This window comes from Glutamicibacter sp. AOP38-B1-38, from assembly GCF_052377485.1.
Lineage (GTDB): Bacteria > Actinomycetota > Actinomycetes > Actinomycetales > Micrococcaceae > Glutamicibacter.
In genome coordinates this window covers 1-50,107 of the sequence record NZ_JBQSWU010000029.1, presented here as the reverse complement: position 1 = coordinate 50,107, position 50,107 = coordinate 1, and the positions used below count along the sequence as shown (strand labels likewise).

44 protein-coding genes, 2 tRNA genes, 1 other RNA gene and 1 pseudogene are annotated in these 50,107 nt (G+C 61.7%); 15 read left to right on the top strand and 33 right to left on the bottom strand.

What is annotated here, in order from left to right; all coding sequences use genetic code 11:
• Positions 1-91: 91 nt before the first annotated feature.
• Positions 92-601, bottom strand: coding sequence for a hypothetical protein (locus ACT3TP_RS15575; RefSeq protein ID WP_444620952.1), 510 nt, complete (start codon positions 599-601; stop codon positions 92-94).
• A gap of 536 nt (positions 602-1,137) precedes the next feature.
• On the opposite strand from ACT3TP_RS15575, the gene ACT3TP_RS15570 reads away from it, so the two are divergent.
• Entirely contained in the window at positions 1,138-1,575 is a 438-nt protein-coding gene (locus ACT3TP_RS15570; protein ID WP_255248361.1) for an NUDIX hydrolase, read from the top strand.
• A 188-nt stretch (positions 1,576-1,763) separates the two neighbouring features.
• Here ACT3TP_RS15570 and ACT3TP_RS15565 read toward each other — a convergent pair whose 3' ends face one another.
• The 7 genes from ACT3TP_RS15565 to ACT3TP_RS15535 form a co-directional block, all read right to left on the bottom strand.
• Positions 1,764-2,450, bottom strand: coding sequence for an N-acetylmannosamine-6-phosphate 2-epimerase (locus ACT3TP_RS15565; protein WP_096284322.1), 687 nt, complete (start codon positions 2,448-2,450; stop codon positions 1,764-1,766).
• A gap of 4 nt (positions 2,451-2,454) precedes the next feature.
• Positions 2,455-3,399, bottom strand: a complete 945-nt coding sequence (locus ACT3TP_RS15560; protein WP_217990342.1) for an ROK family protein — start codon at positions 3,397-3,399, stop codon at positions 2,455-2,457.
• Positions 3,400-3,401: 2 nt separating this feature from the next.
• Positions 3,402-4,349 carry a dihydrodipicolinate synthase family protein gene (locus ACT3TP_RS15555; protein WP_444620951.1) on the bottom strand — a complete coding sequence of 316 codons (948 nt, stop codon included), beginning with the start codon at positions 4,347-4,349 and terminating at the stop codon, positions 3,402-3,404.
• 55 nt (positions 4,350-4,404) lie between these two features.
• Positions 4,405-5,208 (bottom strand): ABC transporter ATP-binding protein, encoded by an 804-nt coding sequence (locus tag ACT3TP_RS15550; RefSeq protein ID WP_444620950.1) that lies wholly within the window; start codon positions 5,206-5,208, stop codon positions 4,405-4,407.
• Positions 5,205-7,199: a dipeptide/oligopeptide/nickel ABC transporter permease/ATP-binding protein gene (locus ACT3TP_RS15545; protein WP_444620949.1), complete on the bottom strand. Its 1,995-nt coding sequence runs from the start codon at positions 7,197-7,199 to the stop codon at positions 5,205-5,207. Before ACT3TP_RS15545 ends, ACT3TP_RS15550 begins: the two co-directional genes overlap by 4 nt.
• A gap of 2 nt (positions 7,200-7,201) precedes the next feature.
• A complete protein-coding gene (locus ACT3TP_RS15540) occupies positions 7,202-8,158 on the bottom strand; it encodes an ABC transporter permease (RefSeq protein ID WP_444620948.1) in 957 nt (318 codons plus the stop codon).
• An 87-nt stretch (positions 8,159-8,245) separates the two neighbouring features.
• Positions 8,246-9,862, bottom strand: coding sequence for an ABC transporter substrate-binding protein (locus tag ACT3TP_RS15535; protein ID WP_444620947.1), 1,617 nt, complete (start codon positions 9,860-9,862; stop codon positions 8,246-8,248).
• Positions 9,863-9,994: 132 nt separating this feature from the next.
• Between ACT3TP_RS15535 and ACT3TP_RS15530 the strand changes: the two genes are divergently transcribed.
• On the top strand, positions 9,995-10,729 hold the full coding sequence (locus tag ACT3TP_RS15530; RefSeq protein WP_096284314.1) for a FadR/GntR family transcriptional regulator: 735 nt from the start codon (positions 9,995-9,997) through the stop codon (positions 10,727-10,729).
• Positions 10,730-10,782: 53 nt separating this feature from the next.
• A complete protein-coding gene (gene pepN / locus ACT3TP_RS15525) occupies positions 10,783-13,428 on the top strand; it encodes an aminopeptidase N (protein WP_444620946.1) in 2,646 nt (881 codons plus the stop codon).
• 12 nt (positions 13,429-13,440) lie between these two features.
• Here pepN and ACT3TP_RS15520 read toward each other — a convergent pair whose 3' ends face one another.
• The 10 genes and pseudogenes from ACT3TP_RS15520 to ACT3TP_RS15475 form a co-directional block, all read right to left on the bottom strand.
• Positions 13,441-13,575 carry a hypothetical protein gene (locus ACT3TP_RS15520; protein WP_444620945.1) on the bottom strand — a complete coding sequence of 45 codons (135 nt, stop codon included), beginning with the start codon at positions 13,573-13,575 and terminating at the stop codon, positions 13,441-13,443.
• Between the two features lie 8 nt (positions 13,576-13,583).
• On the bottom strand, positions 13,584-14,387 hold the full coding sequence (locus ACT3TP_RS15515) for a DUF6414 family protein (RefSeq protein WP_096284310.1): 804 nt from the start codon (positions 14,385-14,387) through the stop codon (positions 13,584-13,586).
• A 118-nt stretch (positions 14,388-14,505) separates the two neighbouring features.
• Positions 14,506-15,561, bottom strand: coding sequence for a lipoate--protein ligase family protein (locus ACT3TP_RS15510; protein WP_444620944.1), 1,056 nt, complete (start codon positions 15,559-15,561; stop codon positions 14,506-14,508).
• Between the two features lie 105 nt (positions 15,562-15,666).
• Positions 15,667-16,053 carry a hypothetical protein gene (locus tag ACT3TP_RS15505; protein WP_444620954.1) on the bottom strand — a complete coding sequence of 129 codons (387 nt, stop codon included), beginning with the start codon at positions 16,051-16,053 and terminating at the stop codon, positions 15,667-15,669.
• 82 nt (positions 16,054-16,135) lie between these two features.
• A pseudogene (locus ACT3TP_RS15500) lies at positions 16,136-16,486 on the bottom strand (sigma-70 family RNA polymerase sigma factor); the annotation flags it as partial.
• A gap of 83 nt (positions 16,487-16,569) precedes the next feature.
• Positions 16,570-17,151: a carboxymuconolactone decarboxylase family protein gene (locus ACT3TP_RS15495; protein ID WP_096284306.1), complete on the bottom strand. Its 582-nt coding sequence runs from the start codon at positions 17,149-17,151 to the stop codon at positions 16,570-16,572.
• A gap of 178 nt (positions 17,152-17,329) precedes the next feature.
• Positions 17,330-17,587, bottom strand: a complete 258-nt coding sequence (locus ACT3TP_RS15490) for a type B 50S ribosomal protein L31 (RefSeq protein ID WP_096284304.1) — start codon at positions 17,585-17,587, stop codon at positions 17,330-17,332.
• Between the two features lie 133 nt (positions 17,588-17,720).
• A complete protein-coding gene (locus ACT3TP_RS15485) occupies positions 17,721-18,560 on the bottom strand; it encodes a TrmH family RNA methyltransferase (protein ID WP_255248360.1) in 840 nt (279 codons plus the stop codon).
• Positions 18,553-19,359 (bottom strand): sulfite exporter TauE/SafE family protein, encoded by an 807-nt coding sequence (locus tag ACT3TP_RS15480; protein WP_096284302.1) that lies wholly within the window; start codon positions 19,357-19,359, stop codon positions 18,553-18,555. Before ACT3TP_RS15480 ends, ACT3TP_RS15485 begins: the two co-directional genes overlap by 8 nt.
• Positions 19,360-19,373: 14 nt before the next feature.
• A complete protein-coding gene (locus ACT3TP_RS15475) occupies positions 19,374-20,165 on the bottom strand; it encodes an ABC transporter ATP-binding protein (RefSeq protein ID WP_444620943.1) in 792 nt (263 codons plus the stop codon).
• Between the two features lie 480 nt (positions 20,166-20,645).
• Between ACT3TP_RS15475 and serB the strand changes: the two genes are divergently transcribed.
• The 3 genes from serB to ACT3TP_RS15460 all read left to right on the top strand — a co-directional run bounded on the left by serB (position 20,646) and on the right by ACT3TP_RS15460 (position 24,336).
• Complete coding sequence (gene serB / locus ACT3TP_RS15470) at positions 20,646-21,569, top strand: phosphoserine phosphatase SerB (RefSeq protein ID WP_444620942.1); 924 nt, start codon at positions 20,646-20,648, stop codon at positions 21,567-21,569.
• Between the two features lie 160 nt (positions 21,570-21,729).
• Positions 21,730-23,469 (top strand): VanW family protein, encoded by a 1,740-nt coding sequence (locus ACT3TP_RS15465; protein ID WP_444620941.1) that lies wholly within the window; start codon positions 21,730-21,732, stop codon positions 23,467-23,469.
• Between the two features lie 183 nt (positions 23,470-23,652).
• Positions 23,653-24,336 carry a GNAT family N-acetyltransferase gene (locus ACT3TP_RS15460; RefSeq protein WP_444620940.1) on the top strand — a complete coding sequence of 228 codons (684 nt, stop codon included), beginning with the start codon at positions 23,653-23,655 and terminating at the stop codon, positions 24,334-24,336.
• Between the two features lie 132 nt (positions 24,337-24,468).
• Here ACT3TP_RS15460 and ACT3TP_RS15455 read toward each other — a convergent pair whose 3' ends face one another.
• Both ACT3TP_RS15455 and ACT3TP_RS15450 read right to left on the bottom strand, forming a co-directional pair.
• On the bottom strand, positions 24,469-25,218 hold the full coding sequence (locus tag ACT3TP_RS15455) for an SDR family oxidoreductase (protein ID WP_096288766.1): 750 nt from the start codon (positions 25,216-25,218) through the stop codon (positions 24,469-24,471).
• A 41-nt stretch (positions 25,219-25,259) separates the two neighbouring features.
• Positions 25,260-25,982, bottom strand: a complete 723-nt coding sequence (locus ACT3TP_RS15450) for a beta-ketoacyl-ACP reductase (RefSeq protein WP_096288768.1) — start codon at positions 25,980-25,982, stop codon at positions 25,260-25,262.
• Between the two features lie 209 nt (positions 25,983-26,191).
• Between ACT3TP_RS15450 and ACT3TP_RS15445 the strand changes: the two genes are divergently transcribed.
• From ACT3TP_RS15445 to ACT3TP_RS15435, 3 genes are read left to right on the top strand one after another with little or no spacing between them, the layout of a single operon-like run.
• Positions 26,192-26,596, top strand: coding sequence for a DUF3099 domain-containing protein (locus tag ACT3TP_RS15445; protein WP_444620939.1), 405 nt, complete (start codon positions 26,192-26,194; stop codon positions 26,594-26,596).
• On the top strand, positions 26,597-26,839 hold the full coding sequence (locus tag ACT3TP_RS15440) for an acetone carboxylase (RefSeq protein ID WP_444620938.1): 243 nt from the start codon (positions 26,597-26,599) through the stop codon (positions 26,837-26,839).
• On the top strand, positions 26,840-27,751 hold the full coding sequence (locus ACT3TP_RS15435) for an SURF1 family cytochrome oxidase biogenesis protein (protein ID WP_444620937.1): 912 nt from the start codon (positions 26,840-26,842) through the stop codon (positions 27,749-27,751). It begins immediately after the preceding gene.
• A gap of 671 nt (positions 27,752-28,422) precedes the next feature.
• Here the strand turns inward: ACT3TP_RS15435 and ACT3TP_RS15430 are convergent.
• The 8 genes from ACT3TP_RS15430 to mptB (ACT3TP_RS15395) form a co-directional block, all read right to left on the bottom strand.
• Positions 28,423-28,755, bottom strand: a complete 333-nt coding sequence (locus ACT3TP_RS15430; RefSeq protein WP_096288777.1) for a transcriptional regulator — start codon at positions 28,753-28,755, stop codon at positions 28,423-28,425.
• Positions 28,752-29,534, bottom strand: a complete 783-nt coding sequence (locus tag ACT3TP_RS15425; protein WP_141393608.1) for a hypothetical protein — start codon at positions 29,532-29,534, stop codon at positions 28,752-28,754. Before ACT3TP_RS15425 ends, ACT3TP_RS15430 begins: the two co-directional genes overlap by 4 nt.
• Before the next feature lie 395 nt (positions 29,535-29,929).
• A complete protein-coding gene (locus ACT3TP_RS15420; protein ID WP_096288781.1) occupies positions 29,930-31,531 on the bottom strand; it encodes an ABC-F family ATP-binding cassette domain-containing protein in 1,602 nt (533 codons plus the stop codon).
• Positions 31,532-31,704: 173 nt separating this feature from the next.
• Positions 31,705-32,802, bottom strand: coding sequence for a GTP pyrophosphokinase (locus ACT3TP_RS15415; protein ID WP_096288783.1), 1,098 nt, complete (start codon positions 32,800-32,802; stop codon positions 31,705-31,707).
• A gap of 65 nt (positions 32,803-32,867) precedes the next feature.
• Positions 32,868-33,635, bottom strand: a complete 768-nt coding sequence (locus tag ACT3TP_RS15410; RefSeq protein ID WP_444620936.1) for a DUF2637 domain-containing protein — start codon at positions 33,633-33,635, stop codon at positions 32,868-32,870.
• 130 nt (positions 33,636-33,765) lie between these two features.
• Positions 33,766-34,857: a VanZ family protein gene (locus ACT3TP_RS15405; protein ID WP_181151594.1), complete on the bottom strand. Its 1,092-nt coding sequence runs from the start codon at positions 34,855-34,857 to the stop codon at positions 33,766-33,768.
• 66 nt (positions 34,858-34,923) lie between these two features.
• On the bottom strand, positions 34,924-36,438 hold the full coding sequence (mptB, locus tag ACT3TP_RS15400; protein ID WP_444620935.1) for a polyprenol phosphomannose-dependent alpha 1,6 mannosyltransferase MptB: 1,515 nt from the start codon (positions 36,436-36,438) through the stop codon (positions 34,924-34,926).
• Entirely contained in the window at positions 36,438-37,967 is a 1,530-nt protein-coding gene (mptB, locus tag ACT3TP_RS15395) for a polyprenol phosphomannose-dependent alpha 1,6 mannosyltransferase MptB (RefSeq protein ID WP_444620934.1), read from the bottom strand. Before mptB (ACT3TP_RS15395) ends, mptB (ACT3TP_RS15400) begins: the two co-directional genes overlap by 1 nt.
• A gap of 208 nt (positions 37,968-38,175) precedes the next feature.
• Here mptB (ACT3TP_RS15395) and orn point away from each other — a divergent pair, with 208 nt between their 5' ends.
• The 5 genes from orn to def all read left to right on the top strand — a co-directional run bounded on the left by orn (position 38,176) and on the right by def (position 43,430).
• Complete coding sequence (orn, locus tag ACT3TP_RS15390) at positions 38,176-38,790, top strand: oligoribonuclease (protein WP_444620932.1); 615 nt, start codon at positions 38,176-38,178, stop codon at positions 38,788-38,790.
• Between the two features lie 158 nt (positions 38,791-38,948).
• Positions 38,949-39,024 (top strand) — tRNA-His (locus ACT3TP_RS15385).
• A 182-nt stretch (positions 39,025-39,206) separates the two neighbouring features.
• A tRNA-His gene (locus ACT3TP_RS15380) sits at positions 39,207-39,282 on the top strand.
• A 286-nt stretch (positions 39,283-39,568) separates the two neighbouring features.
• A complete protein-coding gene (locus ACT3TP_RS15375; RefSeq protein WP_444620931.1) occupies positions 39,569-42,244 on the top strand; it encodes a response regulator transcription factor in 2,676 nt (891 codons plus the stop codon).
• A gap of 613 nt (positions 42,245-42,857) precedes the next feature.
• Positions 42,858-43,430, top strand: a complete 573-nt coding sequence (gene def, locus ACT3TP_RS15370) for a peptide deformylase (RefSeq protein WP_444620930.1) — start codon at positions 42,858-42,860, stop codon at positions 43,428-43,430.
• Here the strand turns inward: def and ACT3TP_RS15365 are convergent.
• The 5 genes from ACT3TP_RS15365 to ACT3TP_RS15345 all read right to left on the bottom strand — a co-directional run bounded on the left by ACT3TP_RS15365 (position 43,427) and on the right by ACT3TP_RS15345 (position 48,652).
• The gene (locus tag ACT3TP_RS15365; protein WP_444620929.1) at positions 43,427-44,488 is read right to left on the bottom strand and encodes a winged helix DNA-binding domain-containing protein; all 1,062 of its coding nucleotides are present in this window, start codon (positions 44,486-44,488) and stop codon (positions 43,427-43,429) included. The two genes, def and ACT3TP_RS15365, sit on opposite strands and share 4 nt — an antisense overlap.
• A 96-nt stretch (positions 44,489-44,584) precedes the next feature.
• Entirely contained in the window at positions 44,585-45,046 is a 462-nt protein-coding gene (locus ACT3TP_RS15360; RefSeq protein ID WP_444620927.1) for a hypothetical protein, read from the bottom strand.
• Between the two features lie 98 nt (positions 45,047-45,144).
• The gene (locus ACT3TP_RS15355; protein ID WP_096288801.1) at positions 45,145-46,602 is read right to left on the bottom strand and encodes a glyceraldehyde-3-phosphate dehydrogenase; all 1,458 of its coding nucleotides are present in this window, start codon (positions 46,600-46,602) and stop codon (positions 45,145-45,147) included.
• A 188-nt stretch (positions 46,603-46,790) separates the two neighbouring features.
• Positions 46,791-47,145: RNase P RNA component class A (rnpB, locus tag ACT3TP_RS15350), an RNA gene on the bottom strand.
• 46 nt (positions 47,146-47,191) lie between these two features.
• Positions 47,192-48,652 carry a dihydrolipoyl dehydrogenase family protein gene (locus ACT3TP_RS15345; RefSeq protein ID WP_444620926.1) on the bottom strand — a complete coding sequence of 487 codons (1,461 nt, stop codon included), beginning with the start codon at positions 48,650-48,652 and terminating at the stop codon, positions 47,192-47,194.
• Between the two features lie 141 nt (positions 48,653-48,793).
• On the opposite strand from ACT3TP_RS15345, the gene ACT3TP_RS15340 reads away from it, so the two are divergent.
• A complete protein-coding gene (locus ACT3TP_RS15340) occupies positions 48,794-49,573 on the top strand; it encodes a YaaA family protein (protein WP_444620953.1) in 780 nt (259 codons plus the stop codon).
• Positions 49,574-50,107 lie beyond the last annotated feature (534 nt).

Genomic DNA, 50,107 nt, shown 5'->3' with positions numbered 1-50,107 from the left:
CGCTGAAGTTGTTCTGCCCAAAGCGACAGGCACAGGTCTCTAGTCGACGGACCTTTACGCACTCTCGAGCGTGCGCGAGAACTGTGCCGAACTATGCGGTATCTAGCTCTTCAAAGCGCCCTTTGGGAAGCGCTAAGACATAAACGGTGGCAGATGCGATGAAAACGAGCACGAACGACAATAATCCGATACCAGCACTTTGGGTGTTGGAACCATTGGGTTCTTGCCCTAAGGTGCTCATGACTGAACCAAGCCCAACGCCAAGCACCGCATAGGCGAATGATTCCGTGCTCACGACGATCGATTTCTCAATCTGATACCAGTGTCCGGACACGAAGAATCCCCTCGCGGTGACTCCTCCAACGATGAATGCCACCGTGGCGATGATGCAGCAGGTCACGAACATGCGCAGTGCCGATCCGTAGCCAACTCCGTCGGGACCGACATGTATTGCCACATGGTCCGGGATCCACGGGCTGGCCACCCAATAGGCCAGCAGCGTCAAGGCGATCGACAAGGCAGGGGCGAGAATGAATAAACATCGAGTTCCAGCAGGGCACGCGATATGAGATTTGGGCGTATCCACTAGGCTTTTAGTCATTTTCATCTCCCATCGGTATCGAATAAACTTCCTACTATGATCAGCAGCAACATCTTTTAGCCTACCGGAATGAGAAAGACCATGCTAGCGCCAATGCTTATTTCATTATTTTTGACGCTGGTATTTATTGGGACTTTCTGCTGGGAACGCCAAGATCGGAAGCGAACTCATTCGAAAGAGAACAAGTTTTTTAGCAACTGGGCCTTAGTCGCATTCTGGATCGCTCTGTTCTTCACGGTCGTATTTGCACTGGACCTCTTCACAAGCCTGGCAAACTAGCTGTTCAATTAGTTGAACCATTGGTACGCTCGGCGACTGCTTGGCAATCACGAAGGGGCAGGTAATTTGGCATTTGACCAAAAATCGAAGACTTCAAAACAGACGATTATTTAACTGAAAGTCGTGCGCAGGCACTACTGACTAGAGATCTCGCAGTTTAGCCATCGCATCCGCTTTGGCTGGTCGTTCTCGTGGCCAGCTTATTAAATACTCAGAGGCAGTGATTTCACATCAACAACAGGAACGCGCTGACGCCCGTGAGCTACGTAGTCATTCGCGATAGGCATCGAGTTCTCCTGCAGCGCAGGCAGGGCTCCGGTTATCTAGACAATTACTGGTCAAATGCTGCCGCAGGTCACGTCGAAGCGGGTGAGTCGGCCATCCAAGCGGCCGTTCGTGAGGCAAAGGAGGAACTCGGGATCGAACTGGATGCCATGCAACTCAAGCCGCTAACCACTATCCACCGGCCGCAGTGCGGCAACGAAACCTCGGGTGGTCGCATCGATTTCTTCTTTGAATGCACCGCTTGGACCGGTGCGCCCCAAATCATGGAGCCGCACAAGGCGTCGGCACTTACTTGGTTCGACCTTGGACAGCTGCCTGGCAAAGTCGTTCCACACGAGCGGTACATCCTCGAACGGCTAGGCAACGGCCTTCCGGCCATAATTGCGGCCAATTCCCTCATGGCGCAGTAACTCACGATGGGCTGCAAGCGAAGGTTGGACACCTTCCAGGGGAGGTAATCGAGGAGATCTGCATCGCCAAGGTGCGCCCGAGTGGTGGGTCGGCCCGCGCCCACGGCTCCAAGCAATCCCTGAGCCACCCCGCGGCGATAGGGCTAATTCTCTGGCTGCGCGAGGTGTTTGGCCGGAAGCAGGTTCTGTTATGGGCTCAGCGCCGCGTCGAACCATCCGGTGATGCTCGCCGGGTGGGTGATCGCGGTGCCGACCACAACGCAGAATGCTCCGGCATCGAGCGCGGCACGGGCTTGGGCCGGGGTGTGGATGCGCCCTTCGGCGACCAGCGGCCGTTCGAGCCCCGCGGCGGCAATGGAGGCGAGGAGCTCCAAGTCCGGGCCCTCGGTTTTGGCCCGTTCTCCGGTGTACCCGGCCAGCGTGGTGCCGATCAGATCGGCTCCGTCCGCGGCGGCCGCCAGCGCGTCGTCGAGCGAACCGCAGTCGGCCATCACCAGCGCACCGGTTTGTTCGTGCACCGCGGTGATGGTTTGCCTCAGGGACTTGCCATCGGGACGAGCCCGGCGCGTGCCGTCCAGCGCCACGATGTGCGCTCCGGCCTGGGCCACGGCGAGGGCATGGTGGATTGTCGGGGTGATGAACACGCCCTCATGGCCATCCTTGAACAAGCCGATCACCGGCACCTCGACCGCCGAACGGGTGAATTGGATATCCGCTATTCCCTGCACGCGGACGGCGGCCGCCCCACCGATCACCGCGGAGGCGGCGACTTGCGCCATGGTCTGCGGGTTGCGCATGGGTTCGCCCGGATAGGCCTGCGCCGAGACGATCAATCGTCCGCGCAGGGCTTCTAGCTGCGGTTCGCTGAGCAACATGGTTCTAATTCCTCTCGTTGGCCGGCCAGAATAAGCTGGCCGCCCCGTAAAATGCTGCGTCGTTGCCCAGTTGGGCGGGCACGATTGCGGTGTGCGCCAGCGGGTCAATGGCCGAGGCGGCATATCCGGCACGCAGTGCCTGCCACCAAAGATCACCGGCGCCAGCCATCCCACCGGAGACGATGATCAGCTCCGGGTCCAGCACATTGCCCAGCGAGGCCAGCGCCATGCCGGCGGCCAGGGCCCCGGTATGCAGCGCACGGCGGGCGAGCTCATCGCCCTGTCCGGCGCGAGCCGTCAGCTCTCGGGTGTCCAAGACTCCTTCATCTCCGCCGAGGCGGAGATAATGCCGGTGGATTGCCGGACCGGAGGCGATGGCTTCGACATGTCCGGTGCGGCCGCAGGAGCAGGGCAGCCCGGTCGCCAGCGGCGAGTCGATGTGCCCCATATGCCCTGCGACATGGTGCGCGCCGGAGAGCAATTGGCCGTTGACCAGGTGTGCTCCGCCGATGCCGGTGCCGACCGCGAAGAGCAAGACCTGCTTCGCCGCGCGTCCGGCACCGGCGCGGGCCTCACCCAGTCCGTGGGCGTGCACGTCGTTGACCGCGCGGACCGGCAGCCCGGTGCGGGCCAGCAGTTCGGTGCGCAAATCCGTTCCGGCCCACCCGGCGATGGTATCGGTGGCGGAGGTGACCTGCGCGTTCGCCGGGTCGATGACTCCCGCCGCGCCCAGGCCGAGGCCCAGAATTTGCTCGTGCGTCTTTCCGCGCAGTTGCCCCACGAGTCCGGCCATCGCGTCGAGCACCGCCAGCGCTCCAGCGCTCGCTGGGGTAGGCACCTGCCCGGTGGCGATGATCTGCCGGCGGGAATCCAGCACGGCGCCGGCGATTTTGGTGCCGCCCACATCCAGGGCGAGCACCGCGCCGGCGCCGAAGCGGTGTTCGCTCATGCCTAGCTGGCCGCCGCGGTGAGCAGTCCGGTTTCGTTCAGGATGGTGCGGATGGCGGTGGCCTCCTGCGCGTTCAGCGCTTCCATCGGCACGCTCATGGTGTTCGCCGCGATCACGCCGAGCTCGACCAGCGCGGTCTTGAAGGCGCCCAAGCCTGCGGCTCCGCCGGAGACACGGGCCGAATCCGGGGTGTAGACGATGTTGAACAGGGAGGAAAGGCGGTCCTGTTCGGCGGCGGCTGCGGCCCAATCGCCGGCCACTGCCAAGTCGAACAGGCGGCGGTAGCCGGCCGGGTCCACGTTGCCCAGACCCGGCACGACGCCGTGCGCGCCGCCGAGCAGCGCGCCGTCCACGACGACCTCGTGGCCGGTGAAGACCGAGAAGCCTTCGATCTCGCGGGTGGCCAGCAGCAGCTGGCGGAAGGACACGTCGTCTCCCGAGGAATCCTTCACGCCCACGATGACTCCATCGTTGGCCAGGCGGATTGCCACGTCCAGCGGCAGCTTGTGGTGGGTGCGCACCGGCACGTCATAGGCGAAGATGTCCACATTCAGCGCGGACTTGATCGCGCGGAAGTGCGCCTCGATTTCCGCGGCGTTGCTCAACGCGTAGAAGGGGGTGGTGACCACCAGCGCGTCGGCACCGAGGGCCAGCAACCGCGCCCCTTCCTCGATGGTGCGCACGGTGGTCTGCTCGCTGGCGCCGGCCAGGATCGGCACGCGTCCGGAGTTGGCGGCCACGATGGCGCGCATCACCTGCTCGCGTTCGGCGTTGGACAGGTAGGGCACCTCGCCCGAGGAACCGAGCACGAACAGCCCGGAGACTCCCCCGGCGATCAGGTGCTCGACCACGCGCTGCAGGGATGGGATGTCGAGCTGGCCGTCGGCCGAGCGCGGGGTGACTACCGGTGGGATGACGCCGCTGTACTTCGGGTTATTAACAAATGCCACGTAACTGATCCTTCTGCTTGGGGCCCAATTCTTCGGGCCCTGAAATTGTGGGTGCCTAGAACTGGAGCAGCGAGGGAGCTGCGCCCAGCAGGGTGCGGGTGTATTCGTTGGTCGGCGCGTCGAAAACCTGTGCGGCGGTGCCTTCCTCGACCAGCTCGCCGGAGTTCATCACGCAGATGCGGTCCGAAACGTAGCGCACGGTCTGAATGTCGTGGGAGATGAACACCATGCCGAGGTTCAGCTGCGCCTTCAGGTCGGTGAGCAGGTTGAGCACCTGGGCGCGCACCGAGACGTCCAGCGCGCTGGTGGGCTCGTCCGCGACGATCACTTCCGGCTCCAGGGCCAGTGCCCGGGCGATGGCCACGCGCTGGCGCTGCCCGCCGGAGACCTGGCTGGGCAGGGCGGTGGCGGCCGAGGCCGGCAGGCCGACCACGGAGAGCAGCTCCAGTGCGCGGGCGGTGCGCGAGGCGGCGTTGCCGATGCCGTGCACGCGCAACGGGTCGGTGAGTGTGTCCATAATGCTCATGCGCGGGTTCAGCGCGGTGGCCGGGTCTTGGAAGACCACTCCGACGGCCCGGCCGAAGGCCTTGCGCCCGGCGGCGTTGCGTTTGCCCACCGGCTTTCCGGCGAAGAGCACCTGCCCGCTGGTGGGTTCCTGCAGGCCGACCAGCACCGAGGCGAGGGTTGACTTGCCGCAGCCCGATTCGCCGACGATGCCCACCGTTTCGCCGCGGGCCACGGAGAAGTCCACCCCGTTGACCGCCTTGATCAGCCGCGGGGAGAACAGCTTGCCGCCGCGGATCTTGTGGTGCACGTGGATGCCGCGCAGCTCGATCACTGCCGTGTTGTCGGTGCTCATCGGTTGACTCCTGCGTTCTCGTGGCTGGCCCAGCGGTGCTCGGGATTCCCGGTGACCGGCACGAAGCTGGTGGCTTGGTGCGGGTCCGTGTCCGGGCGCTGGCTGCGTTCGGCGAAGCGGTCTCCGGGCACGAAGTCATACGGGCTGGGCACGGTGCCCGGAATCTGGTGCAGGCGCTCGGCCTGCGATTCGATGGAGAGCACCGCGCCGAGCAGGCCGCGGGTGTATTCGTGCTGCGGATTGGCCAGCACCGAGCGGATCGGGCCGGCCTCGATGACCTGCCCGGCGTACATCACGGTGACCCGGTGGGCCAGCGAGGCCACCAGCGCCAGGTCGTGGCTGACGAAGACCATCGCGAAGCCCAGCTGCTCGCGCAGCTCGTTGAGCAGGTCCACCACCTGCTTCTGCACGGTGACGTCCAGTGCGGTGGTCGGCTCGTCGCAGACCACCAGCTTCGGGCGGCGCGAGAGGGCCATGGCGATCAGCACGCGTTGGCGCTGCCCGCCGGAGAGCTCATGCGGGTAGGAGCGCATGGTGCGCCGCGGATCCAGTTTCACCAGCGCCAGCAGTTCTTCGGGGCTCTTGCGCCCGCCGCGGCGGGTGAGCTGGCGCAGCTGCTCGCCGATGAGCATCGAGGGGTTCAGGCTGGAGAGCGCGTCCTGGTAGACCATCGCGATCGATTCTCCGCGCAATCCCTTGTAGACCTTGTCGTCCCCGGCCAGGGTGCCTCCGTCGGCGGTGGCCGGCAGCAGTTCCTTGCCTTCGAAGGTGATCGATCCGGACAGCTGCGCGCCGGGGCCGAGCAGGCCCATGATCGCCAGCGAGGTGATCGACTTGCCGCAGCCGGACTCGCCGACCAGCGCCATGGTTTCCCCTTCGCGCACGGTGAAGGACACGTCCTGCACGATCTGCGTATCCCCGTAGCGGTCCGGGAAGCGGATCGAGAGGTTCTTGACCTCCAGGATGGTGCGCGGATCCGCCTCATCCAAGACGAGCCGGTCTGTGCGCTGGGATTCGGTGCGCGCCAGCAGGTCCAGTTCGCGGCGAAGCCGTTCGTGGGCGTGCTCGTCGGTGGCAGCCTTGGCCACGGCCGAGCGCTCTGCGCTCTTCGCGCGCGGCTTGCCCGCGCCCTTCACGTTGACCAGCGCGTCGGTCATGCCCTCGGCGAGGATATTCAGCGCCAGCACGGTGAGCAGGATGGTCAAGCCGGCGAAGGTGGTGGCCCACCAGGCGCCGTTGAGCACCAGGGTGCGTCCATAGGAGATCACATTGCCCCAGCTCGGGGCCGGGTCCTGGATGCCCGCACCGAGGAAGGAGAGCGAGGCTTCGAGAATGATCGCGTCGGCGACCATCACGGTGGCGAAGACCATCACCGGGGCGGCGCAGTTGCGCAGCACATGGGTGCCGAGGATGAAGAAGCGTCCGGCGCCGATCACGCGTTCGGCGCGCACATAGTCTTCGCCCCATTGGGCCAGCACATTGGCGCGGACCACGCGGGCGATCTGCGGGGTGTAGATGATCGCGATCGACAGGATGATCACCGGCAGCGAGTTGCCCAGCGAGGCCAGCAGCGCGGCGGCCAGGGCGATGCCCGGGAAGGCCATCAGCATGTCCATAATGCGCATGATCGTCTCGTTGGCCCACTTGCTGCTGGTGGCGGCGAGGGCGCCGAGCAGTCCGCCGAGCACCAGCGCCAGCGCCACCGAGCCAAGGCCCACCAGCAGCGAGGCCTGCGCACCGTGCAGCAGCCGGGAGAGGATATCGCGCCCGAGGCGGTCGGTGCCGAAAAGATGCTCGGCCCCCGGAGCTTGGGCCGGGGTGCCGGTGGACAGTGGATCGTGCGGGGAGAGCACCGGGGCCAGCAGCGCGAGCAGGCCCACGAAGACCAGGAAGGCCAAGGAGATCTTGGAGCCCAGGGTCAGCGCGCGGAAGCGGCTGCCGCCTTCACTGAGGCGTTGCACCAGATTGTTGCGTGGGGCCATGATGGTCATCGCTACACCGTCCTAATACGTGGGTTGATCAGCAGGTACAACAAGTCGACGGCGATGTTCACGAGCACGAAGGTCATCGCGATGGTCAGCACCACGCCCTGAACCAGGTTCGTGTCCTGATTGGTGATGCCGTTCATGATCAGCTGTCCCATGCCGGGCAGCGAGAAGATCATCTCGATGACCACCGCGCCGCCGAGCAGGTAGCCGATGCGCAGGCCCAGCACGGTCACCGGGGTGACCAGTGCGTTGCGCAGAACATTGCGGCTGACCACCTCATTGCGGGGCACGCCGTTGCCGATGGCGGTGCGCACGTAGTCGCGGTCCAGCTCCTCGACCATGGAGGTGCGCACCACGCGGGTCAGCGAGGCGGAGACCGGAATGGCCAGGGCCAGGGCGGGCAGGGCCATATGGCTCAGCCAGGTGCCGAATCCTCCGCCTGCCGGGGCGGCGCCGCCGGAAGGGAAGAGCGGATTCGCGCCCAGGGCGAACCACTGGATGAGCAGGATGCCCAGCCAGAAGGAGGGGGTGGCGATCGCGGCGATGGAGAAGATGCGCACCAGCTGGTCCGGCCACTTGTCGCGGTAGAGCGCGCCGAGCACGCCGAAGACCAGGGAGATCACCACGGCGATGACCACCCCGAGGAAGGTCAGCTGCAAGGTCAGCGGGAAGGCGCCTTGGATCATGGTGCTCACCGACTGGGCCGGAGGGGTGGTGCTGCCGAAGTCCAGCCGGATCAGCCGGGCGAGGAAGGCGAAGTACTGGATGAAGATCGGGTCATTGAGCCCGCGTTCTTCCCGGTAGGCTTCCTTGGCGGCCGCCGAGGCACCTTCGCCCAGGGCACTGGTTGCCTCGTCGCCGGGGGCGAGTTTGAGGATGATGAAGACCAGCAGCGAGATGCCCAGGATCATCACGGGCAGCGCCGCGAGGCGGCGTAGCAGCAGGTTGAGGAAATTTCCCACGCAAGGACTCCGTTGGGTTGGGAAGTGGATGTGGCTCTTCTTCGGCCGGGTGCCGCCGCGAAGGCGGCACCCGGCCGGGCGGTGCGGTTAGGCCTTGGGCGCTACTCCGACGAAGGACACTCCGGTGGTCGGCAGCGGCGCGAAGCCCTCGACCGCATCGGGGTTCCAGGCGGTGGGCAGCTGGCGGTGCAGCACCGGGTAGAGCGGCACTTCGGCGGCGATCAGGTTGATGGCCTGGCCCCACGCTTCCTTGGCCTTGGCCGCATCTTCGGCCTTGACCGCCTGGTCCAGCAGCTTCTGCAGGTCCTTGTACTCCTGGGTTCCGTTCCAGCGGAAGCGGGATTTAGGCCAGACATCTCCGCGGTAGAACCAGGACAGCAGCAGGTCCAGGTCGTTGCCGAAGACCGATGGGTCGCCGGGGGCGGCGACCACGGTAAACTTTCCGGAGTCCACATTGTCGGCGTACAGGGCACCGGACTGCAGGTTCTGCATGGTCACCGAGACGCCCGGGATCTTATTCCAGGATTCGAGGATCAGCGGGGCGATGTCCTTCACCCAGGAGGTGTCGGTGGTCTTCAGCTCGAAACTCAGGTTGCCCACTCCGGCTTCCTTCAGCAGCGCTTCGGCCTTGGCCGGATCGTAGTTGTAGACGGTGTCGGCCTTGAGGTACTCCGGGTGGGTGTCCTGCACATAGGAGGTCGCGGCCTTGGCGTTGCCCAGCAATGCGGTCTGGATGATGGATTCGGTGTCCAGCCCGTAGTGCAGCGCCTGGCGGACCTTGGCATCGTCGAATGGTTTCTCGGCGCAGTTGAACATCAAGAAGAGCAGCCCGAAGGACTGCACCGATTCCACGGTGACCTTCGCCTTGAGCCGTTCCATATCCAGGTAGGGCACGTCTTCGATGGCCTGGACGCGGCCCGATTCCATGGCGGTCACGCGAGCGGCCGCATCGGAGAGCAGGAACCAGGTCATCTTTTCGGCCGTGGCCGTCTGGCTGCCGTTGTAGCCGGTGTGCTTGGCGAATTCGATCTTGTCGTCCTTGGTGGCGGAGACGAACTTGTAGGGGCCGGAGCCGATCGGGGTGGCGTCGAAGGCCAGCTGGTCCTTGGAGGCGATGGCCTTCGGGACAACCTTGACCACCGAGATCCGGGTGGGGAACAGCGGGAAGGCGTAGTTCAGGGTGAAGGAAACGGTGTTCTCATCCTTGGCCTTGACCGACTTGATGAACGGGATGAACTGCGCGAACAGCGAGGCGTTCTTGGCATCCAGCACGCGTTCGAAGGAGTACACCACATCCTCGACGGTAACCGGCTTGTCATCGTGGAAGGTTGCGTCCTGGCGCAGGGCGACTTCCCAGGTGGTGTCGTCAACCTGGACCGGCTGCGCGGCGGCCAGCGCCAGATACGGTTCGCGGGTGGCCGGGTGCAGGTCGACCAGGCCCTCGAAAATGTGCATGTTCGCCGCGTAGGGCGTGGCCCCCGAGGAGGTCATCGGGTCAAAGCCGGTGGACAGAGCGTAGGAAATGCCGGCGGTGAGCAGGCCTGCGGTGGCAGCTGACCCGGATCCGGCGGACCCTTCGGTGCTGCTGCCCGATGAGCACGCGGCAAGGCTGGCGGAGAATGCCGCGGCCGCGCCGACCATGCCGGTAATCTTCAAAAAGTCTCGACGAGCATAGGGCTTGTTTGCCACTTCATTAAGTGCCATCGATGCCACCTCCAAGGAAATAATGTCAGTTCATCGGACGTAGGATGTCCGATCTATAGCCTAGACTGTAATGGTAATCACTAGCGGTGGTCAACTAGCTCACAGCCGCGAATTGGAAAATTGGAGAAGTTCATGACGATTAATGGGCCACGCCGCACCGATGCAAAGTCACGCCTGCGGGCGCTGACCTCCGATATCACCGCGTTGATCCTGGAACGGAACTTGCTTCCCGGAGACCCGTTGCCTACCGAACAGGACTTGATGGCCGAACTGGGCGTGGGGCGCAATTCGCTGCGCGAAGCGGTGAAGGTGCTCCAAGCGCTGGGCATCATCGACACCCGGCACGGATTCGGCATGTTCGTCGCCGAGAATACGCTCAGCGCGCTGCACGATTCGCTCTCCTTCCGCGGACAGATGTCGCTGCGCCACCGCGGCCACGAGGCCGGCGAGCTGGTGGATGTGCGCCAGGCCCTGGAGACCGGATTGATCGGCCAGGCCATCGGCGCGGTGACCGAGGAGCATCTGCTTGCGCTGGAAGCCGCCGTGGTGCGCATGGAGCATTCGGCGGTTGAAGGCGACATGTTCACCGACGCGGACCGCGACTTCCATCGGATCCTCTTCGAGCCGCTGAACAACACCCTGCTCAGCAATCTGCTCGGCGTGTTCTGGGAGGTCTACCATTCGATCCACGACGTGATCGGCCAGGCCGAGCCGGACAAGCCGACGCTGCTGGAGACCGCGGCGGCCCACCGCGCGATTCTCGAGGCGGTTCGCGCCAAGGACATCGAGCAGGCACGCCTGCTGCTGGCCGAGCATTTCCAGGGAATCCGCCAACTGCTAGCCCGAATGCACGCCGCGGCAGAATAACTGCCACCCCTCGGGGCATTATCAAACATTTATTTCACAGCTAAGCTGTAAGGGTGGACACATTAGAACGCTATGCACCCAATGAGAACCTGCGACGCGACGAGGCAGCTTGGCGCGCCGCCAACATCGGCTGGCACTTCGCAGAAGTCGAGCTTGATCTGCGCAACGCCACCGACGCGGCGGAGACCTCCTTCGCCGCGGTGACGACGCTGAATTTCTCGGCGGCCTCCCCCGAAACCTTCATCGACTACATACACGAGTCGATCCAGAGCATTGTGCTCAACGGGTCCGAAATCCCGGTGGCCGATGCGGTGCTCGACGCGCGCATCTATCTGCGCGGATTGCGCACCGACGCTCCGAACACCGTGCGGATCACCGGACGCTCGAGCTATTCCCGCTCCGGCGAGGGCCTGCACCGCTTCGTGGATCCGCAAGACGGGCAGACCTATCTCTACACGCAGTTCGAGCCCTCCGAGGCGCGCCGCGTCTTCGCCTGCTTCGAACAGCCGGATCTGAAGACCAGCTACCGCTTCACCCTCACCGGCCCGGAAGGCTGGCATCTGGCCAGCAACCAGCAGGTCCTCGACGAGGTCAGCAATGGCGACGGCAGCAAAACCGTATCCTGCGCGCCGACCGCTCCGATCTCCAGCTACATCACCGCGGTGCTCGCCGGCCCCTACCATGTGGTGCGCGGAACGCACCTGCAGAAACTGGCCGACGGCGAAGAGCTGAGCATCGAGATGGCGGCCACCTGCCGCGCCTCGCTGGCCGAGCACTTCGACGGCGAAGAGATCCTGAAGCTGACCAGCCAGGGCCTGGAGTACTTCCACGAACTATTCGACTTCCCCTACCCCTGGGGCAAATACGATTCGGCCTTCGTCCCCGAATACAATCTGGGCGCCATGGAAAACCCCGGACTGGTGACCTTCACCGAACGCTATGTCTTCACCTCGCAGGCCACCGAGGCCCAGCATGAGCAGCGCGCCAACACCCTGATGCATGAGATGGCGCACATGTGGTTCGGCGACCTGGTCACCATGAAGTGGTGGGATGATCTGTGGCTGAAGGAATCCTTCGCGGACTACATCGGCACCCTGGCCAATGACGAGGCCACCGACTTCACCACCGCCTGGACCACCTTCGCCGCCCGCCGCAAGGCCTGGGCCTATGTGGCGGACCAGATGCCGACCACCCACCCGATCGTGGCGGATATTCCGGATCTGCTGGCCGCGGACCAGAACTTCGACGGCATCACCTACGCCAAGGGCGCCTCGGTGCTCAAGCAGCTGGCCGCCTTCGTCGGAGCCGAGGCCTTCCGCGATGCGGCGCGCGCCTACTTCCGGCAGCACGCGTACGCCAATACCTCGCTGGAAGACTTCCTGCAGGCCCTGGAAAAGGCCAGCGGGCGCGATATGCGCGGTTGGGCCGATGCCTGGCTGAAGACCAGCGGGGTGCCGAAGCTCGCGGTGCACTATACGGTGAACGAATCGGGCCTGATCACCGCGGCGCAATTGGAGCAGCGCGGGATCGATCCGATCAGCGGCGAGCAGATCATCCGCCCCCACGTGCTGAGCGTGGCCGCCTACACGCTGCGCGCCGGCATCCTGGAGCGCACCGAATCCCAGCGCGTGGAACTGCTCGGCGCCAGCGTCGAGCTGGATTTCCTGATCGGCCAGCGCGCCCCGGACCTGCTGCTGCCCAACGACGGTGATGAAACCTATGCGCTGATCGAATTCGATGAGCGCTCGCTGCAGACCCTGCTGGAGCATCTGGGCGCGCTGCGCGATTCCTTGCCGCGCGCCACCTGCTGGGCCTCGCTCTGGGACGCGGTCCGCCAGGGGAAACTCGATGGGCAAAGCTATGTGGCGGCTATTCTGGAGCACGCGAACACCATCGAAGACTCCGGAGTGTTCTCGGTGCTGCTGGACCAGCTGGCCACCTCGATCGCCAAATATGTCGCCCCGGAACTTCGCGCGGCACTGCGCGAGCAGGCGGCTCAGGTGCTCACCGGCTGGCTCGCCGATTTCGCCTCCGGCAGCGACCAGCAAACCACCACCGCGCGCATGCTCGCCCGTCTGGCGCGCTCCGGAGTGGCGCCGGAGATCATCGACGCATTCCTCGCCGAGGAACCGAATCCCTACCGGGTCACCGTCGATGAGCAGCTGCGCTGGGCCAGCTATATTGCCCTCGCGGCCTCCGGCCGGATGGACTCCGCCGCTCAGGCGCGGATGCATGAGGCGGCGAAGGCCAACCCGACCAGCGTCGCGCAGAATTCCGTGCGCACCGCGCTGGCCGCCCGCCCGGATGCCGCGGTCAAGGAAGCCGCCTTCGACACGGTGCTGATGGGCCACGATGACAACGGCCCGCTGTCCAATGACGCGCTCTCGGCGATCGCCCAGGGGTTCGCCATGGGATCTCCCAGCCTCCTGGCCGACTGCCAACGGCGCTACTGGGCAGCCATCCTGCCGGTCTTCGAAACGATGAGCATGGAATTCGCCACGCGCGTGATCGAGGGGCTCTATCCGGGCATCCAGGATCTGACCGGAGACCCGGCGCAGAACCCGACGCTGCTTGCGGCCGACGCCTGGCTAGAGGCCAATCAGACCGCGCCGGCGGCCCTGCAGCGCATCCTGGTCGAAGAACGTGCGGAGCTCCAGCGCAGCCTGCAGGCGCAGTCCTTCAGCCGGATCAGCCGCTAGGCTGCCCCGGCGCTAGGGAACGCGAGCCGTCCAGGCCTTGGTGTCGAATTTCGATTCGGCCAGGTCCTGGGCGGCTTTTCGCGTCTGCTCATCGAGCTGCGCCCGGGTGGCGCCGGTGCGCTTAAACATCGATTTAAGATGAATCACTCGGGCACTTATCGATAGATAGCTAGGATATCCAATGTAGCCGCAGGACCAGATAAATATTGGCTTTCCTGGCCTTCTTGCGGTTTGGTACGTTCCATCGCGCGTCGCTTTTCGCGCGAAACAAGATTCATTCCAGGGAATGATACATACGGCTTAAACTGGCCTTCTCCGAGAATCTTCGAAATCTTTCCGACTATGATCGCCCGATCATCAAAATCATCTACATCCGCATGTATACAATCGCTCTTGATTTTTCCAGAGACTTTCCAGTCGGTTTCAGAATCGTCGCCGACAATTATAAGATTTGACCCCATTGAGTTGACGATACTTTGAACGCCGGATAGTTCTTTCTGTCCCGGAATACCTCCAAAGTCAAAATTGAAACTTTCAGCCAATGGTCGAATCGCTTCTATTGTTGAAATTGCAGCTGCCAATTCGCCTCCCGACGAGAGCACATTGCTTATCTCTGGAATGTAAACATCGCATTCCCAGGAAACCATTGCTCCAACTGCTACCTGTGTAAAGTCTGACGTTGGATCCATAACTTCCAGCCAAGTAGAAACATCATTTTGATCCTCCACAATTTGGACAAGTCGTTCAAATTTCGATTCTGCAGTGTCCGAAAGCGTCAGTGAAACTTCGTTACCAGAATTCCTTTCGTGTTCTACACCTAATTGCTTGATTCCCGCTCTGCCTTGCGTAGCTTTGCCATCTTTTTGGCGGACAACATGTTCTACAGTGCGGCCACCCTCATATGCGCTTAAGTACTGATCCAACGCAGTTTCATCGAGGTATAAAAATCGCTTTAACATAATTCGGATGCTACGCGACAATACCGACGTTATAGTTCGTCCGAGCGCGGCCACCATTCTCGGAGTGCACAAACAACCTGACCTTGCGGTCACTAGCCATTGGTTATGTTGGAAGATACTAGGGAACGCGAGCCGTCCAGCCCTCGGTGTCGAATTTCGATTCGGCCAGGTCCTGGGCGGCTTTTCGCGTCTGCTCATCGAGCTGCGCCCGGGTGGCGCCGGTGCGCTTGGCGAAGGTGTCCATCATCGTCGAAATCAGCTGCGAGCGGTTCTGGCTGGTCTGCGACTTGAGCGGATCCACGCGCTTGACCGCCGAGGTGATGCCCTTGTCGGAGATCTTTTCACGGCCGATGCGCAGCACCTGGACCATCTTCTGCGCATCGATGTCATAGCTCATGGTCACATGGTGCAGCAGCGCCCCGTTGGCCAGGCGTTTTTGCGCCGCGCCGCCGATCTTCCCGCTGGGCGTGGCGATGTCGTTCAGCGGCTTGTAGTGCGCCTTGATGCCCACTGATTCCAGGGCCTGCATCACCCAGTCATCGAGGAATGGGTAGGAGTCTGCGAAGCTCATGCCGTCCACCAGCGAATCCGGGGCGTACAGCGAATAGGTGATGCAGTTGCCCGCCTCCATGAACATCGCGCCGCCGCCGGAAATACGGCGAACCACCTTAATGCCGTGGTGCTTGGCCTGTTCCATGTCCACCTCGTTGCGCAAAGACTGGAAGGAACCGATAACCACCGCGGATTCATCCCAATCCCAGAAACGGATGGTGGGTTTGCGTTCCCCGGCGGCGATTTGCCGGGTGAGCACCTCATCCAGTGCTACCTGTTCGGCAACTGGGATGATCTGCGGGCCGAGGATTTCCCACTGGTGGTCGTCCCATTTGGTCGCGTGGCCCAGGCTCCGGCGTACCGCACGGGCCACCGCATCGGCGTCGAAGCCGAACAGCACCGCGCCTTCGCGCAGATTCGCGTTGATCGCGTCGCGGATGGTGCCGTGGCTGGCTTCGGTGGGCAGCCCGTCGAGAGCCGTATTGAGGTCTTCGAGGGCTTCGTCCGGTTCCAGGAAGAAGTCGCCATTCACCGAAGCATTGGCGATCACCCCGTTGACGCTTTCGAGATCTACGACGACCAGCTTGCCGCCGACTACCTTGTATTCGCCATGATGCTTCATGGGACGATTCTATCGTCTCAGGTTGGCGGGGAGTTAAAGCGCAAAGGGCGCGAGGGGTGACTAATTGCTCCTTGCCGGCGGTTACGCACTGCGGCTATTGACCGGCTAGCGCTCCAGCCTGGTTTCCGCCTCCACGCGGCCGAGCTTCTCCGGATTCCGCATGGCGAAGATCCGTGCGACCCTGCCTTCCTCCACCAGGCTTATGAGTGAGGGACCGCCTGCTTCATCGTCGATGCGGATGCCCAGGCCCCCGTTGAGCCAGAGAAGCGCGATCTTCGGGTTTTGCGCGGCCTCCGGGAAGAGCCGCAGCAGATTGGCCACCTTCTTGGCACCGTACACCGGCACCCGAACGGCCTGGGCGACGCCGCCGCCGTCGGCGATGAGTATGACCTCGGGGGCCAGCACGTCCATCAGGCCCTGCACATCCCCGGTGGTGACCGCCGCCAGGAAGCTTTCCACGACTTCCCGCTGCTCGCCGCGATCCACGCGCATGCGGGGGGCGCCGGGCGGCCACATGAGAGCGTGCGCGGCTGGCGATCTGGCGCACGGCGGCCGCCGACTTGCCCACGGACTCGGCAATTTCCGCGTAAGGCACGTCGAAGACTTCGCGCAGCACGAATACCGCACGCTCCACGGGGGCGAGCGATTCGAGGATGGTGAGCATGGCGATCGAGACGCTTTCGGCCAGCTCCACGTCCTCGGCGACATCCGGCACGGTGAGCAGGGGCTCGGGCAGCCATTGCCCGACGTAGTCCTCCCGCCGCCTGGACAGCGTGCGCAGGCGGTTGAGCGCCTGGCGGCTGACGGTGCGCACGAGGTAGGCCCGCGGGTCGCGGACGGCCGTGCGGACGCCGGGGTCCAATTCGGCCCAACGGAGCCAGGCTTCCTGCACCACGTCCTCGGCATCCGCCGCGGAGCCGAGCATCTCGTAGGCGACGGTGAAGAGCAGGCCGCGGTGCACGAGGAACGGATCCTGCAGGTCAGCGGCGCCGAGGTTGCTCATGCCGCCTATGCTACTCCGCGGCCGCCGCGCTCCGCGAGCGGTTTCAGCCCGCAGGAATCGGCGAATCCCTCGGATTCGATGCCGAGGGCGACGTTGCTGCGGGTGGTGAGGTTGGCGAAGCCGATGACGCTGGTCAGTTCGACTAGCGCCGGCGCGCCCAATTGCTCGAGCAGCCGTGCCGAGAGTTCGTCGGTCACCGAGACGGGCGTGGCGCTCATGGCCTCTGCATACTCCAGGACGTCGCGCTCCGTCGGAGTGAAGACCTCGGACTCGCGCCAGCACGGGATCTGCCGGGCCTTGTCCAGGTCCAGGCCGTGGTTGTGCGCCATGAAGTAGTTGTAGTCCAGGCACCACGTGCAGCCGATGAAAGAGGCCACGGCCATATGGGCGTAAGACTTCAGCGACTCATCGCAGCTGTCCCACTTCTGCACCTTCTGCCCGATGCCCATGGATGCCTTGAGCACGGGCTTGTTGTGCCACATCACGCCCAGGGATTCCGGGACTTTGCCGAACATCTTCGCGCTGAATTTCTTGATGAGTGCACCGTAGAGACCGGTGATTTCTGTGGCCGGGATCCTGCTGGTCATGACTCCTCCTGCGGGTCGGTTCTGGGTCCTATGACATGAAGACACCGCCCGCGCCGGATCTGTGACACCTCGGCTGCGCAGGCCAATCGACCGGCGGTGTGCTGCCGGTTAAAAAGCAAACGGCGCGATTCCAGTCAAACTGGAATCGCGCCGTTTTAAGCTTGCGAGGGGCGAAGAATTACTTCTTGCCGCCGAAGCCCTTGAAGCGGGCGTTGAAGCGCTCGACACGGCCAGCGGTGTCCATGATGCGCTGCTTACCGGTGTAGAACGGGTGCGATGCAGCCGAAATTTCGACGTCGATCACTGGGTAGGTGTTGCCATCTGCCCACTCGATGGTCTTGTCCGACGAACGGGTCGAACGGGTCAGGAACTGCTCGCCGGAAGCCAGGTCGTTGAAGACAACTGGACCGTACTGTGGATGAATATCAGCCTTCATAGCTATACACCTTTTGGTTTATGGCCACTGGATTTTGCCAGCAGCTACTTGCTCGGAAAATTAGCCTGCGACCTCGACCAGGGTCGATACACAGACATTCCATCCTATCCCACAAAACCAAGTTCTGCGAAACTCAATTGCGTGGCGCGGAGCACAGGTGCCAGAAGGCAATGGCGCTGGCCGCGCCGACGTTCAGCGAGGAGACTTCGCGGCGCATCGGGATCATCACCGCCTGGTCAACCAAGGCCAGGGTCTGCTCTGCCACTCCCCTGCCTTCGTTGCCCAGGATCATCGCAAATTTCTTTCCTTCGGTCATCTCGACCTCGTTGAGCGCCACCGCGTCCTCGGTCAGTTCCATGGCCAGCATCGTGTAGCCATGGTCCTTGAGGATCGCGATATCCTCTGGCCAGGAGTTCAGCCGCACCCAGGGCAGGTCGAAGACGGTGCCCATGGACACGCGCGCGCTGCGCCGATACCAGGGGTCTACGCACTTCGGGGTGATCAGCACCGCGTCGACGCCCAGTCCGGAGGCCGAGCGCAGGATCGCGCCGAGATTGGTGTGGTCGGCGATGTCTTCGAGGATCGCGATCCGCGAGCTGGCGGTGAGCACCTGGCCCAGGTCCAGCGGTGCCGGACGGTTCATCGAAGCCATCGCGCCGCGGTGCAGGTGGAAGCCGACCAGGTCCTGCAGCTGCCGGTCGTTGCCGATGAAGATCGGCACCTCGGGGAAGCGTTCGAACTCTTCGGCCAGCTGGTCCAGGTGCTTTTCGGCCAGCAGGAAGCTGCGCGGCACGTGGCCGGCGTTGATGGCGCGGGTGACCACCGTGGTGCTTTCGGCGATGTACAGGCCGTTTTCCACGTCGGTGCGCATGCGCAGGTGGGCTTCGGAGAGGCGCAGGTATTCGTCCAAACGCGCATCATCATGCAGATCTTCGACCCGCAGGATGCGTTCGGGGTTGGTGATCTCAGGCACCGGCTACCAGCTTGTAGAGCATATTCGCCAAGGCGACGACGCCGAGGATGACGATGACCAGGCGCAGCCATCCCGGGGAGAGCTTGCGTCCCACCTTCGCGCCGATGAACCCGCCGATCAGCGAGCCGACGGCGATCAGCAGGACGATCAGCCAGTGGATGCGTTCCGGTGCGATCAGCAGGTAAATCCCGGCGGCGACCAGGTTCACGAGCAGCGAAAGGATCACCTTGATGGCGTTGGACTGCTGCAGGGAAGCCTGCAGGAAGACGCCGAAGACCGCCATGAGCAGCACGCCCTGGGCGGCGGTGAAGTATCCGCCGTAGACGCCGATGACAAAGACCAGCACGTAGAGGATCAGCGGGATCTTCGCGCGGTCCGCGTCGTCCGGGTCGCTTCCGCCGCGCTGCGCTTGCCGGGTTTTGGCCCAGGCGGCGAGCTTCGGCTGGTAGATGACCAGCACCAAGGCGCAGAGCAGCAGCACCGGGGCGACCACACCGAACACCGATTCGGGCAGGTTCAGCAGCAGCAGCGAACCGATCAGTCCGCCGATCAGGGAGACCGGCACCAGTTTCAGCAGGGTCTTCTTCACGCTGGCCGCTTCGCGGCGGTAGCCCCAGGCGCCGGAGAAGCCGCCGGCGATCAGGCCCATGGCGTTGGAGACGACCGCGTTGACCGGGGTGATTCCCAATGCGACCAGGATGGGGAAGGTCACCAGCGTGCCCGACCCCACCACCGTGTTGATGGTTCCCGCCCACAGTCCGCCGAGCAGGATTAACGCTTCACGCCAAAATTCGATCACAGTTCAGCGCGTCCTTAGCCTTGGCGGCGCGCGACGGCGGAGTAGCGGCCGGCGTCTTCGCGCATGCTCAGCTCCATCCCGTAGGTTGCCTTGAGGTTTTCCTCGGTCAGGGTGGAGGCGATATCGCCCGAGGCAACCACTTCGCCGTCCTTGAGCATCAAGATGTGGGTGAAGCCAGGCGGTATTTCCTCGAGGTGGTGGGTCACCAGCACCAAGGCCGGGGAGTCTTCATCGGCGGCCAGCTCGGTGAGCTTGGTCACCAGTTCTTCGCGCCCGGCGAGATCCAGGCCTGCGGCTGGTTCATCGAGAATCAGCAGTTCCGGGTCGGTCATCAGCGCACGGGCGATGAGTACGCGCTTGCGCTCGCCTTCGGATAGCTTGCCGAATGGCTGGTTCATGAAGGTGGACATGCCCCACTGGTGGAGCATCGAGAAGGCCCGGCGTTCGTCGAGGCGTTCGTACTTCTCGCGCCAGCGCCCGGTCATCCCGTACGCGGCGGTGAGGACCACGTTCAGCGCGGTCTCGTTGCCGGGAATGGCGTTGGCGACCAGTGCCGAGCTCAAGCCGATCAGCGGCCGCAGTTCGAAAACATCGACCTTGCCCATGGTTTCGCCCAAAATGCCCGCGGTGCCGCGGGAGGGATGCAGACGGGTGGCTGCAATGTTCATCAGGGTTGACTTGCCGGCGCCATTGGGGCCCAGCACAATCCACCGCTGGCCTTCTGTGACTTCCCAGGACACGTCTTTGAGCAGGTCTTTACCCCCGCGCACCACGCTGACATCGTTGAAAGTTAGCACTTCGCTCATGGTTTTTAAGCCTAGACTTTCGTTCTCTGATTCACTAATTGAAAACACCGCTGCAGCTGTGCAATATGACTCCACAGCCGGTGGTGGACCGGCCGAGCACCGAATAGCAGTCTAGCCGTGGCGCGTACCCCGCTTGTCAAGGACGCGGATCACCGGCAGGCTTCCCGCTGAGTGCGCGGCGAGAAGCTAACCCGGCACCGGGCAGTTTCTCGCTTTCGGCATCGGTGAGCCGAATTCTGCTGCGGAAATCCTCACTCGCTCGGTGGTCAAGGACAAGAAACCAGACTCACCCGAGCAGATGGTGCGCGCCGAGCTGGGTAATCCCGGCAACGGATCGCTCGCGCCCATCAGGCCTGCTGGCAGATTGGCCATCCGAAACTCATTGAACCAACGTGTACAAGTGCATTGGCTCTACCGCCAGCGGAAAGGAACCGACCGTCATGTTTGGTCGTACTTGGCTCCAGAGACGAAAATAGTTTCATGGCTTCAACTTTGACCCTCGTCTCCCGCCCGGCACTACCCCGCGAAACTTTCGATTCGCTCATCGACCATGTGGGCAAGGCCCTGCCCCTCGCCGCCGACGCCGCCTTGAGCGTGCAGCATTCAGCCGAGCGCATGGTGGCAAGGGTGCGCATCGAGAATGCTGATTCGACCGCATTGCGAATCGAGGCGCAAGAGGCCTTTGACGCCTACGTCGCAACCGGTGCGCTTGCGGCTGCGGACGCCTGCGTGACCGTGGTGGATTCCGCGCTGACCGATGCGCCGCGCATGCTGCTGCTGATGGATGTCGATTCAACCCTGATCAAGCAGGAAGTCATCGAATTGCTTGCGGCCCATGCCGGGCGCGAGGAGGAGGTCGCCGCGGTCACCGAAGCTGCGATGCGCGGGGAATTGGACTTCGCCCAATCGCTGGTTCAGCGTGTGGCCACACTCAAAGACCTGCCGGAAACCGTCTTGAGCGAAGTCATTGCGCGCGTGGTCTACTCCGACGGCGCACGCGAACTGGTGCAGCGCTTCCATGCAGCCGGGCACCTGGTCGGCGTGGTCTCCGGCGGATTCCAACAGATCCTGGACCCCTTGGCGGCAGAGCTCAAGCTGGACCACGCGCTGGCAAATACCCTGGGCATCACCGCGGGTCTGCTCGACGGCACCGTGCATGGCCAGATCGTGGATCGCGCCATGAAGGAAAAGATGCTGCGCGCCTGGGCGGCCGAACACGGCATCGGCATGGAGGCAACCATCGCCGCCGGGGACGGTGCCAACGATTTGGACATGGTCAACGCCGCAGGACTGGGTGTAGCCTTCAACGCGAAGCCGGCGCTGCGTGAGCAAGCGGGCGCGCGCATCGATTTTGGCCGCCTGGATGTGATCGCCGACCTAGTATTGAATGACCTGGCGGCCTGAAATCCAACAACTCGATAACAATTCAGGCGATTGCTCACACAACACCGCGTGTCGGTTGCTCCACCCGTTAGTATTTCTTTTGGTGCATTGCTGTACTTGGAAGTAATAATTCACGTACCGTGCCCGACCCCAATCGCTTTTCGAAAGAGCTAACAGACAAGTGCAGACTCCCTCCCCGGACAGTTCATCCTCACCCTCCGCTCGCAACGGTTCCAAGGGCAAGGCCAAGAGCAAGGCCAAGCCCTGGATCATTACCGGTTCGTGCGTGGTGGCTGCCGCGGCGCTCTATTTCGGCGGTGCAGCCTTCGTGAGCGCCCAGATCCCGGCTAATACGAGCATCGCCGGGGTGAACATCGGTTCGATGAGCCAGGACGAAGCACGAGCTGCCCTGAGTGAATCCGTGGCGCCCTTGGCGGAGGAGCCCTTCGAGGTCCTGGTAAATGCCCAGAGCTACAAAATTGATCCGGCCAAGGCGGGGCTGACGCTCAACATCGATGACACGGTCGCGGACCTGACCGGATACGAAGCAAACCCGGCCGATCTGCTCGATCGCTTAACCGGCAAATACACCGCCACCGCGAGCATCGACGTAGACAACGACAAGCTCAACACCGAACTTCAGGCGCTGGCCAAGAAGGCAAACGCCGAGGTCGCCGAGGGAGATGTCACCTTCGCCGAGGGCAAGGCAACGCTCGTCGCGCCCGTTGATGGCGTCGTATTGAAGCAAGATGAGGCCGCCAGCTTGCTGAGCGAAGAATGGCGCATCGGCGCCGCCGGGATTGAGCTGCCCAGCGAGGTCACCAAGCCGGAGATTTCCCCCGATGCCTTGCAGTCCTTCTATGACGACCAGCTGAAGTCCTTGCTCAAGGACAAGGTCACCTTGACCTCAGATCAGAAGAAAGTCGACATTTCGACCGCTTCGATCGCCGCCGCGGCCAGCTACACGCCGAAGGACGGCGCCCCGGCCATCACCCTGGACGACAAGAAGCTCTTTGCCGCGGCGACCAAGAATTCCGAGTTGAGCAGCACGGCCAAGAACGCGCGCATCACGCTGGCAAATGGCAAGCCCACCATCAAGGAATCGGTGACCGGCGTCGCGCTCGAGACCAAGGGCCTGGGCGCCAAGGTACTGGCCGCGACCGAAACCAAGGAGCGCACCGCAAAGGTGGTGCTGAGCGCTTCGGAAGCCGATTTCACCACCGAAGACGCCAAGAAGCTGGGCATCAAGGAAGAGATCGTCGAATTCTCGACCCCCTACCCGACCAATGACACGGTCCGCACCAAGAACCTGCGTGCGGGCTCGGCACGCATCAACGGAACCGTGATCGAGCCCGGGGAGAACTTCTCGCTGCTCAAGGCCCTGGGCCCAATCACCGTGGCCAACGGCTACTTCGGTTCCGGCGTGGTGGTCGACGGCTTCTCCACTGAAGCGGTTGGCGGAGGCCTGTCGCAGATCTCCACCCAGTTGTACAACGTCGGCTTCCTTGCCGGCTACGACGACGTCACCCACAAGCCGCACTCGCGCTGGTTCGAACGCTACCCGGCCGGGCGCGAAGCCACCCTGTGGGAAGGCTCGGTCGACATGATCTGGAAGAACAACTCCCCCTATGGTGTGATGATTCAGGCCTGGGTATCCGGGGACCGGGTGCACACCCGGCTGTGGAGCACCGACTACTGGAAGGTCTCGCAGAAGAGCTCGGGCAAGTACAACCAGACGAACCCGGAGACCAAGTACAACACCGCCGAGGAATGCGTTTCCGAAAGCGGCGGCCAGAAGGGCTTCACCATCGACATCACGCGCAACCGCACCACCGTTGATGGTTCCAAGACCCTGCCACCGGATGTCAAGAGCTGGACCTACCAGCCATGGCACAAGGTGGTCTGCGGCGAGAAGCCGTAACCGCACATCGTCCCAGGGCGCCTGCTGATTATTCAGGAGGCGCCCTTTTGATCCACCAGGCAGGTACTAACCAAGGGCGCAGCATCAGCCGCAGAATTTCTTGGTTTATACGACGAGCAACTTCGCACCGATGCAGAAACGCCGAGCGCGCTCAACCTGGCACGGCTCGGTCCACTACGCCTGGTGAGCTTCGCGAGGGGCCGAGGGTTCATCACCTACCCACACGTTGACCGTGCCCGTGCGGTTAATTCTTCCAGCCTAGTTGGCGAGGCATTGGCCCACTACGAATCAGCACCCGAGATCACCCGGGTTGAGTGGAAGACGCGCGGCCACGATCATGCACCCGGACTGCACGACGAGTTGCTAGCCCATGGATTCGTTGCCGAAGAATCCGAGTCCATCATGATTGGGCCGGCAGCGGATCTCGCGGTGGACGTCGAGTTGCCGGCGGGCGTTCGGCTGCGCCAAGTTTCAACCGAGACAGAAGTGCGCGCGATGTGTGCGATGCAGGATGAGGCCTTCGGCGATCCGGTGTCGGAGCATCACGCCGAGGCGGTGTTGCAGCGCCTGGCCACCGATGACGGGATGGAACTCTGGGTTGCCGAAGCCAATGGGCAGATCGTCAGTGCCGGAAGGCTTGAACCCGTTCCCGGAACGCAATTTGCAGGCATCTGGGGCGGCGGAACCCTTGAGCAATGGCGCGGAAGAGGGATCTACCGTGCGCTGACGGCTGCCCGGGCCCGCTCCGCGCTGAAGTTGGGCAAAACGCTGATCCATAGCGACTCTACCGAGTACTCCCGTCCCATCCTCGAACGCTATGGTCTGCTGAAGGTCTCCGCAACCACCCCCTATCAGTGGACATGCTAACCTCAGCGGATTCTTCGCTGGCCAGCCACGACGGCATGCCCCCTCGATAGGATGCTTAAAAAGCCTGTTGCCCGCCCCCAACTATGGGGGCGGGCAACAGGCTTTGGAGTTGATCAGCTGATCAGCAGGTAGTTACTGGCCTGCCTGCTTCAGGAAGTCCTCGGCGCCGCCAACGTACTCGGTGTGACCGGTTTCCACCTCGGCGAAGACCATCTTGGCAACCTCGGCGCCGAACTCCTCGACGGAGTACAGCTTGCCGGCGGCCTCACGGCGGGCCTCGATGGCGCCTGGTTCTACGCGGTTGAGCAAGGTCGCGGTGATGGTGCCCTCGATCATGTCGCCGGAGACGACAACGAAGTCGATATTCTTCTCGGCCAGCCTCGGGATGAACTCGCGCAAGGCGTCTTCACCCGCACGCTTGGACTGCGCGACTTGGTCGTAGGCATCCATGGTGGAGACCTGCTTGATGAAGTGCGCCTGGTGGCTGGTCACGAAGACCACGCGGCCGCCCTCGCTCAGCTTTGGCAGGGCCGCCTCGAGCATTGCGACCTGCGCGTCACGGTTCAAGCGCAGCGCGTAGTTCTCCCCCATGGAGGTTTCCATGCCGCCGGAGGCGTTCAGCACCAGCACGTCGAGGGAACCGAAGTTTTCGACCGCTGCGTCGACCAAGGCCTGCGGGCCCTCGACGGTGGTCAGGTCCGAGCCGACGGCGACAGCCTTGCCGCCCTTTTCCTCGATGGTGCTCACGATCTTGTTGGCTCGTGGCGCCTTAGCGCGGTAGTTGATCACCACGCCGACACCCTGTTCGGCGAGGATCTGTGCGGTGACAGCGCCGATGCCGCGGGAAGAACCGGTGACAATTGCACCCTTGTATTCGCTCAACTTTTCTTACTCCTTAGGATGATTGAAGATTGGGGGTAGTTCTAGTGGCCCATGCCCAAGCCGCCATCGACCGGGATCACGGCACCGGAGATGTAGGCCGCTTCGTCGCTGGCAACCCAGCGGACCACGTTGGCAACCTCTTCGGGTTCGGCGAAGCGGTTGGCCGGGATGGACTGCAGGTACGACTTCTGGGTTTCTTCCGGAAGCACGGCGGTCATTTCGGTATTGATGAAGCCCGGGGCGACCACGTTGGCGGTGATATTGCGCGAACCCAGCTCGCGGGTCAGCGAACGGGCGATACCCACCAGTCCGGCCTTGGACGCGGCGTAGTTGATCTGGCCCGGCGAGCCGTAGAGCCCCACCACCGAGGAGATGAGCACTATACGCCCACGCTTCAGGCGCAGCATGCCCTTGGTTGCGCGTTTGATCACACGGAAGGCGCCGGTCAGGTTCGTATCGATCACCGAGGTGAAGTCGTCTTCGCTCATGCGCAACAGGAGGGTGTCTTTGGTAACACCGGCGTTTGCGACAAGCACCTCGACCGGGCCGTGAGCCGCTTCGACCTCTTTGAAGGCCGCGTCGATCGACTCCGCGTCGGTGACATCCGCCTTCACGCCCAGCAGCCCGGCAGGCACCTCTCCACTGCGGTAAGTGATCGCTACCTTGTCGCCGTTAGCTTCGAAAGAACGCGCAATGGCCAGGCCGATTCCGCGGTTTCCGCCGGTGACCAGTACGCTGCGGCCGTTGGTGGTATCCGTGCTCAATGTTTTTCTCCATCCATGCATCTCCTGCACGCCGTCGATTTGCGGGCGAAGGATCAGGCACTTTGCTTAGGTCAGTAGCTACTCCGAGAACAATCCTATTAGCTACCCCGCAGTATTACCGCTTCGACGGCATGTAGAAATTCGGTTCTCACAGGCTCAAGTGAGAGAATAGGGGCAGAAATAACCCCGTTGAGCGAAGTTCGAAAGCCATGTCACACCAGCACTCGAACCCCGGTCCCAAGGACCAGCCGGTTCATCGCATTACCGAAGCGCACGAGTCCCATAGCTCCGAGCGCGATCTGCGTGTACGCAAATACACGATATCCATGACCGTGCGCATGGTGTGCTTCATCCTGGCTTTCTTTTTTGAGGGCTGGATTCGCTGGGTCATGCTGGCCGGGGCGATCGTTCTTCCTTATATCGCGGTAGTCATCGCCAATGGCGGTGCAGATCTGACCAAGCGTGAGCCGCCGGCGGAGTTCTTCACGGGCACCGAACCGGAACAGCTTGAAAACAAGGTCCAGGCCACCGGGGTCGAGGAACCAGAAGTGGTCATCATCGACGGCACACTTATCGAGCCCGCCCCGCCAACCGAGACTCCGAAGGAGCAGTAAATGGATCTGCTAGGTTCGCTTGGTGGCGCAAATTCCGCCCCGGCCCCGGTGCAGTGCTCCCGCAAGGGATGCCGCCAGCCAGCCGAATTCCAGCTTTTGTGGAATAACCCCAAAATCCACACCCCGGAACGACGCAAGATCTGGTTGGCCTGCCAAGAGCATCGCGAATGGCTGGAGACCTACCTCAAGGAACGCTTGCTCTATAAGGAAACCCTGCCAATGGGCGAAGGAGCCAATCAGTAAATGTACCGTTTTTTGGCCAGCACCCGCTGGGTGGGCTGGTTGCTGCTCGTCGTGATCTTCGCCGCAGCCTGCACGGGTCTTGGCAAATGGCAGGCTGATCGCCGCGCCGAAGTGCTCACCGCGATCACCCACGTGAACAACAACTACGATGCCGAACCGGTCTCCGGGAATGCGGCCCTGGCCAAGTTCGACGCGCTGCCCGAAGAAGATACCTGGATGACGGTGAAGCTCACCGGCCAGTACCTCGCCGAGGACACACGTATCGTGCGCAACCGCATCAAGGCGGCCCGTCCGGGCTATGAGGTGCTGGTGCCTTTCCGCACCGAAACCGGCGCCACGGTCATTATCGACCGCGGCTACCTGCCCATCGGCAACTCCGAAAACGGTCGCCCCGATGAGGTCCCGGCTCCCCCAACGGGCACCGTCACGCTGGAGGCTCGGCTGAAGCCAACCGAAGTCAAACTGGATCGTGGTGCCCCCGAGGGCCAGCTAGCCTCCATCTTCCTGCCGGGCTATGCCGCGGATCTTGGCTACCCAATCGCCGAAGGCGCCTACGGCATCATGTACGCGGAAGATCCGGCGCCGGCCACGACGCCGCTTGCGCTGGACAAGCCAGACACCGATGAAGGCCCGCACCTGTCCTACTCCTACCAGTGGTACGCCTTCGGCGTGCTTGCCTTCGTCGGCTTCTGGTACGCGGTGAAGCAACAGCGAAAGATCAACGCCGAAGACGCCGCCGAGCTGGCCGAGGCGAAGGCACTGGGCTTCGACGAACCGGTGCACCGGGTGCGCAAGCTGCGCGCAAAGCAGGAGAAGAAGTTCAGGCGCGACGGCACGCTGACCGACGAGGCCTACGAGGACGCGATGCTCGATGAACCGCGCGACGCCGGCTCCTCCAGCGAATCGCGCTGAGTACAGCAAAACTTCAGACCCTAACCGGAACTCGGTTAGGGTCAGTTGTTTCAGCTGAGAATCTGCCCCCAAGCGAGGTGCGTCGGCATCTTGGATCAGCCCCCCGGGTTGCTGCTTGCGTCCAGGGATCGTCTCCACATCGCAGGCTGGTATCCGAGCTCCAACGAGATATCTCGGTGCCCTAGCCATTTCGCCAGTGATTTAGCGACCCGGAATATCTTGGAAAATTTTGCCCGGGATTGCGTCAGGCTACCGATAATTTACAAAACGTTGGTTCGGCGGCCGGTTCAAGTCAGTTGAATCTGTTGAATCGCAGGAAGGCGCGGAGCGCTGTGTGCGGAACCAGTCGTTCCGGCAGCTTGCGCTGTCCTATCTTGAGCGGATTGAACCGTACTGCGGTGAGACCAATCTATACCCCCCTGCATTAATTTGCGGTTGGGGCGATTGGGTAACCATCAGAACAGGTTCAAAATTGTGAAGCTACTCCAAATCCAGTGGCTAGTGATTCTGAACAACGAATCAGCTACCGTGATGGTCGCATCTGATCAACTGACGTTCTTACAATTGGTGAAAACTGTATGCGATTCCGAGAGTGCGGCACGCCAGACGAGTTAGATTGTGAACCTGCTGGAACCGAACAATTTTATAACGGACGATCCACTGCTGCTGAATTAGCTCAGATCTTCGCCGTGCCCAGCTGCAATTTCTTGAAGCGCTGCGAGATGACGCCTAAATGCGGCAGTTCCTGCCGGAGTCGCACGCACCCAAGTACGTGGTTTATTTGCGACATACCCTTTTCGCGGCACAACATAGCCAGTTTTTTGCAGGTAGCTGATCGCTTTGCTAAGGGTTGAATCTTCTGTTTCAATCATGTCCCGCAATGTTGCAAAATCGAATTCTGCGTCTTCTCGCACCGCGGCCATGAGCGAAAACCGAACTGGTGTGAGCAAAGCATCATCCAGTTGGTGTCGTGGATGCTGTTTCTCATTCTCTCCGCCGCTCATGATCGTTGCTTGCTAAGTAACGCGCCGAGAGCCATGGGAAGCGCAACAACGATCGCGCTTACGACTCCAACTACAGGAGAGTCCCATGTCGTGCGTATAGCGACCAGCATGGACAACTGGTACAAGAAAAACGACAATCCGAAAGCGAACCACTCTTGATCTCTCCAGTGGGCACCGAGTTTGACCAATCCTCTGCTGGAGGCACCTAAAATGACCAGCGCCAACATTAACATGCTCATTACGAACTGGGCGAGAGCGAACCAGGAAAAATAGAGCGAGAAAATCGCGATTCCTAAGTAGAGGGCCGCTGCGAGAGTGCCAAGCCGAGTACGGAGGTTCAGCGGCGCGAGATTCCATGCTCTGCGACTCTGCTGCACCTGGTTCCCGGTGCGCCGGCGCCCGGCCAACGTGCTCGCAGCCATCGGTAAGACTATGAGCGCTGCGGTTACAAGACACATCCACCACGGTATGGCGATTCCCAACATACTTGCAGTCGGCAATGCCGCAAATAAAAGGACGGCGAATAAGACACTAACCAACTTGCGACCTTTCAACACAATAACTGCTGAGGCCGATTCCCGATGATTAGCACCCTGAATCAATAACGTGTACATAAGCATGGGCAGGATTAGCAATGTCGCACATAGCCGCCCGGCGTATGCATCCGAAATGCCAAGATGCCCTAGAGGTCCGGTAAATACCAACAGAAAAGTTGCTATATATGTAAAGAACACCGCCGGTTTCCATTTGCTACGGGCGGACTGGAGGTTCTGGGCCACTAGTTCCTGTGTGCGAGCATCTACCCGTTTGGCCTCCTCCAGCATTCGAGCGGCAGTCTTCGGGTCGGGGTGCGGCCACCCATCAAGACCATCGTCAGCAGGTGAACTATCCATACTTCCAAGATAGCAGGAACTTTCTCCTTGGAAAGTGGATATGGATCAGCACTTCAACCGGCTACTTCGAGCCAGAACCTGTTAATTCCGATAGTTTTAGCCAGGTGCTCAAGTTCCCGGAAGCGTGCACCGCCTCCGGATTTTCTAATATCCCCGTCTTTGGACGAATTTTCACGAGCCGACGGCAGACAGTGCAGACTTAACCTCACGGCTGGATATAACACCAAGGGCCGGCACACTGTGCAAGTGTGCCGGCCCGCGATGAATGTGCAGTCGCTGATTTAGGTCAGTGAGACCAATTCCAGGTAGCCGTCGTTGAACAGGTCTTCGTCGCCATCGGGCAAGATGACCACGCGTTCAGGCTTCAGGGCCGACACCGCGCCCTCATCGTGGCTGACCATGACCACGGCACCCGGGAAGGTGGACAGCGCGCCAAGCACCTCTCCGCGCGAGGCGGGGTCGAGGTTGTTAGTCGGCTCATCGAGCAAGAGCACATTCGCGCTGGAAGCCACGATGGTCGCCAGGGCCAGACGGGTCTTCTCGCCGCCGGAGAGCACCCCGGCGGACTTGGACACATCATCGCCGACGAACATGAACGAGCCGAGGATCGAACGCACGTCTGCATCGTTGAGGTGATCGGGCGCGTTGCGGCGCATGTTCTCCAGCACGGTGGCTTCGGTATCCAGGGTGTCGTGCTCCTGGGCGAAGTAGCCGATCTTCAGGCCGTGGCCCGGAACGATCTCACCGGTGTCTGGTTCGGAGACACCGGCCAGCATGCGCAGCAAGGTGGTCTTACCGGCACCGTTCAGGCCCAGGATGACTACCTTGGAACCGCGGTCGATTGCCAAGGACACGTCGGTGAAGATTTCCAGCGAACCATAGGCCTTCGACAGGCCCTCGGCCATCAGCGGGGTCTTGCCGCAAGGGGCAGGATCCGGGAAGCGCAGCGCCGCGACACGATCGTTGGCACGCACATCCTCGAGTCCCGAGAGCATGCGGTCCACACGCTTGAGCATCGACTGGGCGGCGGAGGCACCGGAGGCACGGGCCTTCATCTTGTTGGCCTGCGCCGTCAAGACCGAGGCCTTCTTCTCGATGTTGCCGCGCTCGCGCTTGCGGGCGCGCTCGTCGGTTTCGCGCTGGACCTGGTAGCGCTTCCAATTCATGTTGTAGACATCCACCGTGGCGCGGTTGGCGTCCAGGAAGAGCACCTTGTTCACGGTGGCGTCCAGCAGGCCGGTATCGTGGCTGATCATCAGCACGCCGCCGGCATAATTCTTGATGAAGTCGCGCAGCCAGGTGATGGAGTCGGCGTCCAAGTGGTTGGTCGGCTCGTCAAGCAGCAGCGTTTCGGCGTCCGAGTAGAGGATGCGGGCAAGCTCCACACGGCGGCGCTGACCACCGGAGAGCGTGCTCAACGGCTGGTCCAGGATGCGTTCTGGCAGATCCAGATTCGAACAGATCGCGGCGGCTTCGGATTCTGCGGCATAACCGCCGGCGGCCATGAACTCGGCTTCCAGTCGGTCGTAGCGGCGCATGGCCTTGGCGGAGATGCTGGCGTCTTCGCTGGCCATCTCCTCGCGGTTCTTGGCCAGCTTGTTCAGCACGATATCCAGCCCGCGGGCCGCCAGGATGCGGTCGCGCGCGAGCTGCTCCATGTCCGGAGTCTTCGGGTCCTGCGGCAGGTAGCCGATGGAGCCCTTGTTTGACACGTCGCCGCCGGTTGGCTGGGTTTCCCCGGCCAGAACCTTGGTCATGGTGGTCTTACCGGCACCGTTACGACCCACCAGTCCGATCTTGTCGCCCTTGTCAATCCGGAAGTTTACTTCGTCCATCAGCAAGCGGGCGCCGACGCGTAGCTCAAGGTTGGCTACGGAAATCATATGGTGTGGCCCTTTCGAAACGGGGTAAGGAAAATCTATTGGCCCTATCAAGGGCAACTTTACTATCCTACCGGTCGCCCAGCTGGGTTATGCCTTACTGTGTGCGAATCGACATCGGAAGCAAAAAGCCGCCGCCCGCCACCGGGTCTTGGTGGCGGGCGGAGGCAGGTGGCTTAGCCGCGCTGCGTGGAGCGGAAGTCCTTCATCTGAATCAGCCGGCGGCGCAGCGACGCCTCGCGGCGCAGATCCGAGCCGCTGGTCTTTTCGATATGCTCCTTGCCGAAGCGCCACAGCAGCACGTCGTCGAGCAGCCGGTCCGGCCCCGGAGAATACCGGTGGTCCAGCGCCGCGCGGACCTCGGTGACCACGTTCGCGTCCAGGAGCTCGGCCAGCTGCCAGGTCGCGTCGATGCCGTGCGCGCCGAGCAGTTCGGCAGCCCAGGACCAGTCGTCATCGCGTTTGCGGTCCACATGGGGCAGCAGGGTCTGCCAGATTTCACCGATCTTCTCCCCCGAGAGCTTCTCGGCGCCCAGCCCCTGCCGGTCGTGATAGCCATTCATCCGGTGGTAGAGATCGTCGATGTCGGTGAAGTAGTTCTCCACGGTTTCGAGCATCGCGGAGGTCGCGGTGAAATGCCGGTCGATCTGCGGGTTCCAGGCCGCCTCGCCGGGATGCTTAAAGCGAATATCGTGCTCCATCTCGCTCCAGGCGTGCTGGAGCACCGTGCGGATTTGCACCTCGAAGACGAAGTTGCCGCTGGGAACCACCGGCTTGCCCAGGGCCTCCTGGAATTTGGAAACACTCGGTTCATTGCGGGTTTTGAGCAGCAGGTGGCGTGAGGAGTAGCCGTAGGTTCCGGATTCCACCGAACCGATGTCCTTCTCCCGGTCGCTACGGCAATCGAAGTCCTCGCGGTGGGCCTTGATCAGCGTAGCGACCTGCTGGATTTCGTGGGGCAGCATCACGATGATGCGCAGCCCCACCATGTCGTGGATTTCGCGCAACGGGTTGGGGAATTCGAGCACCGGGTTTGTTTCCGGGGTTTCCTGCAGCTGGCGCGAGGCCTTGGACCGGAAGGACTCCGGAGTCTTCACCCTTCCGGTCACGAACAAGGGTTGGACTTCACTGCCGTGGAACAACGAACGGATCTTGGTTTTCATCGCGCTGAGCACCTCGTCGAGCTCGGCACCGACCGCTTCGAAACGAGTAACTGCCTCGTCGATCTGGTCGCTGAACTGTGCCGGTTCGGTGCTGCTGGTCGATTGATCCATAGTCTTGCCTCCTAGTGCGGTGAAATGCAATAAGTCCTTCGTATGCTGCTAAACGGGTGGAAGCCTTAGGACTGCGGACGCGAAAGCCGTTTGGCCATATCCTCGTACAATGGCGCCTTGTCATCGTTCTTCGGCTTGGCCGCGGTGGCTGGTGCGCTGGCCGCCGGAGCCTGCTTCAGCGGGGTGACCTTTTCGGCACGCGACTGGGCAATCGCCTCGGCACGGGCCCTGGCGATGGCATCCTGGTGATCCTGCTCCAGCTGGGCTACGCGTTCGGCTTCGGCCTGCTGCGAGTCGGTCAGCGCGGCGTTGTAACCGTCATCGTAGGCGACGCCGTACTTCTCGGCGTTGGCCGCATCTTCATCGTATTCGTATTCGGCGCGAAGCTTCGAGGCTTCGGACTTCTTCTGGTACATGTGTACGGTCAGGTGGGTGATGGCCAGCAGCACGATTGGCGGCATGGCGGCGACAAGCGCCGAGACCAGCGGTGGCACGCCGTTGACGATCGAGTCCACGGTAAGGATCGCGTGGGTGGAGTTGGCCGCCGTGGACACGATGGCGCCGAAGAACAGCAGCGACCACGGGTAAATCATTGCCTTGCGGTTGAACCCGTTCAGTGCCACGATCGCAACCGTAGCGGCCACGATCATACCGTCGATGATAATTGGCCAGATCCAGGCCAGGCTTGAGTCGATGCCGGAGCGTTCGGCGAGGTCGGTCAGGGCCGCAAAAGATAGGACGAATGCACCGATCGCGATCAAGACCGTGGCACCCACGGCGGTTCCTAGGACGGCGCGGTGAGGCTCGCGCGGAATTTCTGGCTTGTTATCCATGCTGCGGGGCAGACCTTACTTTCGAGAAATGAATAGGAACGTCAACAAAGCGAATGTAGTTACCAGCGGTATCGGGCACCGGCTCCGGAACTATTTTAGCCTCATCGGCTGGGCGTTGTGCGGTGCGCGCTTAGCGCATTCGGCGATCGACAAATCTGGTGCCGGTGATCCGCCCGGCCAAACCCTGGCCGGAACGATCAAAGAGCAAGAAGAGCGAGCTGAGCACCACGTAGCCCAGGACTAGCAAACTCAGCCAGGCCCAGGGGCTGACCGCCCAGATGCTGTCGGCGATTTGGAAGGCGAAGGAAATTCCGCCGAGCCCCAAAAGGCTGCGCAGCAAGGCTTGCCACGCGGAGGCTTCGCGCCGCTGCTTTCCGGCGATACGGATCCAGGCGCAACGCTGACCCAGGCTTGCGCGTCCCGGCGCGAGGGTGGGGAGCAGGAAGACCAGCAGCACGGAGATGGAAGGAATCCACCGCTCGGTCAGGTTGTAGGAGGCCTGCGGTGCGCCCAGTTTTTCGGCGATTTCCAGGACAAAGGTGGTGAGCATGACCAGCGCCAGCACAAAAGCTATATCGAAGGCGTTGGCCATAAAACGGCGCAGCCGGGTGACCTCGCGCGGCGCGGCATTCGCAGCGCTCGATTCGCGGGGTCCGGTCAGCCAGCTGAAGATAGGCAGGTATGCCACGATCGAACCGATCAGGGCGCCGAGGGTGTTGGTCAGCACATCGTCCACGTCCGCCACGCGGTAGGCGCAGGTGTAGAGTCCCCAGATGCCGGTGTACTGGGTCAGCTCGATTGCTAGGCTCGCGGTGAGTCCGATGAACGTGCCGAGGAAGATGTTGCCGCGCAGCCAGCGAACCGCCAGAATACCTAAGGGCATGAACAAGATCACATTGAATAAGACCTGCCACAGCGTGAAACTCGTCAAAAAGTGACGCATGCCCAGTTCGTAGGACAGCGCGAAGTCGTTGAGAAAGTTCAATGGATTTAGTTGCGGGATGGCCACCCCGGGCCGGCAGAATGCGGTACGTGTTTCGGGCAGCGGAAGCATCGTGTAGCTGAATAATCCAAAACCATAAATCACCGCGGCGCCGGTGGTCAGCGTGCGCCGCCACGATAAGCGACCGTGGCGGTGGTACTGGATTGCGAGCAGGAAGATACCGGCGGCGCCAAGGAACAGAGCAGCGCCGAGCATGGCTATCGTTGCGGGCCAGAACATCGTTTGCATATTTCTATCTAAGCGGAGAAAGATACCAAGAAGCTGGGATGCCAGGTGTGAGCTTCGTTAACGCCCGGTGGGAGATTCCGGGATGGTGGCAGGACCGGTGTTTCCGCTGAGCACGGTGCGCGTCTTTGGATCGAATCGGAAAAGCCCGGCGATCAGTCCCACCGCGATCACCGCCGCCAGGACCCGCATCAGCCAGACGATATGCCACTGTTCGATGGATAGCTGGTCGACGAATACCACCAGCAGGATCAAGCTGGACAGGTAGATCATGAGCTTCTCCGAAGACCACGAGACTCGGTGCGAGATCGCGAAAAGGGCGATCATCCACAAGATGTACCAGGGCTGGATGATCGGGGCGAGCAAAACCACCGCGGACAGCGCCCAGGCGGCCAAGCGGACGGGCCGAGAAATATCCTTCGCCAAGGCGAGCCGGGCGACGATCAGCAGGGAGAAAGCCTGAAAGAGTGTCACCACGATCGACTGAGTCAGCGCTACCGGTCCACCGAGGATCCCTACAAGATTGCCGAAGGACCAGCCGATCAGCCCCACCGGGGCGTAGGGGAATGCCGCGTCGCCGGCGGTGAACATCGCCGGAAGCCAGCCGAACCAGAGGTTGGTCACCGCGCCGATCACCGAAAGCCAGGCGAGGCAATAGCAGGAAACCTTCAGCCAGACGACGCAGCGCGCACGCAGCCGGTGGTTCTGACCGAGCAGGATCAACCCGATGAAGGGCAGGACCAGCAGCACGATTGGTTTGACGGAAACCGCGATGGCCAGCGCAAAGGTCGATGCGATGGCGCGGCGGTCATAGGCCAGGGCGAAGGCGCTGAACACTCCGGCGATCATCAACGCATCGTTGTGCGCGCCACCGATCATGGTCAGCAAAAACAGTGGGTTGCCCACGATGGCCCAGTTGGACCAGTTCGGGTTCTGCCCCATTTTTTGGGCGAGTTTCGCGGTGAAATGGAAACAGCCAATGACCCCGAGCAGCGCGACGACGCGCAGCAAACCCACACCGATCTCCGGCACGCCGTTGGAGACGAAGTAGATGATGCGCGACAAGACCAGGAAAAAGGGCCCATATGGCGAGGGCGACTGAGCCCAGAGCCCATCGGATCCGCCATCGAACCAGCCAGGAAGTGCAGAAATACCCTCATGGTAGGGCGATTTGTCCGCGTGCAGCATCCGCCCTTGGGCCAAATATGAATAGACATCACGGCTGAGGATGGGAAAGCTGAACATCAGCGGCGCGGACCACATGGCGATCAACTTGCCCAACTGCCTTGGGTGGATCGTATCTGCGGTTTCGACTAGCGGCCGAGCCAAGATCCAAGATCGAGTCAGCCACGCCAGCCCCAGCGCCATCAGGATAATGCAGCTAATCACGCCCCATACTTCGGTGCGGAATTCGATAAAGAAGCCGCTGCGTGCCAGCGGGGAGAGCTGGCTGCGGGGAAACCAGCCGATCCCCCACGAAGCCACGGTGATCAACGCCGAGGCGGCGAATCCCTGCCACCCCAGGGTTCTCAGCGGCGTGGCATGCCGCTCATAATTTCGCACTTGCACGCTCACTAGGCTTTCTTTTTCTTCTTCAGCCAGTTGGTGGAGCTAAGCAATTCGGGGCAGATCGTTTTAGTCTTCGGATCAAGGAAGACCAGGTACAAGGCGCAGATAATCGAAATGCTCCAAGAGATCAGTTGAACTCGGGGCACCAGGCTCTCTTGCAGGAACTGCCAGACGAAAATCTGGTCCGCGGCCTGATAAGCCAAGAAGAAGATCGTGGTCAGATGCAGCCAGAGCATCTGCCAGTCGTCACGCAGTCCCGTGACGGCGAAGAACGGCAGCAACCACAGCAGGTACCACGGTTGGATCACCGGGGATAGCACGACGATCCCCGCATAGGCGATGCCCATGCGCTGGACCAGATGCGAGTATTTGCCACGGAACATCAGCATGATGGCCAGGCCCACGGCGAGCAGCTGGCCACCGGCCTTCACCACGGGAAGCACCCAGCCCGATTCCAGACCGAAGGAATTGAAGATGCCAGAAAGTCCGACGGTGAGCATGCCCAGTGGCGCGATAATGGACACACCGACGCCCTTGTAGTTCAGCAGCACGTCGAGCCAGCCGAACCAATAGCCGTTCATCCAACCAACGAGCGTCATGAGCGCCAGGAAAATCGATCCGGAGTAGGCCCAGTACAAAATACGCCGGGGCCAGCTGGCCATCGGCCCGGCCCAGAGCAAGCCGATAAATGGCAGCAGCACCAGGGTGATTGGCTTGACGCCGATGGAGGCGGCGAGCACCACGATGGCCCAGAATCCGTGGCGCTTGCAGGCGAGGTAGACGGCCCAGACCGACAGTCCGGTCATCAGCGCATCGTTGTGCGCGCTGGCCACAAAGTTCACCAGGAACAACGGATTGGCCACCGTCATCCAGGCCGCCTTGGCACCCGAGACGGAATGCAATTCGGCCAGTTTGGGAACGTAGCGCAGGCAGAGCAGTACGCCGATGAGCGCAATCCCGCGGAAGGCGAGAACTGCCGCATCGGTGGATCCACCCACGATGTTGACCACGATGTATTCAATGGTCAGAAAGAGCGGGCCGTAGGGAGTGCCGTCCTGTGCCCACATCGTGTCGGCTCCCAGCTGGAACCAATTGTTCAAGCTGGAGATGCCGTCGACGTAGGGGTCCTGCCCCGCGTCGACGAGTCTGCCTTGGCCAATATATGCGAAGACGTCGCGACTCATAATCGGCAACGCGATGAGCATCGGAATGCTCCACAGCCAGACCGCGCGGCGCACGATCTTCAGCGAACCCGCGTCCCAGCCCTTGAGCTTCTGCCCCAACCGCCACCAGGCGCGAAACAGCAGCCAGCAACCGAGCGCCAGCAAGATCACGCTGATGGTCACACCGGTGGCTTCGGTGCGGACCATGATGAAGAACGGATCACGGTTAAGCGCTGAAACGCTGGCAAGCCAGCCCGTTCCGAAGGACCCGAAGAGGATCATGGACGAACCGACGATGCCGCTGAGCAACGTCTTATTGACACCAGGGTATGGCTGGGATTCCAGCACTTCTGGTTTGCTAGCGGACACCATGACACCTCGTGCTGGATCGGACAAAAAGTTCGTTTAAAAAAATCGACGCCAAGTCCGGGAAATCATTGGAGAGCCCATAATTCAACGTCCGGAAATCTCAGATGATTTTAGCATTGAGCAAGACCGGGGTTCAGGTGTGACACCAGCATCCACCAAGCTTTCGCCCCGTGCGCTCCCCCACACCGCGCACAACGGGTAGATTGGTCACGTGTCTAGTAACTCAGAAAAAATTGTATGGATCGACTGCGAGATGACCGGCTTGGACCTGGTCAATGATGCGTTGATCGAAGTAGCTGTGCTGATCACCGATTCGGAACTGAATATCGCCGATGAGGGCATCCAGGTGGTGATCAAGCCAGCGGATGCCGCGCTGGCTCAGATGGATGACTTCGTGCGCAATATGCATCAGGTCTCCGGACTCCTGGAAGAGCTCGATGGCGGAATGCAGATGGATCAAGCCCAACGCCTGGTCATGGAATACATCCGCAAGCATGTTCCAGAACCCAACAAGGCTTTATTGGGCGGTAACTCGGTCGGGACCGATAAGAACTTCCTGGCACGCGATATGCCAGAAATTATCGAGCACCTGCATTACCGAATCATCGATGTATCCACCTTGAAGGAACTGAGCAGGCGTTGGTACACCAAGGCTCATTACGCAGCTCCGGCCAAAACCGGCAACCATCGCGCACTCGGTGACATTCAGGACTCGATCGATGAACTGCGCTATTACCGGGCTGCGATCATGGTCCCCGCACCGGGGCCGAGCACCGATCAAGCGCGCAAGATCGCTTCACAACTCTCCCCGGCAGCCGAAAAGTAACGACTAGTCAGGGCCCTAAAAAGCGGGTGATGCACAACACAGCACAATAGGGCCCTTTCGAGTTGGCACTCACCCCCCGGGTGCGTGTATAGTATTTCTCGTTGCCAGATACGAAGCCGGGACGCAAAAGCGAACTGACTAGTAACGAAGCAATTATGGTGGGTATAGCTCAGTTGGTAGAGCGTCTGGTTGTGGTCCAGAAGGTCGCGGGTTCAAGCCCCGTTACTCACCCCAGACAAACGGTCTGATCCAAAACGAAAGTTACGGATCAGGCCGTTTTTTCGTAATCGCTGGACTCCCCCGCTCAAACTATCCTCCGATTGTAATTTTCGGACCGGATGCGTGTATAGTATTTCTCGTTGCTTGAAATCAGTTCGAGCGTCTCTGACGTTCCGACTAGTAGCTAAGTAAACATGGTGGGTATAGCTCAGTTGGTAGAGCGTCTGGTTGTGGTCCAGAAGGTCGCGGGTTCAAGCCCCGTTACTCACCCCAGATTATCGGTCTGATCCAAAACGAAAGTTACGGATCAGGCCGATTTTGTTTTTCTTTTTAAACTGCTGCACGCCACTCGCGGCACCGCTTGCAAATTTCCCCATAATTCCACACGCAAAGTTTAATATCCACTGGAATTAGCCCTGGTCCACTGCAATAGTAAATTGATGCGAGCAACGCATGCGTAGAGTATTCCAGTCAAGCGCCTGCTGTACAGCGCGATCTCTACCTGTATTAGGAACTTCGCTACTTGACCGGCCACGGAGCGAAGTACACACTGGTGCCTATGGCTGGTCTCCGCAGCGCACTACCGACGGTGCTTCCCTCGCTCCAAAGCAGTTTTCGGGAAGCCCGCTCGGCAACAGCGCAAGGAGCCGCGATATTTGTGGTTGGCCAGCAGGGAACCGGGCGTACGACGCTTGCCCGTCAAATCCTCTCGGGTACCGAGGAGAAGTTGTATTGGCTCACCGCGGCGAAGGCTCTTGAGCTTGTTCCTTTCGCACTGCTAACAACTCTCTGCGCGCAGCTGCCGTTGAAGAACGCCGGTTCTACACCGGGTGAAATGATCTCTTCGCTGGTTCAATACACCACGAATGAAAAACTATGCATTCTTCTGGATCAAGCCGAATTCGCCGATGAACAAAGCGCAGCGGTACTGGCCCATCTGTCGGTGACCCGAAGCATCCAATTGGTCATGGCAACCACTGCCGTCCATGAACTGCCACAGCCGCTGCGGGGCCTCCGCTCCGATTCTCATTCAAAGCGCATCGGGCTCTCCGCACTGACCTTCGAAGACACCGAAGCCATTCTCAAGCATGTGCTCGGCGGCCAGGTCAATTCCGCCACCGTTGAGATGCTGCTAGAGTTTTCCGGCGGCAACGCGCTGCATCTGCGCGAGCTCACCCTTGATGCGCGAACTGCGCGAGCGCTGACGCTGAAGGGCTGCTACTGGACCCTCGACCGGCAATGGAATCCCCAAGGTTCGCGAATTACCGACCTTATTTCGTCGCGACTCAAAGACCAGCCAGAAGAAATCCGCGAGGCCGTAGAACTGCTGTCGGTCACCGGAAGGCTGCCTTATCCGCTGGCACAGCGTTTATTCGGAGACTTGCTATCGAACCTATTGGACTCCCGGCTGGCCAAACTCATTGTGCTTTCCCTGGATGAGGCTACCGGCGAGCGCGACCTAGCGGTTGAGCTGAGTGCGGGGCTATCCGCGCAAAGCGTCTTGAGCACCTTGTCCCCAACGAAGCTTCGCGGTTATCTGCAGCGCGCCGACAGCGCTTTTCCCCGCGAGGTGTTGACTTCGCAAGCGCGCGCACGATTCACCACTCACCGCGTGCAGCTGGGGATCGAGGTTCCGGCGTCCGAGTTGTTCGAAGACGTTGTGGGGTCGGCCGATGCGCGCCGTTTCGCGCAGGTGGTCGCATTGACGGATTCCGTGAGGCACGAATCCTTCACGGACAAGCGGATGCTGGAGAAGCTCTTGGTGCTTCGGGCAGATGCCCTGTATGAACTAGCGAAGTCAGAGGCCGCCCTAGCGGTACTCAAGCCCCTGCTCCGGACCGGCAGTGCCGAGGTACGAGGCGTGGCAGCCAGGATTGCTTTTTCCGGTCTGGCGCGTCCTGACCTAGCTCTGGAAATCATTGAATCGGGACCGCAGGATCCGGTCGAGAGCCGCGCTTTCGGATTGATCCTCCGCGCCCGGGCGCAGCAAATTGTGGACTCCTCCAAGCTTCGTGAATATGCGCGTGATGAGAGGATCTCGCCCGAACTGCGCACCGCTTGCCTAGCTCATGCGATTATCGAAGATTGCTATGCCGGCAGACCGGTTGACGCGCTCGAAGAAGTTTTGGACGTGGTCGCGGACGGCTTCTGGAAAAGCGCCACCCCGGCGGTGCAGTCGGAGATAGTTTTTGCACTACCGGCATTGATGTCGGCCTTGGGCGGCGGCGGTGAGGCGCTGGCTTCAATATTGGGCGACATTGATTTCACGACTCTGGCCTTGAACCCGTCAAATTATTTGACCGGCATCGGCATTGAGTTCTTGGAACAGGGACTGGCCGTTGAGGCCCTTGGGTCTTTTGAGCAGGCGCTCGCCCTCATTTCGGTGTCCGATCCCTATCTGGTTGCCGGGTTTACCTCCTCATTCGCGGCGGCGGCCGCGGTAATGATTGGAGATATCCCCAGGGCTCGTCTCCACTACGATATGGCTCGTTCGGCCCCCGACGTGGCTGGGCAGATCATGCGCCCGCTGGCCCAACGCTACCTACTGCCGGTGATCCTTGAGCTCGAAGGCCGGCAGGCCGCGCTGGAGCATCTGCAGCGGTGCTTGGCCCATGCGGACAAGTTCGGCCGCAAGCTGCTGAGGATGCGCTTGCTTCATGACGCATGGCGACTGGAGCTTTCCGAGGACGAGGCACAGCTCCAAGCTGCCGCTGAGCAGGTCCAGGGACCCCTGGCACGGGCAATTGCCGGATACGCGGGGGTTCTGGACTCGCTGAGCGAGGAGGGCATTGAGCGGCTTTGCGAAGTGCATGCCTCAGCCGGCCGCCCGCTCTATGCGGCGGAATTTGCTCATCGCGCCTCTTCGCGGGCGCGGAATCTTGGTCGGCGAGCGCTCGCCACGCGGTTGCTCGGGCTCTGCGTGGAACTGGCTGCCCCGCTGGCAGCAGTCAACACTCCCTCGCTGGGGCGCGGGCGTATCGTCCGCTCCCTGTTAACCGAACGCGAATACGCAGTCTGCGTGATGGCCGCGCGTGGTAGCAGCAATCAAGAAATCGCCGAGGAGCTATTCCTCTCCCCGCGTACGGTGGAAGGCCACCTACAGCGGTCCTACGCTAAATTAGGCATCACCGATCGTCGCCAGCTGCTTCCGGTCAGTGATTCGGGGGCGGTCTTTGATGAAATCCTCGACGAGGGGTTCAAAACGATACCTGTATCCGGGCCAAAGACTACCTAGTGTCCAGTTTGCACTGCTCAACATGGGTTTGTCGGCCTAGACTAGGGCGCGTGGGGATCGAATTATGCATGAGGAATCTTGGGGGATTCAAAATTCGATACATTGGGGACAAAGCTTTTAGACACTCGCATCAGCATGAGCGCCTAACAAGCTCTGCGGGAGGCTAGCGCCATGGGGGCGCTAGCCTTTCCCGCTTAACACCGCAGGTACCACCAATTTGGCCGAACCAATAGTATTCGAAGGTGCATTCGAATTGATGTTCGAAGCCCCCGTTCATCTCCCTCTCCTTGCCACTCATGCTTGGACCTGCAGCCGTTGAGGACTGCGGTTTCGCGCTGAGGCGCATATCACCTGCGCCCGGCGCGGCCATCTGCAGCTCATTGTTGAAGCGCTGTCTCGGGTTCCGCCCTCTGGTCTCGGCTTCGGATATTGACTAGTAAATCAGCGGAAATCCAGAGAAACTGCCTTCCAGTAAGAGGGCGGTGGCGCCCGATCCACTCCTGACCCAGAGAACTTGCAAGCAAACTTGCTGAACCTACGCAGTGGCACAACGCCGATCAGCCGTGAAACTATTGGATAAGGACCCTCAGCACTTTGGAAAGGAACCGATCACGTGCCCATTCGGCAGATCACCGTTTATGGAGAACCAGTACTGCATCAGCGCGCAGCTGAAGTCACCGAGTTCAATGATGAGCTACGCCAACTCGTTGCCGACATGCATGCCACCATGGACGCGGCGCACGGGGTAGGCCTGGCAGCACCCCAGATCGGTGTTGGCCTGCGCATCTTCACCTACATCTATGCCGATCAGAACAGCGCGCCGGAACGCGGCGTACTGATCAACCCTGTACTGACTCTCTCCAAGGTGTCCCAGGCGAGCCCGGATCCGGACGAAGAAGCCGAAGGCTGCCTTTCCGTACCGGGATTGAATTTCCCGCTCAAGCGCGCCGACTACGCCAAGGTTGAAGGCGTGGATGAATTCGGCAAGCCGGTCTCCTTCGAAGCCGACGGCTGGTTCGCTCGCATCATGCAGCACGAATTCGATCACCTTGACGGCTTCCTGTACGTGGACAAGCTGGTGCCGCGCTGGGACAAGCGCTGGCTGAAGGCCAAGAAGTCGCTGGGCTGGGGAGTTCCCGGTGCTACCTGGCTGCCCGGTACCGACGAAGACCCCTTCGGGCACTAGGCTTCCTTGGGCTGCCTGACGGCTCTGAACTCCAAATACCGCTGATGCAGCGCCGCACCGATGGGATCGGTCGGCGCTGCTTTGGCGTTCCATACCTCTTTCGCTCGCCCGTGCTCAAGCCAGAACGCCAAGAACATCCCGTTCTTCCCCGGCGCGATCTGTTGCCGTAGAACCTCATCCGCTACGGGGCTTCTATTGGCATAGGACAGGTAATACTCATCGAATCCACCCAGCAGCCGCAGGGGAAGGCCGCGTAGCTGCGGTGCTTCCAGCCGCTGCTCGGCGTGTGAACCGTTCACCACCCAGTAGTCATCACCACGTTCGTCGGCGCCTGCCTGCACAAGGTTCGTGCCGAGCTCGCTGGCCGTGCGTTTCATGGTGGTGAGTGTTTGGCCCGAATACCAGGCGGCGTCGCGCAGTGTGGCCGGACCGTGGGAGCCCAGGTAGCGTAGCAATAGTTCATGCAACGGATTCTCCGGCTTTTGATGCTCGGTAACCCAGCGCTCTAAAAGCACGAAATCCTGGGCGGCCAGCTTTGCGTCGGGCGGAATCGGACCAAGGCAGATCAGCCCGTGTTGCACCAGCGCCATCAGCAAGTGGATCCCGCGTTGCCCGCTAGTGGATATACCGTGCGCGTTCAATTCGGCGAAGAGCGCGTTGCGGCTGGCTTGATCGCGATCAGCGAGATAGTTGGCAATGACCCCGCCGGCTTGCTCAATGGTGTTGGAATCAATCTGCAATTCACGCAGCCGTGGCGCGACCGCTCGCAGCGTCCGCTCCTTAGTGCTTTCCATCAGCCACTTGAGGTCTTGCGGCAAGCAAATGTGCAAGGTGCCGCGCATGGTCCAGGAACGTACCAGCTTGCCGGAGTTGAACAGTTCGTCTACCTGAGCCCTGGTCACACCGGCTCCCGCACGCTGAGCCAGGGCGTAGCAAGCGGCGGTGAAATCCTGGGACTGGATAGCCAGCATGTGCCCAGCGGCGCTTAGAATCGATTCTGCCGGCTCCAGCAGCATTTGGCTGGCCATCCTTGCGGGCAGTAGTAATTCTGGTCGCATAGTCGCAGTCCCCCCGGTCTTGGTGCGTCGAGCGTAGCAGAACACAATCTGCGCCCTAAACCGTAGAACATTATTAGAACATAGTTTCGAAAACTGTCATTTCTCCGCAGGCACTTGCACGAAAAATGCTTCGCCCTGCGGCTGGCATGCGGATACCGCCTCGCGCTCGGCCGCATCCAGCTTGCGGTACCCGCCGCTGAACAGCACGTCGTTGCCCACCAGATACTGTTCGTCGGCGATCGCCAGGCCCGGCCAGCCGTCGGTGAGCACCTGGGTTGCTTCCGGGAACACCAGCAATGCCGGTGGACCGTCATCGCCATCCAGGGCAAAGCATCCGCCCGGACCGACCAGCAACTCCCCCTCGCCTTCGCCGGCCTGCACTCCCTGCGCATCCGCTCTCTGCCCATCTACCACCGCACGGGGCGTGCCGGAGGTCAGGTTCAGGGAACTGGCCCCTTCGCTAGAGCTGCACGCGCACAGCGCGAAAAGTGCGGCGGCCAGCAGCGCGCCGGCGCGTAAAGGGGTTACTCGATCACCGGTCCGGATTCTTGATGGCATGCACCGAACAATAGCAACTTCTCTTCGGCAGTCGCCTTAAAGGGCGAAGCCCCGATCCTTACCGAAGGATCGGGGCTTCGCAGCTGCGCGCTGGCGACTTAGGCGTTAGCTGCCTGTGCCTGCACTGCTGGAACTGCTACCGGGTGGGTGCCTGCGATTGATTCAATCACGCGGACAACCTGGCAGGAGTAGCCGAATTCGTTGTCGTACCACACGTAAACGATGGCGTTCTTGTCCGAAACGATGGTGGCCAAACCATCAACGATACCCGCGCGGCGTGAGCCGACGAAGTCCGAGGAAACGACCTCAGGGGAATCGATGTAGTCGATCTGGCGGTGCAGGCTGGAGGTCAGCGAAGCTTCACGCAGGTAAGCGTTCAGCTCCTCCTTGGTGGTCCCGTTCTCCAGGTTCAGATTCAGGATCGCCATGGAAACATCCGGGGTCGGTACGCGGATGGCGTTGCCGGTCAGCTTGCCTTCCAGCTCCGGGAGGGCCTTGGCCACTGCCTTGGCGGCTCCGGTCTCGGTGATGACCATGTTCAGGGCCGCCGAACGGCCGCGGCGCTCGCCCTTGTGGAAGTTGTCGATCAGGTTCTGGTCGTTGGTGAACGAGTGAACGGTTTCGACGTGCCCGTGGATGACGCCGAACTTGTCGTTCAAGGCCTTCAGCACCGGGGTGATCGCGTTGGTGGTGCACGAGGCGGCGGTGACGATCTTGTCCTCGGCGGTGATCCAGGAATCGTTGATGCCGTGCACGATGTTCTTCAGATCGCCCTTGCCCGGTGCGGTGAGCAGGACTCGGGCAACGCCCTTGGCCTGCAGGTGCTGGGACAGCCCGGCCTCGTCGCGCCAACGACCGGTGTTGTCCACCACGATGGCGTTGTTGATGCCGTACTCGGTGTAGTCAACGGTGGTTGGGTCGTTCGAGTAGATGACCTTGATCAGCGTTCCGTTGGCCTGGATGGTGCTATTGGCCTCATCGACGGTGATCGAACCGTCGAAACGGCCGTGCACGGAGTCGCGGCGCAGCAGCGAAGCGCGCTTGATGATGTCATCATCCGAGCCCTTGCGCACCACGATGGCCCGCAGGCGCAGACCGTAGCCGCCGCGCTCGATGAGGATGCGGGCAAGCAGGCGGCCGATGCGCCCGAAGCCGTAGAGCACTACGTCCTGCGGCTCAACGTCCGAAGCGCCGGCCTGGCCGACCTTGTCGCCGAGCTCTGCGGTCAAGAATGCGTTCAGGTCCTGCGAACCAGATTCGATGAACTTCTTGTTCAGGCGCCCCAAGTCAACGGAAACCGAACCGAGGTTCAAGGTCTCAATTGCTTCAAGGAGGGGCATGGTGGTCGTCAAGGCCAGTTCCTTGCCATCGATCCGGCGCACGACGCGGTGGGCCTTGATGATGTCAATTGCGGACTGGTTGATCAACTTGCGCCCGTAGATGGAGGTCACCACATTGTTCTTGCGGTAAAGACGTCCGATCAGCGGAATCATGGCCTCGGCGAGCTCTTCGCGCCCGCTCCATTCTTCCTGGGCAACGACAGACTGCTGGGTCACAGAAAATCCTTCCAATTCAGCCGACTTACAGATCCATAAAGTCGGTTGGCACCGTGAGAAGCACCATTGCTTTTGCGGTGGCGCGGGGTAACAGGATCATCCCCGCAAGTACGTATCCATTCTAGACGGTGCGCCCCGGTTGCGGGGCTGGACGCCTGTGAATCATCTCACCCGAGGTGAGCGGATGGTGAATGGGATGACCGATACGCCGGGTTCTGTCCGCTTGCGCGGTGACGATCATCTATCTACGACTGCCGTTGCCGACAGCCTCTAGCGGTCCACCCGACTGCATGGGGCGAACAGCCCTCATAACGCAGTCTGTCTGACCTTGCTCCGAGTGGGGTTTACCAAGCCGTCCCGGTCACCCGGGACGCTGGTGGTCTCTTACACCACCGTTTCACCCTTACCAGGAAGCCTGGCGGTCTATTTTCTGTGGCACTAGCCTGCGGGTTGCCCCGAGTGGGCGTTACCCACCACCCTGTTCTGTGGAGCCCGGACGTTCCTCGGGCCGTTTGCACGGCACGCGATCGCCTAGTCATCCCATTCGTTAACCATTCTAGCCCCGCGAGTTTGCGCGCGCCGACATCGGTTATGAGCCGCTGGCCACAGTGATGGCCGGATAGTGGTACTCCTCCAGCAGCCGCAGCCAGATTTCGCTCACGGTCGGGTAGGCCGGGACCGCATGCCATAACCGGTTCATGCTCACCTCACCGATGATCGCGATCGTTGCCGCATGCAGCAGCTCGGAGACATCCTGCCCGACAAAGGTCGCACCGATGACCACCTGGCGCGTCTGCTCGACGACCAGATTCGCCCGCCCCGCGGAGGCGTCCGCGTGCAGGCTGGCTCCCGCCACGGCGCCCAGATCCAGCTCGACCACCCGGATATCCAGCCCCTTGCCGCGCGCCTCGTGTTCGGTCAGCCCGACGGCCGCAACTTCCGGGTCGCTGAAAACCACGCGCGGCACCGCCGCATGATCGGCCGACGCGGCATGCTGCTCCCAGGGTTCGCCCGAAACCGGTGCGCCCTCCAGCCGCGCGGCGATCGCCTCGGCCGCGGCCCGCGCCTGGTATTTCCCCTGATGGGTCAGCAGCGAGCGAGAATTGACATCTCCCACGGCGTACAGCCAATCGGTGCCGGCCACGCGCATCGTGTCATCCACGCTCAACGCACCGTGCGGGTTCAGGCCCAGCGCTTCAAGGCCAAGGCCGTCCGTGTTGGGCCGCCTGCCGGTTGATACCAGCAGCTCCTCGGCCCGAAGCTGGGTGCCGTCCGCCAAGTGGACGCTCACGATTCCTTGCTCGTCTCGCGCCACGCGCACCGGCGTGGCCCCGAGGCGCACCTGCACGCCTTCGCCGTTCAGGGCAGCCGAGACCAGCTCGCCGGCAAAGGGCTCTTCGCGGCTCAATAGGGCCCCGCGGGAGAGCACCGTGACCGCGGAGCCGAGGCTGGAGAAGGCGAAGGCAAGTTCGGTGCCCGCCACGCCTCCGCCGATGATGATCAGACGCGGCGGCACCTGCGCCACTGCCGTCGCTTCCCGGGTGCCCCACGGGTTGGCTTCGGCCAACCCTGGTATAGCTGGCAGCACCGGGACGGATCCGGTGGCCAGGGCGACGGCACATGCCGAGTACTGCCGGTCCCCGACCTGCACGAGTCCGGGGCCGGCCAGAGAACCATGGCCGCGGATCAGCTCGATCCCCGCTGCGGCCAGCCAGTCGACCTGAGCCGCGTCGCTCCAATTGCTGGTGAATGAATCGCGCCGGGCGAGGACCGCTTCGACATCGAGGCCGCCGGTGATCGCCTCGCGGGCACCGGGCAGCCGGCGTGCCGCACGCAGCGCGTGTCCGCTGCGCAGCAGCGCCTTGGACGGCATGCACGCCCAGTAGGAGCATTCTCCTCCGACCAGTTCGGATTCGACGATGGCCACACGCAATCCTCGTTTGGTTGCGTAGTCGGCGACGTTCTCGCCGGCCGGACCGGCCCCGAGCACGATCAAGTCATAGTCCCGCTTGGCGTTGGCGGGCATTGCGGTTTCCGGCGATTCGGGCATGCTCTTTCCTCACTGTGGTCACTGCTTGCAGGTTTGTGCTCCCAGCGTAGCCAGCGGTTCCCGTTTGGCATATGCCCCGGATTCGCCAGGTGCCGGCGTCCTTGAAAGAAACGGAGGTTGATCTCCGATAAGCTGGAAGGCGTGCTTATTTTGTTGCCGCCTTCCGAAGGTAAGACCGCCCACGCCGAAGGCGCTGTGTTTGACATCGAGGATCTTTCCTTCCCGGAGCTCGTCGCCGAACGCGGCCTGGTTCTGTCGGCTCTCGCGGAAGTTTCGGCTCGTGAAGATGCCATGGAAGTTCTTGGCGTGGGAGCCTCGCTGGCCAAAGAGGTGGCCCGCAATATTAATCTGCATACCGAACCTGCCGCCCGGGCCCATGACATCTACTCGGGTGTGCTCTTCGAAGCCCTGAATTATGCTTCGCTGGATGAGCCCGCGCAGCGGCGCGCCGATAAATCGATCATCGTGGTCTCCGCCCTCTGGGGTGCCGTGCGCTTTGCGGACCGGATTCCGCCCTACCGGTTGTCCATGTCGGCGAAGCTCGAACCGCTGGGCAAGCTGGCCAGCTGGTGGAAGAAGCGGCTGACGCCGGTGCTCGACGAGGCCGCCGCCGGGCAGTTGATTGTGGATGCGCGCTCCAGCACCTACGCCGCCGCCTACAAGCCGAGCAATGGCAATTCCGTGGCGGTGAATGTCTTCCAGCTGCGCAATGGCGTCCCGAAAGTGGTCTCGCATTTCGCCAAGCACACTCGTGGCGAGGTCGCGCGCTTCTTGGTGGAGCAGCCCGTGGCCCCGCAGAACCCGGAGGAACTGCTCGCGCTGGCCAAGACCAAATGGGAAGCGAGCCTGGTCGAAGACAAAAAGGGCCTCGCGCTGAACATCCTGCTTTCCGCGGATCACCAGTTCACCACCGCAAAATAATTCACTGAGCTGGGCCCGCCGGAACCGATTGCGCCCGGCTTTTCTGCGAGATTCCGCCTCGCGCATCGGCAGAACTCGGAATAGTCCTTTTCAGGCGCATGCTGCCATTGCGCGTCCCTTCGGAGCAATGGATATCGGGATAACTCGGCTTCGCAGGCGGACACCAGCTAGTGGAATCCGACGTGAAATCCCATCCGGCCGCTTCTTCTGGCACGCCGCTGAACTGCATGCGGCACGAAACAGCCCGTTCGGAATCAGCGCCAGCCTTTGCGCGCCCAAATCGACGAGGGTTTCCCGCCACGAGATCTACCTAGTGGCCTCTCGCTCGAGAATTATTGCACTGCACCCTTACAAGCGTGATGCAATTCACATAGGCTTCACGTGTGACGTCCTACGTCATACGTCCAACTTGTTTCACGGACTCCCCATTCTCGAGAGGAAGCTAGCCCGTGCGGATTTACTCCAAGAATCACCGCAGCAAGACCCTGACGGCAGCATTCGCCGCAGCCCTGATATTGCCCCTCGCTTGGGCGC

Coding starts and splice junctions, on each gene's coding strand:
- ACT3TP_RS15575 (WP_444620952.1), bottom strand. CDS start 601: ATGACTAAAAGCCTAGTGGATACGCCCAAATCTCATATCGCGTGCCCT.
- ACT3TP_RS15565 (WP_096284322.1), bottom strand. CDS start 2,450: ATGTTGCTCAGCGAACCGCAGCTAGAAGCCCTGCGCGGACGATTGATC.
- ACT3TP_RS15560 (WP_217990342.1), bottom strand. CDS start 3,399: ATGAGCGAACACCGCTTCGGCGCCGGCGCGGTGCTCGCCCTGGATGTG.
- ACT3TP_RS15550 (WP_444620950.1), bottom strand. CDS start 5,208: ATGAGCACCGACAACACGGCAGTGATCGAGCTGCGCGGCATCCACGTG.
- ACT3TP_RS15545 (WP_444620949.1), bottom strand. CDS start 7,199: ATGACCATCATGGCCCCACGCAACAATCTGGTGCAACGCCTCAGTGAA.
- ACT3TP_RS15535 (WP_444620947.1), bottom strand. CDS start 9,862: ATGGCACTTAATGAAGTGGCAAACAAGCCCTATGCTCGTCGAGACTTT.
- ACT3TP_RS15530 (WP_096284314.1), top strand. CDS start 9,995: ATGACGATTAATGGGCCACGCCGCACCGATGCAAAGTCACGCCTGCGG.
- ACT3TP_RS15515 (WP_096284310.1), bottom strand. CDS start 14,387: ATGTTAAAGCGATTTTTATACCTCGATGAAACTGCGTTGGATCAGTAC.
- ACT3TP_RS15510 (WP_444620944.1), bottom strand. CDS start 15,561: ATGAAGCATCATGGCGAATACAAGGTAGTCGGCGGCAAGCTGGTCGTC.
- ACT3TP_RS15505 (WP_444620954.1), bottom strand. CDS start 16,053: ATGCGCGTGGATCGCGGCGAGCAGCGGGAAGTCGTGGAAAGCTTCCTG.
- ACT3TP_RS15495 (WP_096284306.1), bottom strand. CDS start 17,151: ATGACCAGCAGGATCCCGGCCACAGAAATCACCGGTCTCTACGGTGCA.
- ACT3TP_RS15490 (WP_096284304.1), bottom strand. CDS start 17,587: ATGAAGGCTGATATTCATCCACAGTACGGTCCAGTTGTCTTCAACGAC.
- ACT3TP_RS15475 (WP_444620943.1), bottom strand. CDS start 20,165: ATGAGCGAAGTGCTAACTTTCAACGATGTCAGCGTGGTGCGCGGGGGT.
- serB (WP_444620942.1), top strand. CDS start 20,646: ATGGCTTCAACTTTGACCCTCGTCTCCCGCCCGGCACTACCCCGCGAA.
- ACT3TP_RS15445 (WP_444620939.1), top strand. CDS start 26,192: ATGTCACACCAGCACTCGAACCCCGGTCCCAAGGACCAGCCGGTTCAT.
- ACT3TP_RS15440 (WP_444620938.1), top strand. CDS start 26,597: ATGGATCTGCTAGGTTCGCTTGGTGGCGCAAATTCCGCCCCGGCCCCG.
- ACT3TP_RS15435 (WP_444620937.1), top strand. CDS start 26,840: ATGTACCGTTTTTTGGCCAGCACCCGCTGGGTGGGCTGGTTGCTGCTC.
- ACT3TP_RS15430 (WP_096288777.1), bottom strand. CDS start 28,755: ATGAGCGGCGGAGAGAATGAGAAACAGCATCCACGACACCAACTGGAT.
- ACT3TP_RS15420 (WP_096288781.1), bottom strand. CDS start 31,531: ATGATTTCCGTAGCCAACCTTGAGCTACGCGTCGGCGCCCGCTTGCTG.
- ACT3TP_RS15415 (WP_096288783.1), bottom strand. CDS start 32,802: ATGGATCAATCGACCAGCAGCACCGAACCGGCACAGTTCAGCGACCAG.
- ACT3TP_RS15410 (WP_444620936.1), bottom strand. CDS start 33,635: ATGGATAACAAGCCAGAAATTCCGCGCGAGCCTCACCGCGCCGTCCTA.
- ACT3TP_RS15405 (WP_181151594.1), bottom strand. CDS start 34,857: ATGTTCTGGCCCGCAACGATAGCCATGCTCGGCGCTGCTCTGTTCCTT.
- mptB (WP_444620934.1), bottom strand. CDS start 37,967: ATGGTGTCCGCTAGCAAACCAGAAGTGCTGGAATCCCAGCCATACCCT.
- ACT3TP_RS15375 (WP_444620931.1), top strand. CDS start 39,569: ATGGCTGGTCTCCGCAGCGCACTACCGACGGTGCTTCCCTCGCTCCAA.
- ACT3TP_RS15365 (WP_444620929.1), bottom strand. CDS start 44,488: ATGCGACCAGAATTACTACTGCCCGCAAGGATGGCCAGCCAAATGCTG.
- ACT3TP_RS15360 (WP_444620927.1), bottom strand. CDS start 45,046: ATGCCATCAAGAATCCGGACCGGTGATCGAGTAACCCCTTTACGCGCC.
- ACT3TP_RS15345 (WP_444620926.1), bottom strand. CDS start 48,652: ATGCCCGAATCGCCGGAAACCGCAATGCCCGCCAACGCCAAGCGGGAC.